The sequence below is a fragment of the Asticcacaulis endophyticus genome (assembly GCF_014652575.1).
In the GTDB taxonomy this organism is placed as follows: Bacteria; Pseudomonadota; Alphaproteobacteria; order Caulobacterales; family Caulobacteraceae; genus Asticcacaulis; species Asticcacaulis endophyticus.
In genome coordinates, this window is the sequence record NZ_BMZB01000002.1 from 284990 (window position 1) to 329463 (window position 44474).

The 44474-nt window shown below is 57.6% G+C and carries 47 protein-coding genes and 1 other RNA gene (1 of these 48 cut by a window edge); 28 read left to right on the top strand and 20 right to left on the bottom strand.

Going from position 1 to position 44474, the window contains the following annotated elements; genetic code table 11:
* A protein-coding gene (locus tag IE102_RS09695) for an alpha/beta hydrolase family protein (RefSeq protein ID WP_189486295.1) crosses the window boundary here: on the bottom strand, nt 1-952 show its 5' portion. It extends 302 nt beyond the left edge of the window; only the first 952 of its 1254 coding nucleotides appear in the window; the start codon lies at nt 950-952; its stop codon lies off the left edge, out of view.
* Between the two features lie 241 nt (nt 953-1193).
* Here IE102_RS09695 and IE102_RS09700 point away from each other — a divergent pair, with 241 nt between their 5' ends.
* The gene (locus IE102_RS09700; RefSeq protein WP_189486296.1) at nt 1194-2534 is read left to right on the top strand and encodes a globin-coupled sensor protein; all 1341 of its coding nucleotides are present in this window, start codon (nt 1194-1196) and stop codon (nt 2532-2534) included.
* A 58-nt stretch (nt 2535-2592) separates the two neighbouring features.
* Here the strand turns inward: IE102_RS09700 and ssrA are convergent.
* Nucleotides 2593-2950: a transfer-messenger RNA gene (ssrA, locus tag IE102_RS09705) on the bottom strand.
* 293 nt (nt 2951-3243) lie between these two features.
* Here ssrA and IE102_RS09710 point away from each other — a divergent pair.
* Both IE102_RS09710 and IE102_RS09715 read left to right on the top strand, forming a co-directional pair.
* Entirely contained in the window at nt 3244-3420 is a 177-nt protein-coding gene (locus IE102_RS09710) for a YezD family protein (RefSeq protein WP_189486297.1), read from the top strand.
* Between the two features lie 180 nt (nt 3421-3600).
* Complete coding sequence (locus IE102_RS09715; protein ID WP_189486298.1) at nt 3601-6006, top strand: TonB-dependent receptor; 2406 nt, start codon at nt 3601-3603, stop codon at nt 6004-6006.
* A gap of 162 nt (nt 6007-6168) precedes the next feature.
* Here the strand turns inward: IE102_RS09715 and flgH are convergent, their stop codons facing one another.
* Genes flgH through flgF form a run of 4 tightly spaced genes read right to left on the bottom strand, consistent with a single transcriptional unit; the run spans nt 6169 to nt 9241 of the window.
* Nucleotides 6169-6903 carry a flagellar basal body L-ring protein FlgH gene (flgH, locus tag IE102_RS09720; RefSeq protein WP_189486299.1) on the bottom strand — a complete coding sequence of 245 codons (735 nt, stop codon included), beginning with the start codon at nt 6901-6903 and terminating at the stop codon, nt 6169-6171.
* Nucleotides 6904-6912: 9 nt separating this feature from the next.
* Nucleotides 6913-7686, bottom strand: coding sequence for a flagellar basal body P-ring formation chaperone FlgA (gene flgA, locus IE102_RS09725; RefSeq protein ID WP_189486300.1), 774 nt, complete (start codon nt 7684-7686; stop codon nt 6913-6915).
* A 12-nt stretch (nt 7687-7698) separates the two neighbouring features.
* Nucleotides 7699-8487, bottom strand: coding sequence for a flagellar basal-body rod protein FlgG (gene flgG / locus IE102_RS09730; protein ID WP_189486301.1), 789 nt, complete (start codon nt 8485-8487; stop codon nt 7699-7701).
* 1 nt (nt 8488) lies between these two features.
* Entirely contained in the window at nt 8489-9241 is a 753-nt protein-coding gene (flgF, locus tag IE102_RS09735) for a flagellar basal-body rod protein FlgF (protein ID WP_189486302.1), read from the bottom strand.
* 356 nt (nt 9242-9597) lie between these two features.
* Here flgF and IE102_RS09740 point away from each other — a divergent pair, with 356 nt between their 5' ends.
* From IE102_RS09740 to IE102_RS09775, 8 genes are all read left to right on the top strand, one after another.
* Complete coding sequence (locus IE102_RS09740; protein WP_189486303.1) at nt 9598-10272, top strand: flagellar basal body-associated FliL family protein; 675 nt, start codon at nt 9598-9600, stop codon at nt 10270-10272.
* A 76-nt stretch (nt 10273-10348) separates the two neighbouring features.
* A complete protein-coding gene (gene fliM, locus IE102_RS09745; protein WP_189486304.1) occupies nt 10349-11521 on the top strand; it encodes a flagellar motor switch protein FliM in 1173 nt (390 codons plus the stop codon).
* A 13-nt stretch (nt 11522-11534) separates the two neighbouring features.
* The gene (locus IE102_RS09750; RefSeq protein ID WP_189486305.1) at nt 11535-12272 is read left to right on the top strand and encodes a DUF6468 domain-containing protein; all 738 of its coding nucleotides are present in this window, start codon (nt 11535-11537) and stop codon (nt 12270-12272) included.
* Between the two features lie 16 nt (nt 12273-12288).
* On the top strand, nt 12289-13119 hold the full coding sequence (locus tag IE102_RS09755) for a MotE family protein (RefSeq protein ID WP_189486306.1): 831 nt from the start codon (nt 12289-12291) through the stop codon (nt 13117-13119).
* Nucleotides 13120-13141: 22 nt separating this feature from the next.
* Entirely contained in the window at nt 13142-16192 is a 3051-nt protein-coding gene (locus IE102_RS09760) for a tetratricopeptide repeat protein (protein WP_189486307.1), read from the top strand.
* A 109-nt stretch (nt 16193-16301) separates the two neighbouring features.
* Complete coding sequence (locus IE102_RS09765; protein ID WP_229807681.1) at nt 16302-17201, top strand: SPFH domain-containing protein; 900 nt, start codon at nt 16302-16304, stop codon at nt 17199-17201.
* A 125-nt stretch (nt 17202-17326) separates the two neighbouring features.
* Nucleotides 17327-17842, top strand: coding sequence for an HPP family protein (locus IE102_RS09770; RefSeq protein ID WP_189486308.1), 516 nt, complete (start codon nt 17327-17329; stop codon nt 17840-17842).
* A gap of 87 nt (nt 17843-17929) precedes the next feature.
* Nucleotides 17930-18847: a hypothetical protein gene (locus tag IE102_RS09775; protein ID WP_189486309.1), complete on the top strand. Its 918-nt coding sequence runs from the start codon at nt 17930-17932 to the stop codon at nt 18845-18847.
* On the opposite strand, the gene fliP is transcribed toward IE102_RS09775, so the two are convergent.
* Together fliP and IE102_RS09785 are read right to left on the bottom strand one after the other, a co-directional pair.
* On the bottom strand, nt 18844-19611 hold the full coding sequence (gene fliP, locus IE102_RS09780) for a flagellar type III secretion system pore protein FliP (RefSeq protein WP_373295604.1): 768 nt from the start codon (nt 19609-19611) through the stop codon (nt 18844-18846). The two genes, IE102_RS09775 and fliP, sit on opposite strands and share 4 nt — an antisense overlap.
* A 47-nt stretch (nt 19612-19658) precedes the next feature.
* Nucleotides 19659-20009 carry a flagellar biosynthetic protein FliO gene (locus tag IE102_RS09785; RefSeq protein ID WP_189486310.1) on the bottom strand — a complete coding sequence of 117 codons (351 nt, stop codon included), beginning with the start codon at nt 20007-20009 and terminating at the stop codon, nt 19659-19661.
* 164 nt (nt 20010-20173) lie between these two features.
* Between IE102_RS09785 and flgB the strand changes: the two genes are divergently transcribed.
* The 3 genes from flgB to fliE are packed head-to-tail and all read left to right on the top strand — an operon-like array spanning nt 20174 to nt 21353.
* Nucleotides 20174-20581: a flagellar basal body rod protein FlgB gene (gene flgB, locus IE102_RS09790; protein WP_189486311.1), complete on the top strand. Its 408-nt coding sequence runs from the start codon at nt 20174-20176 to the stop codon at nt 20579-20581.
* A gap of 10 nt (nt 20582-20591) precedes the next feature.
* Entirely contained in the window at nt 20592-21029 is a 438-nt protein-coding gene (gene flgC / locus IE102_RS09795) for a flagellar basal body rod protein FlgC (protein WP_229807682.1), read from the top strand.
* Between the two features lie 9 nt (nt 21030-21038).
* Entirely contained in the window at nt 21039-21353 is a 315-nt protein-coding gene (fliE, locus tag IE102_RS09800) for a flagellar hook-basal body complex protein FliE (protein ID WP_189486312.1), read from the top strand.
* A gap of 211 nt (nt 21354-21564) precedes the next feature.
* On the opposite strand, the gene IE102_RS09805 is transcribed toward fliE, so the two are convergent.
* Nucleotides 21565-22053 (bottom strand): hypothetical protein, encoded by a 489-nt coding sequence (locus IE102_RS09805; protein ID WP_189486313.1) that lies wholly within the window; start codon nt 22051-22053, stop codon nt 21565-21567.
* Between the two features lie 340 nt (nt 22054-22393).
* Here IE102_RS09805 and fliQ point away from each other — a divergent pair, with 340 nt between their 5' ends.
* The 5 genes from fliQ to cckA all read left to right on the top strand — a co-directional run bounded on the left by fliQ (nt 22394) and on the right by cckA (nt 27468).
* The gene (fliQ, locus tag IE102_RS09810) at nt 22394-22657 is read left to right on the top strand and encodes a flagellar biosynthesis protein FliQ (protein ID WP_189486314.1); all 264 of its coding nucleotides are present in this window, start codon (nt 22394-22396) and stop codon (nt 22655-22657) included.
* The gene (fliR, locus tag IE102_RS09815) at nt 22657-23469 is read left to right on the top strand and encodes a flagellar biosynthetic protein FliR (protein ID WP_189486315.1); all 813 of its coding nucleotides are present in this window, start codon (nt 22657-22659) and stop codon (nt 23467-23469) included. Before fliQ ends, fliR begins: the two co-directional genes overlap by 1 nt.
* Nucleotides 23470-23472: 3 nt before the next feature.
* Nucleotides 23473-24546 carry a flagellar biosynthesis protein FlhB gene (flhB, locus tag IE102_RS09820; protein WP_189486316.1) on the top strand — a complete coding sequence of 358 codons (1074 nt, stop codon included), beginning with the start codon at nt 23473-23475 and terminating at the stop codon, nt 24544-24546.
* Between the two features lie 9 nt (nt 24547-24555).
* Nucleotides 24556-25053: a hypothetical protein gene (locus tag IE102_RS09825; protein WP_189486317.1), complete on the top strand. Its 498-nt coding sequence runs from the start codon at nt 24556-24558 to the stop codon at nt 25051-25053.
* A gap of 249 nt (nt 25054-25302) precedes the next feature.
* On the top strand, nt 25303-27468 hold the full coding sequence (gene cckA / locus IE102_RS09830; protein WP_229807683.1) for a cell cycle histidine kinase CckA: 2166 nt from the start codon (nt 25303-25305) through the stop codon (nt 27466-27468).
* 225 nt (nt 27469-27693) lie between these two features.
* On the opposite strand, the gene IE102_RS09835 is transcribed toward cckA, so the two are convergent.
* Together IE102_RS09835 and rpmE are read right to left on the bottom strand one after the other, a co-directional pair.
* Nucleotides 27694-28557, bottom strand: a complete 864-nt coding sequence (locus tag IE102_RS09835; protein ID WP_189486318.1) for a heme-dependent oxidative N-demethylase family protein — start codon at nt 28555-28557, stop codon at nt 27694-27696.
* Between the two features lie 265 nt (nt 28558-28822).
* Nucleotides 28823-29047 (bottom strand): 50S ribosomal protein L31, encoded by a 225-nt coding sequence (gene rpmE, locus IE102_RS09840; protein ID WP_189486319.1) that lies wholly within the window; start codon nt 29045-29047, stop codon nt 28823-28825.
* Nucleotides 29048-29199: 152 nt separating this feature from the next.
* Here rpmE and IE102_RS09845 point away from each other — a divergent pair, with 152 nt between their 5' ends.
* Nucleotides 29200-31050 (top strand): ABC transporter transmembrane domain-containing protein, encoded by a 1851-nt coding sequence (locus IE102_RS09845; RefSeq protein WP_189486320.1) that lies wholly within the window; start codon nt 29200-29202, stop codon nt 31048-31050.
* Between the two features lie 186 nt (nt 31051-31236).
* Here IE102_RS09845 and IE102_RS09850 read toward each other — a convergent pair whose 3' ends face one another.
* From IE102_RS09850 to efp, 3 genes are all read right to left on the bottom strand, one after another.
* Nucleotides 31237-32208, bottom strand: a complete 972-nt coding sequence (locus IE102_RS09850; protein ID WP_189486321.1) for an SMP-30/gluconolactonase/LRE family protein — start codon at nt 32206-32208, stop codon at nt 31237-31239.
* A 79-nt stretch (nt 32209-32287) separates the two neighbouring features.
* Nucleotides 32288-33082 (bottom strand): inositol monophosphatase family protein, encoded by a 795-nt coding sequence (locus IE102_RS09855; RefSeq protein WP_189486322.1) that lies wholly within the window; start codon nt 33080-33082, stop codon nt 32288-32290.
* A gap of 145 nt (nt 33083-33227) precedes the next feature.
* A complete protein-coding gene (gene efp / locus IE102_RS09860; protein WP_189486323.1) occupies nt 33228-33797 on the bottom strand; it encodes an elongation factor P in 570 nt (189 codons plus the stop codon).
* Between the two features lie 229 nt (nt 33798-34026).
* Between efp and IE102_RS09865 the strand changes: the two genes are divergently transcribed.
* Nucleotides 34027-34704, top strand: a complete 678-nt coding sequence (locus IE102_RS09865) for a hypothetical protein (RefSeq protein ID WP_189486324.1) — start codon at nt 34027-34029, stop codon at nt 34702-34704.
* A 47-nt stretch (nt 34705-34751) separates the two neighbouring features.
* On the opposite strand, the gene IE102_RS09870 is transcribed toward IE102_RS09865, so the two are convergent.
* Together IE102_RS09870 and thiE are read right to left on the bottom strand one after the other, a co-directional pair.
* Nucleotides 34752-35396 (bottom strand): hypothetical protein, encoded by a 645-nt coding sequence (locus IE102_RS09870; protein WP_189486325.1) that lies wholly within the window; start codon nt 35394-35396, stop codon nt 34752-34754.
* 142 nt (nt 35397-35538) lie between these two features.
* Complete coding sequence (gene thiE / locus IE102_RS09875) at nt 35539-36204, bottom strand: thiamine phosphate synthase (protein ID WP_189486326.1); 666 nt, start codon at nt 36202-36204, stop codon at nt 35539-35541.
* Between the two features lie 242 nt (nt 36205-36446).
* Here thiE and IE102_RS09880 point away from each other — a divergent pair, with 242 nt between their 5' ends.
* The 4 genes from IE102_RS09880 (at nt 36447) to IE102_RS09895 (ending at nt 39500) form a co-directional block, all read left to right on the top strand.
* Entirely contained in the window at nt 36447-36632 is a 186-nt protein-coding gene (locus IE102_RS09880; protein WP_189486327.1) for a (2Fe-2S)-binding protein, read from the top strand.
* 49 nt (nt 36633-36681) lie between these two features.
* The gene (gene bfr, locus IE102_RS09885; RefSeq protein WP_189486328.1) at nt 36682-37170 is read left to right on the top strand and encodes a bacterioferritin; all 489 of its coding nucleotides are present in this window, start codon (nt 36682-36684) and stop codon (nt 37168-37170) included.
* A gap of 257 nt (nt 37171-37427) precedes the next feature.
* A complete protein-coding gene (locus IE102_RS09890; RefSeq protein ID WP_189486329.1) occupies nt 37428-38393 on the top strand; it encodes a class I SAM-dependent methyltransferase in 966 nt (321 codons plus the stop codon).
* A gap of 69 nt (nt 38394-38462) precedes the next feature.
* Nucleotides 38463-39500, top strand: coding sequence for an alpha/beta hydrolase (locus IE102_RS09895; RefSeq protein ID WP_229807684.1), 1038 nt, complete (start codon nt 38463-38465; stop codon nt 39498-39500).
* A 264-nt stretch (nt 39501-39764) separates the two neighbouring features.
* Here IE102_RS09895 and IE102_RS09900 read toward each other — a convergent pair whose 3' ends face one another.
* Both IE102_RS09900 and IE102_RS09905 read right to left on the bottom strand, forming a co-directional pair.
* On the bottom strand, nt 39765-40352 hold the full coding sequence (locus tag IE102_RS09900; protein ID WP_189486331.1) for a hypothetical protein: 588 nt from the start codon (nt 40350-40352) through the stop codon (nt 39765-39767).
* 133 nt (nt 40353-40485) lie between these two features.
* Complete coding sequence (locus IE102_RS09905) at nt 40486-40848, bottom strand: endonuclease domain-containing protein (protein WP_189486332.1); 363 nt, start codon at nt 40846-40848, stop codon at nt 40486-40488.
* A gap of 161 nt (nt 40849-41009) precedes the next feature.
* On the opposite strand from IE102_RS09905, the gene IE102_RS17980 reads away from it, so the two are divergent.
* Entirely contained in the window at nt 41010-41132 is a 123-nt protein-coding gene (locus IE102_RS17980; protein ID WP_268247474.1) for a hypothetical protein, read from the top strand.
* Here the strand turns inward: IE102_RS17980 and IE102_RS09910 are convergent.
* Together IE102_RS09910 and IE102_RS09915 are read right to left on the bottom strand one after the other, a co-directional pair.
* Nucleotides 41116-41658 (bottom strand): hypothetical protein, encoded by a 543-nt coding sequence (locus IE102_RS09910; protein WP_189486333.1) that lies wholly within the window; start codon nt 41656-41658, stop codon nt 41116-41118. The genes IE102_RS17980 and IE102_RS09910 overlap by 17 nt on opposite strands.
* A 103-nt stretch (nt 41659-41761) precedes the next feature.
* Nucleotides 41762-42628, bottom strand: coding sequence for a GGDEF domain-containing protein (locus tag IE102_RS09915; protein ID WP_189486334.1), 867 nt, complete (start codon nt 42626-42628; stop codon nt 41762-41764).
* Between the two features lie 243 nt (nt 42629-42871).
* Here IE102_RS09915 and purE point away from each other — a divergent pair, with 243 nt between their 5' ends.
* Together purE and IE102_RS09925 are read left to right on the top strand one after the other, a co-directional pair.
* On the top strand, nt 42872-43363 hold the full coding sequence (gene purE, locus IE102_RS09920; RefSeq protein WP_189486335.1) for a 5-(carboxyamino)imidazole ribonucleotide mutase: 492 nt from the start codon (nt 42872-42874) through the stop codon (nt 43361-43363).
* Nucleotides 43363-44448, top strand: a complete 1086-nt coding sequence (locus IE102_RS09925; RefSeq protein WP_189486336.1) for a 5-(carboxyamino)imidazole ribonucleotide synthase — start codon at nt 43363-43365, stop codon at nt 44446-44448. Before purE ends, IE102_RS09925 begins: the two co-directional genes overlap by 1 nt.
* Nucleotides 44449-44474 lie beyond the last annotated feature (26 nt).

A 44474-nucleotide genomic window follows, 5' to 3' on the forward strand; every position in this document is an offset into this window, starting at 1 on the left:
GGTTCGGATCGTCGCCGTATCGGGCATAGTTAGGCGCAAACCAGTGCGGAAAACCGCCAGTGATGTTGGACACCTGCTCACCGACCGGACTGCGCGACAGGCTGGCACCACCACGGCCGGATTGGTGAGCAAAGATCAGATCAATGCGGTCATCAAAGGCAGCGGCCGTCATGGCGGCCTTACCGTTGCGCGAATGGCCATAAATAGCCTGACGTTTCGGATCAAAGCGCGGGTCGGTTTCAAGGAAATCAATCACCTTTGAATAGCCCCAACCCCAGGCGGCAATCGCGCCCAACCGCTCATCCGGCGGGGCTGAGGGGTTCATGAGGTGCAGGGGGATTATGGCCGTGTCCTTATCGTCGATGACAAGGTCAGCGGTGGCAAAACTGGCGACCGCATAGCCGCGTTTCAGCAGCGTCTCAATGGGTGGGGCAAACAGGTATGGATCGGGATCGTCAGCGGCGGGCGGTGGTGCGTCCTTAAAACGCGCGCAAAATTCCGGCAGGCCCCCGGCGGGCAGACTTAAACGGTCGTCTGAGAAGGTGGAGCCATTGCCGCAGAAGGCCGTGACGATCACGACGGGATGGGGGCCGGGGGTTTGGGGTAATATATAGGCGACATGTAGTCGCACCTTGAGCGCATCAGATGCCAGAACCGCCTCTTCCAGCCGCCCCAGACCTCCAAAAGCCGCCTCATCGACGGTGATTTTCGAGATCAGGTTGAGTGGGGTGGGGGCGGGCAGGCGGCCATAGACTTCGGCCTGAAATATGGATTTCAGCAAGGGCGCGCGCAGATCGCGCCAGTCATGAGGGCTGTTCACTTGCGGCAGCCGCACGCCTTTGTAAACCTTGGCCCCCAGAATGGGCGGTAGTGCGGACATATCCTGTGCGATTGCGCCTTTGGCCAGTGCCAGCGCCGCCAAAATGACCAGTGTCGTATAAATTTTTTTCATTGTGGCCCCCTGATGACCTTATTGTATTATATATTAAATAAAAACAGTATCTTAGTTGTGTCAGTTTTGGCTGGTGATGTAAATATAACCGAACATTGTTATTTTGAATTCTGCATTTGCGGTAACCGGTTGACTATCTGAGGTTGCGGAAAGGTTGAGACTATCTCGCAGCAAATCTTTATTAACCCTTTCAGGTTGAAAACGACCTTGGTAATCCATGTCGTTTATAGGGGCTTTTGCTTTGACCCACGCTGCCACCCAAACCACCCGCCAGCGTCTGGCATTTGCCCGTATCGAACACGCCAATATCGCCACGCTCAAGAAAGTATGGCTGTTTATTGAGCCGCAGCTTGATCGGATACTGGATGGGTTTTACCGCCATGTCCGCACCGATGAGGGACTGGGGCGGATGATCGGGGACCGTGAACCGGCGCTGAAGGCCGCGCAAAAGCGCCACTGGCAGGGCCTGTTCAACTCCGGCTTTTCCGACGCCTATTTTGAAAGCTCTTATCGCATCGGCAATACCCATTACCGCATCGGGCTTGAGCCGCGCTGGTATATCGCCGCCTATCAGTATGTCACCGATGCTCTGGCCGAACTGATTGTCGCTCACTACCGTTTCAATACCAAGCAGTCCGCTGCGGCCCTCGTGGCGGTCAATAAGGCCGTGTTTATTGATCTCGATATCGCCATTTCGACCTATCAGGACGCGGTGGTCGGTGAACTGAACCGCAAAAACGCCGTCATCGAGAAAGCGATTGGTGAGTTTGAGGTCCGGCTGGATGATATCCTGAAAAACGTCAACCGCAGCACCGATGATCTGGGCACGACCTCGCAGGTGCTGAACTCCGTCGTGACCATCGCCCAGACCAGCTCCGAAAGCGTGGCCAGCATCGCGCAACGCTCCAGCATGGATGTGTCGTCGGTGGCGTCAGCCTCTGAGGAGATGAGCAAGGCCATTCAGGAAATCGCCTCTCAGGTGCACGGCGCGTCCCATGGCATCCGCACAGTGGCTCAGATGGCCGGAACCTCATCCCAGGAAGTGGCGCAGCTCTCGACTTCGGTGCTCAAGATCGGGGAAATCCTGCAACTGATTCAGGGCATTGCCTCCCAGACCAACCTGCTGGCGCTCAATGCCACGATCGAGGCCGCCCGTGCCGGTGACGCCGGTAAGGGCTTTGCGGTCGTGGCTACCGAAGTCAAGCAATTGGCCGATCAGACCGCGCGTGCCACAACCGAAATCGCCAAGCAGATTCAGGATATTCAGCAATCTACGGGGAAGGCGGTGGACTCCATTAGCCGGATCGTTGAGTCGATCGGTGATGTCGAAGCGACCGCTACGGCCATTGCTGCGGCGATGGAAGAACAATCGACCGCCACCAATGAAATCACCGCCAGCATCCACAGCGTCTCAAACGGGGCGGCGGAACTATCCGGCAATGTCGAATCGCTCAACTCCGCCGTGGGCGATACCGGCGAAGCCACATCCAAAGTCGATCAGGCGACCCGCATGCTCAATGAGCAGTCCGAAGACCTCAGCCGCTATGTTGACGGCTTCTTCAAGACCCTGCGGGCAGGCTAACAATTTTTGGGAAAGCGACGGACTTCTGTTGCCAGGCGTCCGGAATTTTTAAGTGGGAAGTGGAGGGCTTCTGTTGCCAGGCGCCCTCCGGGCCCCGCCTGGGGGGCTACCCCCAGGAGTTTAGGTCGGAATTACCGGCACCGCATTACGCAGCGACAGCAACATCCTGTGCAAAGTTATCGTTTGCAGTTACAATAAGGCCGATCGCGGAGGCCCACACCGAGAGAAAGCCACGTCTTTACACGCTTGTCGATCCTGATCGGCCCCATGTTTCCAGATGATAACGTCTGAAGTTTTGGTGGAGCCGCCGGGAATTGCACCCGGGTCCAAATCGCTTATTACACGCACGTTTATCCCCATAGTCAGCCGAAACTGACCCTACCTATATAGAGGCTTTAGCCGGGGAGGGGAAGGGCGCAGTGAAATTATGCGCAGAATTTCTACACCAACAGTATAGTTTAATTCCTATTGTCGCGATTGGGTTTATATCCTATCAAATCAGTAATGATTAATGGTGCCGGTCTTTAGACGGTGCGACTTTGAAGGGACAACCCACATGTTCACGCGCCGATGTTGCCGGTAGCTACTTAAGCTTTTGTGCGCTCTGAACCGGTCTGACGGTTCAGTCGTTTCCCTTACATATTTTAAGACGGTCAGCGTCCGCTTGTTCTGCGGCGGTAGCAATCGTCTGCCCGAAAGGTGGTTATTCATGAGCCAGATACACGCCGTCGATGAGCGTTTAAGCGAAGTTGAGCGCCATATTTTGCAATACATACAGGAGATTAAATACGGATCGGTTGAAATCCTGATTCACGATTCCCGCATCGTTCAGATCGAGCGCAGCGAAAAGTTCCGCTTTGACGTTAAGCGGCCATCTACCACCTGAAACTATCCGCCGCGCCCTTGAGCGCGGCCACGCTTAATACCGCCCACCGGACAGCCGGAGGCATGTGTACCGCCTGAACCATCGCCGGGTCTAACCGGCCTGAGTGTCATGGCGTGAACTGACTAAATCGTACCTGACATCAGGTATTTATCAACACATGACCAAAATGGGGCTGTTTATATGAAAACCTTTTTTAATCCGGGTGCGTCCTCGCGCCGATCGTCCACTTACCTGACCGGCAGTCTGGTCAGCGCTTTGGCCTTGACGGCCGGGCTGTCACTGCTGGCCTTTACGCCGTCAATTGCCGCAGATGCCGCTGATGATAGCGCCGATGCCGCCGAAAGCCGTGGGGTTACCGAAGTCACCGTCACCGCCCGCAGACGGTCTGAAAACCTTCAGGACGTGCCGCTGGCCATTTCGTCCGTGAGCGGCGAACAACTGGAATCGACCGGCGTTTACAACATTGACCAGTTGTCGCGGGTGCAGCCGTCGATCCAATTGATCACCACTAATCCGCGTAATACGGCCACGACCATCCGTGGCCTGGGCTCGACCATCGGGCTTACCAATGACGGTCTGGAACCCGGCGTCGGTATCTATGTCGATGAAGTCTATTATGCCCGTCCGGGGTCGGCTGTGGTTGACCTGATCGACATTGAGCGGGTCGAAGTGCTGCGCGGCCCACAAGGGACGCTGTTTGGTAAAAACACGACCGCCGGTGCGCTCAACATCACCACCCGCGCCCCTAGCTTCACACCGGAAGGCCGCATTGAATTATCGGCGGGTGATTATGGCTTCCTGCAAGGAAAGGCCAGCCTGTCCGGGCCGCTGATAGACGGTAAGCTGGCGGGGCGGATTGCCTTTGGCGTTACCCAGCGCGATGGTCTGTTTAAGAATGTCACGACCAAATCGTTGCAGAACGACCTCGACAGTCAGGTCGTGCGCGCCCAGTTGCTCTATACGCCCAATGACGACATCAGCGTGCGCTTAAGCTATGATTACGCCTTCCAGAACCCGGAAGCCAATACGCAGGCCTTTGTGCGCTACGGTCCGACGTTGCGCGCAGCCAACCGTCAGTTCCCGTTCCTGGCAGCACAAGCTGGTTACGCCCCGCCGTCGACCAACCCCTATGATCGTCTGGTTGATGTCAATTCACCTATTCAGGCCAAGCAGATCATCAATGGCCTGTCCGGTACGGTGAACTGGGATCTGGGCAGCACCACCCTGACCTCGATCACGGCTTGGCGTCATTGGGACTGGACCCCGCAGAACGACCGCGATTACACGGCCCTTGCCATCCGCACGGTCTCGAACAACCCCTCAGTTCAGGAGCAGTTCAGCCAGGAAGTCCGGCTGGCGTCGAACGGTGATAACGCCATCGATTGGGTGGTCGGGCTCTATTACTTCGATCAGAACGTGGAAACCAATGGCCGCGAAGGCTGGGGGGCGAATGCCGCGCGCTGGCTGATCAATTCGACCGTGCCGGCCAATCTGCTGGATGGTTATCTGCAAACCAACAACGTGCAATCCAACACCAAATCCTATGCCGCCTTTGGTCAATTGACGTGGAAGGTGACCGATCGCCTGCGCATTACGCCGGGCCTGCGCTTTACCTCTGAGGAAAAGGACGCCACTTTTGACCAGAAGGTCAGCGGGGGGCTGGCCACGACCGATCCGGTGCTGGTCGCCGCCAAGCTCGGTATCGCCCGCGATCAGTTCTATCAGGCGCAAGTCTCTGACGACAGCCTGTCGGGGCAAATCAATGCCGCCTATGACGTGACGCCGGATTTTCTGGCCTATGTGAACGTCTCACGCGGCTATAAGTCCGGTGGTATCAATGCGGCGGGTATACCGACCGCAGCAGATGGCTCCCCATCGCTGGTCAGCGCGGTGATCAAACCCGAAGAGGTCACCAGCGTCGAGGCCGGTTTCAAGTCACAGTTCTTTGATAAGAGTTTGACCCTGAACGCCGTCGCCTTTGCCACCGACATCAATGACTATCAGGCCAATGTCGTCGATTCCGGGCCGGGCGCTCTGCGCGGTTATCTGGCCAATATCGAAAAGGTTGAGGTGCGCGGCGTCGAAGTTGACGGGCGTTGGTTTGCCACCGAAAACCTGTCGCTGTTCGGCAGCCTGAGCTACACCGATGCCATCTATGCCTCGTTCAAAAACGCACCCGCACCGCTGGAACTGCAATCCTCCAGCACGTCGATTACCGACTTATCAGGTAAAGAACTGCCGGGCGTATCCAAGTGGGCGGGATCGCTTAGTGCGGAATACACCTGGCCGCAGGCCATCGGTGCCCTGACCGGTGATGCCTATGTCAGCGGCGATGTGTCCTATCGATCAAAGTGGAACTCTGACTCGTCGGTCTCGAAATATGCTGAGATCGAAGACTCGACCGTCGCTAATCTGAGACTGGGCTATCGCTCTTCGGGTGGAACTGAGGCGTTCCTGTGGATCAAGAACGCCTTTGATGAGGAATATCTGCAATTCACCACCATTCAGGCCGGGAACTCCGGGGCCATCTATGGCCAGCCGGGTGATCCGCGCACAGTCGGCGTCACGGTGCGGAAGTCGTTCTAATATCTTTCCTCCTCCCTACGTAGTGGGGAGGTGGCATTGAGCGTTAGCGAAATGACGGAGGGGGATAGCGCCGTAGAATTCCCCCTCCGTCTTTTTGTCGGCAAGCCTCCAAAAATCCACCTCCCCATCATCGCAAAGCGCTCGATAGGGAGGAGGTAGATATTAAAACGGCGAGAAGCGTTCCATAATGGCCTGAGAGGCCGGAGCGCCCTGCATGCGGGTGATGTCGCCTCGACCGCCGTAAGAGATGCGCGCTTCAGCCAGTTGGGTATGCTTGATGGTGTTAGCCGAGGAAATATCTTCGGGACGGACAATGCCCGCGACGGTCAGTTCACGCACTTCACGGTTGGTGCGCACTTCCTGACGGCCCTGGATGATCAGGTTGCCGTTGGGCATAACGCCGGAAACCACCGCCGCGATGGTCAGTGACACTTTTTCAGAACGATTGATCGTACCGGAACCGTTTGAGGTGGTTGAGCCTTGCGAACTCAGGGCATTGGCCGGGTCATAGCCGCCCGGCAAAATCTTCCCCAGTGAGGACTCCAGGCCGAAGAAACTGCCGACCCCTGCCGAATATTCATTGTCGCGCGAGCGAGCGGTGGTGTTCTGAGTCTGGGCGGAATCGTTGATGTCGATGCTGACGGTCAGAATATCACCGACATGGCGGGCGCGCTGATCGTTAAAGAAGGTGCGCGCCCCGGCCCGCCACAGGCTGTTGGAAGACGCCGCCGGGCGCTCACCCTGCGGCACCATGATCACCTGCTGCTGAGGCACAAGCGCTGCCGGATAACCGATCGGGGCCAGTTCGGGGCCCTTGACCGCTTCGGTGACGGTTGAGCAGGCGGTAAGTGAGGCGCCTGCGAGGATGATAACGGCTAAGGCTTTGAGATTACGCATGATAATGACCTATCTGGCGGAATAATATTGTGGATTTTGGCTGCGCATTTGTAAGGCCGCAGGGCCAGCGGCGGCGGTGCCTGGGCCGGTAATGACCGCATCGACGGTCTTTTTCGAGGTCGGGTTGAGCACCGAAATGACATCGCCCGCCGCCCCGTCTTTTTGGGCGAGGCCTGTCATCGACAGGTTGATGCCGCCGACGGCCCAGACGACCTTGACGGACTGAGATTTCTTAACGACGACCGGGTTGGACAGGTCAGAGGCCCGCACCACAGACCCTTCGCGCAACGGATAGCGCGCGGACTTGCCGATAATATCCTGCGGTGAGACGTTCGCGCCTGCCAGATGAGCCTGAACCGGCTGATAACTAAGGTCGGACGGCTGCACCACATCGCCGGTATTGAGCGATCGGGTGAACACTAGGGCCTCTGAGGTCTTGCCAGCGGGTGTTTTTGCCGCTGTTTTGACGGTTTGAGGGGGCGGAACGGGGGCGGAGCCATCCGCGCCTTGGGCGACGATAATCCGGCGCAGTCCCTTGGGGTTGGTCCAGTAAAAACCGTTTTGGCGGGCAATGGCCTGAACCTGAGCGGCATCCAGAACTGCGGTGGCGCCTGAGCGCACCCCCAGAACCACATCGGAGTCCCCATCAGCATAGTCAAAGACATCACCGATGGTGATGCGACCGTCGCCGTCGCTGGGGGCGGCCTTGAGCACCAGCATATTGTCGGCCATCGCACAGGTCGGTGCGCTGATAATAGCCAGGTATAACAAAAGCTTACGCATAATCGGTTATCCCTATGACCTGAGCTGGCCGGCGACCGACAGCATTTCATCGGCGGTGGTGATGACCTTGGAATTCATCTCATAGGCGCGCTGGGCGACGATCAGAGAGGTGATTTCCGACACCGCATCGACGTTGGACGCTTCGATATAGCCTTGCAGCAGGGTGCCGTATCCAACATCGCCCGGTGTGGAAATGCTGGGGGCGCCCGACGCGCCGCTTTCCAGGAACAGGTTGTCGCCCATCGCCTCAAGGCCCGCTTCGTTGAAGAAGGTGGCGATTTCAAGCTGGCCGATAATGGTCGGTTCGGTCACGCCGTCCTGCACGACCTGCACCTGACCGGTCTTGGAGACGGCGACATCGCGGATGCCTTGGGGGACGGTGATGGCCGGTTGCACCAGATAACCGTCATCGGTGACCAGTTGTCCCTGATCATTGACGCTGAAATTCCCGGCGCGGGTATAGGCGGTCTCACCCGACGGCATCAGGATCTGGAAATAACCCTTGCCCTCGATGGCCAGATCATAGGTGCCTTCGGTGCGGGTGGGGGAACCCTGCGTCATGATGCGGTAGGTGGCCCCGGCCTTGACGCCGTTACCGATCTGGATGCCGGTGGGCACGACCGTGCCGGTTTCTGACGACTGGGCGCCCATGCGCTCGACGTTCTGGTAGAGCAGGTCCTGAAACTCGGCCCGCTGTTTCTTGAAGCCGACCGTGTTCATGTTGGCAATGTTGTTGGAGATGACTTCGACGTTCATCTGCTGGGCGGACATGCCGGTGGTGGCGGTGCGTAAAGCGCGCATATTATGCTACCTTTCCTAAGCGCTCGACGGCGCTGCGGTTAAGTTCCTGATTTTGATCGATAAGACGCGCCAGTGAGGCGTATGTGCGGTTGATTTCGACCAGTTTGGTGATTTCCATCACCGAATTGACGTTGGACGATTCCAGCATGCCCTGACGCACCACAGATTCAGTGATGGGGGTGGCGGCCTGCGGGTTACCCAGGCGGTAGCTGGTGTCACCGGCTTTTTCGAGATCGCTTAAGGTCGCGATGCGCACGACGCCAATCTTACCTACCCGCAGGGCCCCATCGGGCGTGCGCTGGGAGACAATGCCGTCAGCCGAAATCGACGGCTCACCATATTGCGGATCAAGGCGGATTTCCGCCCCGCCTTCGCCCTGCACCGACAGGCCGTTTTGCGTCACCAGAATCCCTTGCGGGTTCACGGTAAAGGCCCCGTTGCGGGTATAGAGCGGGCCGTCGGCACCGTTAATCGCAAAGAAGGTGTTCTCACCGTCCAGCGCCATGTCATAGGGTGACCCGGTCTGAGTAAAGGTGCCTTGGGAAAAGTCGCGGCCCACGCCCTTATCATAGGCGAAATTGGCGGGGCTGCGGATCGGGTCGTTAAAGGCCGGACGACCGGGCTCAGTTTCGACCAGTAATTGCTCGAACTTATAGCCATTGGTGTTCATGTTGGCGATGTTGTTGGCCGTGATGTCCAGTTCACGCCGCAGCGTCAGTTGACGGGACAGGGCGATGTAGCTCGCATTATCCATGTATGACGCTCCTCTGACCAACTAAGTAATAAACCGTTAACCATAAATCCACGGCGGTTTCTTATCCGTGTGCAATCGCTGTGCCAAAGATGGTTAACGGGCGTGGATTTTCGCGAAACCCTTAAAATACATGTGTTTGCGAAGGGTTGTGGATTCGTATCGCGAATCTGGTCATGGTCGCAAACGGGTGTATGTGCGGCAAAAAATGCCGTGCGTAGGGCCGTCATCCAAACGGATCGTTAACCATGTTTGGTCATGATCGGTTTACGAGGGTTAAGGTAAGGTTTGTTAATCAATCCGCAACCGCCCCTTGATGAGTGTTTTGTGTGCGGGTCGGATTGGGATTTAAGGCAAGTATGGCCAAGGGTAAGGATAAAAAACCAAAAGACGCAGACGCGCCGCCGGTTGATGGCGAAGCTGCGGCGGATGGCGAAGGTGTGCCCAAGAAAAAAGGCCCGCCGATACTGATTATTGCGATTGCGGCCGGTGTTTTGCTGCTCGGTGGTGGCGGGGCTGCGGCCTATTTCCTTCTACTGGCCCCCAAGCCTGCGGCTGAGGCCGGTGAGCATGGTAAGGCCGAAGAGGGTCACGGCAAGGAAGACAAGAAAGACGCCAAAAAAGACGACGGCCACGGCAAGAAAAAAGAAGAAAAAGGTGGTCACGGAGGCGGCGCTGAGGCTGAGGTCGATCCGTCAAAGCAGCCGGTGATCACCGAAGGGCCGAACGGTGTTACCTATTATACCCTGCCGCCGCTGATTTCGAATATTCAGTCGGCGGGTGGGCGGGCCTCCTACCTTAAGCTTAAGCTGACCTTTGAAGTGGCCGATCATGAAACGGTTGAGGCTCTGGGGCCCAACATGCCGCGGATTCAGGATGTCCTTCAATCCTTCCTGCGCGAGTTGCGCCCGGAAGACATGGCCGGGTCGCAGGGCAATTATCAGTTGCGCTTGGAAATCCTGCGCCGGGTCAATCTGGTTATGGCGCCCCACAAGGTCAATGCCGTACTGATCGAAGAAATGCTGATCACATGATGTATAAGCTTTGCGCGCATCGCAATTCATTGATTTTTGGCCCGAAAACCGCGTCACATTTTTTTGGATGCGCTAAATGACGGGCGAAGTCGATCAGGAAGCCATGATGGCCCAATGGGAGGCCGAACTGGCCGCCGAGGCGGAAGCCGCGACGGGTGGTGGCGGTGGTGGCGGCAATGGCAACGATCTGGCGGCCGAATGGGAAGCCATGGTCGGCGGTGGCAGCGGTGGCGGCGACCGGATGAATGTGCCCGCAGGGGCCGAACGCATCCTTAATCAGGACGAAATCGACAGCCTGCTGGGCTTTGATCTGTCCGACGAAGACTATAACGAACGCTCCGGCATCCGGGCCATTATCAACTCGGCCATGGTGTCCTATGAGCGCCTGCCGATGTTGGAGATCGTCTTTGACCGTCTGGTGCGGTTGATGACGACCTCTTTGCGTAACTTCACCTCTGATAACGTCGAAGTCTCGCTCGATAATATCTCCTCGATCCGGTTTGGGGATTATCTCAACTCGATCCCGTTGCCCGCGATTCTGGCGGTATTCCGGGCCGAAGAGCTTGATAATTACGGTCTGCTGACGGTTGATTCCAACCTGATCTATTCGATCGTCGATGTGTTGCTGGGCGGGCGGCGCGGTACGGCAGCGCTGCGTATCGAAGGCCGGCCCTATACCACCATTGAGCGCGTGCTGGTGCAGCGGATGGTTGAGGTCATTCTGGCCGATGCTAAGGCGGCGTTTGAGCCCCTGACTCCGGTCAGTTTCAACCTTGACCGCCTTGAGACCAATCCGCGCTTTGCGGCCATTGCGCGTCCGGCTAATGCGGCCATCCTTGTCAAGTTGCGCATCGATATGGAAGACCGCGGCGGGCGGGTTGAACTGCTGCTGCCCTATGCCACGCTGGAACCGATCCGTAAGATGCTGCTGCAGCAGTTCATGGGCGAAAAGTTCGGTCGCGACAACATCTGGGAAAGCCACCTGGCGACTGAGCTTTGGACCACCCAGATGGAGGTGCGCGCCGTTCTGGATGAACAGCAGGTGCCGCTCAGCAAGGTGCTGAACCTCAAGGTCGGCGAAACCCTTATGTTGAACGCGAACGCCGAATCGCCGGTGCAGTTACGCTGCGGCACCATTCCGCTGACCCATGGCTATATGGGGCGTAAGGGCCACAGCATCGCCGTGCGGGTCGAGGCACCGCTGACGGTGTCCACCAAGCGTCGCCTGACGCAAACCAAAAAGAAGTAGGGGGCCTTAACCCATGTCCTATGCGGGCATTGTCATGGATGTCGTACTGATGGCGCTGCTGATTGCGGCGCTGATGTTCGGCGTGCGTCTGGACAAGCGCCTCAAGGGGTTGCGGGCGGCCCATGACAGTTTTGCCCGCGCCGTGGCCGACCTCGATCAGGCGGCGATCAAGGCCCATTCGGCGCTGCGCGAACTGCACAGTGGCACGGATGAGTCGCAGGAACTGCTGCATGGTCGGATTCTGGTGGCGCGTGACCTGCTGGCGAAGCTTGAGAGCCAGATCGCCCGCGCCGAAAAGGCCGAACGCGATATTGGCCATCATGTCGAGAGCGCGAAAGCGCTTAAGTCTGACGCTCAGTCAGCGCGGCTGAGTAGCGTGCCCCTGGTGGCGATCAAGCCTGAGCCGGAACCGCCGCCCGCTCAGGTGCCGGATCAATCCGTCACCAAACCTGCCGATAATCGCCGCTTCGGGGCTTTGCGCGCCGAGCGGCCCTCTCCGTTTAAAGAGGGGCCGTTTAAAGAGGAACCGAAGACCTCTGCAAAGCCGAAGCTGACCCGGCCCTCGGATGACGAGGGGGTGCCGCACATATCCGAAAATGTACTGGCGTCGCTCAACGACATGCTGCGATCCTTTGAAGTCCCCAAACCCGACGCGAAAAACCGTGATGACGATCTGTTTGATACGCCGTCTGAGCCGCCCTTAGACCTTCCCGCCCGCCGCCGTCGCCGCTTTGACCAAAGATTTGAATAGTGAGATTTGAGTAGCCATGGCTAATCTGCCCCGTTTCCTGCCGCTCGTGTTCGTCGCCATTGGCGGCGTTCTGGCCATGAAGGCGGTATCGTCTGTCGATTCCCTGCCGGACATGCTGAAATCGGCGCGCGTGGCCTTTGCCGAAGAGGCGGCCCCGGCGGAGAAAAAACCAACCAAACCTGCGGCCAAAACGCCTGAGGCTAAAACCGCCGAGGCAAAAGGTGCGGACGCGGCAACGGCAACGGCTGAGGCCCCTAATGCCATGAGCGTGATGGATATGGCCACACCGGCGGCCACCGTCGCCCCGGCACCGGTCTGTGCCACCTCGATCAATGATCTGGCCAAGCAAGCCGGTATGTCGCCGTCTGAGCTTCAGGTGCTGCAATCGCTGGGCGCCCGCCGTACCCAACTGGATGCGCGCGAAAAGCAGGTCGCCTCACAGGAAGCCCTCATTCAGGCCGCGGATGCCAAGCTTGATGGCCGCATCAAGCAGATGGAAGCCCTCAAAGGCCAAATTCAGGCCCTGCTCGATCAGGCCAATAAGGGCGCGGACGACGACACTGCCCGCATGATCAAGGTCTATGAAGCCATGAAGCCCAAGGATGCGGCGCGTGTGCTGGAAACCATGCGCGATGATGTCCGCCTGCCGATCGCGGCCAAGATGAAGGAGCGCAGTCTGGCCGCCGTACTGGCCCAGATGACCCCGAATGGGGCCAAGGAACTGACCGAAAAACTGGCCATGCGCATGAAACAAAGCGAAGACATTCAATCTAAACTTAACCAGATGGCCGCTAAACCGGCCACCCCGCCGCAAACCCAACCAAGTCAAACTCAGGCCAGAAAGTAACCCTTAGCGCGTGTTGACTACCATGACCCGCTTCCTGTTGTCGGCGTCGCCTTTTGAGGCCAGCGCCAAAGACGATGACCGCGATGACACCGGCGTGAAAGCGCCGGTCGTATCCTTGCGCGCGGCGCTCAAAACGACGGCGGCGGTGGTGTTCCTGTCTGGGTTTGGGGTGACCTCGATTGCGCTGGCCACGCCCGCCGTCAAGGCCGGTATCGCCAGCGCTATGGCTTCAAAAGCCCAGATCGATATCCGTGTCGGCCGCAACGACAGCGCCGGGCGGATTGAAATCTATGGCTCGACCGGATCGCGTGCGTCGGTGCGGCGTGATAATGGTCAGGTGGTGGTGCGCTTACCCGGTAATTTGCGGCCCGACATTGGCGACCTCAGTGCCAACCCGCCCGAAGGGGTCAGGTCGGTTAGCCTGCGTCAGGACAGCCGCGCTACAGAACTGCTGATCACCCTGAAAGACGGTGTCGAAAGCCATTTCGGACGCGCAGACGGGGCGGTGTTCGTGCAGATCGATCTGCCGAAATCGCAAGTTCTGCCCACGCGGGGCGAGGCGTCCATTACGCTGCAGGAATTAGAACGCAAGGTCGGGGTTGCGCCCACCGCCGATGAGACGGTTCAGGTTCAGGCCGCAGCCATTGACGGCGGGGTAGATCTGAGTTTCCCGTTCACGGCCCCGGTCGGGGCGTCGGTATTCCGGCGCGGCGAGTCGGTATGGATCGTGTTCGATAAGGACGCTGAGCTGAAACTGCCCGCGACCTTACGCGACGGCAAACTTATCACCGCCGCCGCCTTTGCGCGCAATGACGGCTTTACGGCTTTGCGTCTGACGGCACCGGCGGGGGCGGTGACGGCCAGTGTTGAAAACGGCACCTGGCGGGTGCGCGTCGGCGGGCGGTCAATCAATACTGAACAGGTCAGTGAGGTCAGTGTGGCGCGTGACGATACCACGGGTGCGTCGGCTCTGGCGGTTAATATGGCCGGGGCCGGACGGGTGGCGTGGATACGCGATCCGGCCATCGGCGATCGCATGGCGGTGATCACGGCGCGCGGGCCGGTCAAGCGGCTGATGTCGGAGCGCACCACGCCACAGGCCGCACTTGGCACGACGGCGCAGGGCTTGGTGGTTGAGCGCATGTCGCCGGATGTCACGGTTGATGTGTCAGGCGATATCGTCACCATCAGCCGCCCCAAGGGGTTGTCTTTGTCAGCACCGGCCCAGTGGGCGCGGGCTGAGGATGAAACCATAAAGACGCTGGAATATAAGGCAGCGGCGTTCCCGTCCCTGATGGATGAGGAAAACTGGTCGAAGCTGCCGACGGGCGGGCCGATGTCAGGCTTTTTGTCGCGCTACAACCAGCTTCAGCAGCAGGCCGCCGATGAAGCCGATAAGGGCATCGGCGCCACGACCGGCGCGCGGCTTAGTCTGGCGCGCTTCCTGATCGGGCAGGGTCTTAATTTTGAAGCCATTGGCGTACTGGATTTGCTGGGTAAGCAGACGCCTGCCGTGCTGGGTGATCCGCAGTTCCGGGGCCTGCGCGTCATGGCCAAGATTATGGCCGGACGCTACCGCGATGCCCGTGTTGATCTCGATTCCACCGCCCTGACCAGCGATCCGGCGGCTGACCTGTGGCGCGGCTATGTGGCGGTGCAGGAAGGCCATTTCGCGGAGGCCCGCCAGAGCTTCAAAGACGGTGCCGGGGCTTTGGATGTCTTTCCGGCGACCTGGCGCACGCGCTTTGCCGCTGCCAATGCCTATGCCGCCTATCAGACCAACGACCTGACGGCGGCTAAGGATATCATCACCTATGCGGTGTCACAGAACGCACCGCCGCTGGAGACGCTTGAGGCGCAACTGGTACAGGCGCAGATTTTCGAAGGTCTGGGCGATAAAAACCGCGCCTTGAAAATGTATGACGCCATTGCGCGCGCGCCGGTCGGGCGGATTGCGATGCCGGCTCAGATGCGGGCGGCGCGGCTTAATCTGGCGCTGGGGCGCTCAAAGTCCGACGACACTTTGGATAAGCTCAATGGGCTGAGGTATCGCTGGCGCGGCGACGATGCCGAACTGGAACTGCTGTCGACCATTGGCGACATCTATCTGGGGCAGGGCCGCTACCGGCAGGCACTGGAGACGCTGAAATCGAGCGGTCAGCAGTTTGCGGGGAGGCCGGATGCTCTGCCGATTCAGGCCAAGCTCAATACGGCGTTTCGCGGGCTGTTTCTGGACGGTCAGGCCGATGGCCTGCAGCCGGTTGAGGCCTTGGGGCTGTTCTATGATTTCCGCGATTTGACGCCGATCGGGGCGGACGGCGATGAGATGGTGCGCAGACTGGCGCGGCGGTTGATGGATGTTGACCTGCTCGATCAGGCGGCGGATCTGCTGCAATATCAGATCGATAACCGCCTTCAAGGCGTGGCCAAGGCGTCGGTGGCGTCGGATGTCGCGGCCATTCAGTTGATGAACCGTCAGCCGGAAAAAGCGCTTCAGGCCCTGTGGAAGACGCGGACATCCTTGCTGCCGAAGCCCGTGATGGCTGAGCGGCGCATCCTGGAGGCGCGGGCGCTTACGGAACTTGGGCGCACCGAACACGCGCTGGAGGTGCTGGGGCCTGATAATTCCGGCGACGCTATGGATATTCGTGCCGATATCGCCTGGCGCGATAAGGACTGGGCCAAGGCCGGGGCTATACTGGAAAAGCGGCTTGGGGATCGCTGGAAGCGGGACGGCGCCTTAAGCCTTGATGACGAGTCGCGCCTGATCCGGGCCGGTGTCGCCTATAGCCTGATGTCGGATCAGCGATCCTTAAGCCGTCTGGCCGACCGTTTCGGTAAGTTTGCGGAGGGCGCGCAATCCCCCGAAGCCGTCCATGTGGCGCTGGCCGGCATGGACAATGGCCCCATAAACGCGCAGGATTTTGCCGTGGCGGCGTCCAAGGCCGACAGTTTTACCGGCTGGGTGGCGGGCATGAAAAAGCGTCTGCGCGATAAGGCGGCGACGCCTCTGCCGGGCGCAGGCAGCCAGAGAACGGCGGCAAATCAGGCCCCGGCTGCGCCCAAAGCGTAATCTTTGCACATATCGGACGGGCTCTGACGCGAGATAGAGACCGAAAACCGCTTACACTTTGCATCAGATCACTTTAGACTCACAGCCTGTTTTTCAGGGAGAGATCGGTATGAATGTGTTCAATATGTCTAAAGGGGGCTCCGGTTCCGGTGCGGGTGGACCGCGCAAGGTCAATATGAATATCGTCCTGATCGGGGCGGCGGCGGTGCTGGCTCTGATGGGGCTGGCCTCATGCGGGCAGACCATTCAACCGGGCAATGTCGGGGTGAAAATTCGCACCCTTGGGCCAAGTGCGGGGGTTGATCCGGTGCCGCTGAGATCGGGCTGGCACATCAACCTGCCGGGCGAGCGCATAGCCGAGTTTCCGGTCATTCAGCGCACCTACACCTACACGCGTGAGTCTGATGAACGCGGGCCGGAAAACGAAGAAGTCGCGTTCTCGGATAATAATGCCCTGCCGATGACAGCGGACGTACAACTTGTCATGCGTATCGACCCGGCTAAGGCGCCAGCGCTCTATACCCGCTATCGCCTGAGCTTCGATCAGATGTTCGAAGGCCCGATCCGTAACGATGTCCGTTCAGCCATCGCGGCTGAAACCGAACTGGTCAGCGTGGAGTTCCTGTACCGCGGCGGCCGTCAGCAGGTGATCCAAAAGGCCCTGGCCCGCGTCAACCGCAAATGGGAGCCGCAAGGCGTCAACGTCAGCCAACTCGACTGGATCGGCACCATCCGCTATCCGCAGGTGATCCTCGATTCCATTCAGGCCAAGACTAAGGCTGATGCCGATGCCTCTGCCGCGACCGCACAAGTGGCGGTGTCCAAGGCCCAGGCCGATGCCAAGATCGAAGAAGCCCGCGGTCAGGCCGAGGCTAACCGGCTGATCGCCCAGTCTATCGCCGCCAGCCCCGGTGTCGTGCAATTACGCGCCATTGAAAAGTGGGACGGCAAGCTGCCGCAGGTTACCGGATCGGCCACGCCGTTTATCAACCTGAAAAACGCCGAATAGACACGGGCAACCGTAGCAAGCCAAAGGGGGAAGGGCGCAAGCTCTTCTCCTTTTTTAGGGATGGCCGTTGCCAATAGCTTAGGTTTCGGGCTTAAACTAAATCCGGGTCTGGGAATAATACGATCATGGCAGCAGTTTTAGCCGGTGTGGGCAGTCTCATCGCGGTCAGCGGTCTGGAATTTGCCGCCCATATGTCGCACACGCCGTACTGGCAAATCCCTTTCATTACCTCCATTGCACTGGTCATGGGCTTGCCGAAGGTTGAGGCCGCTCAACCGCGTGCTCTGATCGGAGGCCATGTGGTGTGTGCGCTGGTCGGATATGGGTTGCTGTGGCTGTTCGGATCGTCGCCGTGGGTCGCTGCCGTGGGTGTCGGGCTGGCGGTGTTTGTAACGCTTCGGCTAAAGGTGTTTCATCCGCCCGCAGCGGTGAACCCGTTTTTGATTGTCAATGAAAGCCTTCCGATTGAGTTTCTGTTTTCGACCATTCTCGTGGGGGCGGTGCTGCTGGCGGGCTTTGCCTTTGTCTGGTCGCGTCTGAGCTGGTTTGTCGAACGGCGCATGCCTGCGACCGTCACCGAAGGGGCGGGCGTATGGCGCGCGCGGCTAAACGCATTGCTGAAACGCAAGGTGGCTGAGTGAACCTTTTGGCCTGAGCTTGACTTTACCTGTGCTTGTCTTGGAAGTCGCCATAGGATACCGTTTCAGTCCAATTGCGGGAGGGATGCCATGAAACTGTCGATCGATTTTGCCTTTGCGGGCTTTGAGATTATCAAGAAAAACCCGGTGGCAGTGCTGCTGTGGGGCGTCGTCTATACGGTGGTTAGTCTGGCCGCGACGGTGCTTATGGTTCTGACCGGCGGGACATCGCTGGCGGCTTTGCAAAGCTATGAACAGTCACCGCCCTCAGACCCCACCGCCGTCTTCGGGCAATTGGCGGCGGTGCTGCCGTCGGCCCTGCTGGCGGGGCTTATCGGTCTGGTGGTCTCAGCCGTCATTCAGTGCGCCGTCTACCGCACCGTGTTGCAGCCCTCCGCGAAGGGCTTTGGCTATATGCAGTTGGGTAGCCACGAACTGCGTCAGATTGTTGCGACCATCCTGTGGTATCTGGCGTTTTTCCTGTTCTACCTGTTGTTTTTGGTTGCCGCTATGATCCCGTTAGTGCTTGCCAGTTTGGTAACGCGGGCCAGTGGCGTTCTGGGCGGTATCCTGATCTTTATTGTCGCCATCGCGGCTGTGGTTGCGTTTATCTATATCCTCAGCCGCTGGTCGCTGGCGCTGGTGCAAAGTTTTGATGAGCGTAAAATCAATCTATTGGGCAGCTTCAAACTGACCAAAGGGAGCGGCTGGACGCTGTTGGGCGGCTATGTCCTGCTGACCATTGTGGTGATCATGATCGCCGCCGTGGTGTTCGGGGTTTTGTTTGGCGTGGCGCTGGCTATGGGCATTGGATTTTCCGAAGCTGCTCAGCAATTTATGCAGCCGGATATGTCGTCGCTTTCGGCGCTGTTCGGCGGTATCTACGGCGTTCAGATCGTCATCAGCGGCCTGTTGTCCGGTATTGGCTATGCGCTGTTCTACGGGGCCACGGCGGCGGCTTATCAGGTTTTAAGCACCAAAGGCACCAATGCGGCGGATGTGTTTTAACCCGTCCCCGTGCCCTTTTGAAAACTTTCGACCAGTGAGCCGGCGACTAGATTCCAGCCATCGACCAGCACAAAGAAAATCAGCTTGAACGGCAGAGACACCACGACCGGCGGCAGCATCATCATACCCATACTCATCAGCACCGACGCGACCACCAGATCGATCACCAGAAACGGCACAAACAGCAAAAAGCCGATTTCAAACGCCTTTTTCAGCTCTGAGATCATAAAGGCCGGGGTGATGACGGTGATCGGCAGATCGATGGCTTCCTGCGGACGCTCCACCTTGGACAGGCGCACAAACAGGGCCAGATCCTTTTCATCGACCTGAGACAGCATAAAGCGTTTGGCGGGTTCGGACGCGGCATCAAAGGCTTGGGGGAGTTCCATTTCCTGATCCATCAGCGGACGAATACCGGCCTGATAGGCTTCCTGATAGGTCGGGGCCATGACGATGGCCGACAGGAACAGTGACAGGGAAATGATCACCGCATTGGGCGGGCTTTGTTGCAGACCAAGGGCTGTCCGCAGCAGCGACAGCACTACTACAATACGAATAAACGACGTCGTCATGACCACGATCGATGGCGCCAAGGACAACACGGTCAGCAGACCGATCATCTGCACGATGCGCGAGCTTAAGCCCCCGCCGGTGCCGAGGTCGAGATTGATCGATTGCGCCAGTACCTGGGTCGGCATGATCATCATCGCAAAGCCTATGATGAATCCCGCCAGCAACAACCCGTAGGTGGCCCATGTCGGCAGCGGTTTTTTAGGTTTACACGCTATGGATGGCGTGACGGATTTGGCCATTACAGATCCTTATCCGACAGGGGGCGGGTGCGCAGAGCGGGCCTTGCGGCGGTTGTTGGCTCAGGCGGTAATTTCGGCTTGGGTTTTGGCAACTGGCGCGGTTCGATCAGTTCCTTGCCTTCGCCCAGCAGCAGCAGGCGTTCTTCGTCGTCCAGCCGCACCAGCACCAAACGTCGCGCCGGATCGAGCACAAGGGTTTCGACGACTTGCATCCGCTTTTGCCCGCGCGGGGCCGTCAGGCGCGCCATCAGTTGCGGCGCATAGCGGCGCAGTATGAAGGCCAGACCTAGAATAAGGCCCAACACTGTCATCAGCGCAAACACCGCCCTCAGCACGCCGACAAGATCCATAGACGCTCCCAAACCCACACACGATTAGCCATGCCCGGCTGGGGTTAACAAGCGGTTATCGTAAAGGCGTTGTTAACCAAAAACTGGGCATAATTTGCTTAGCTGTCTTGTCCTATAGGATGAGTCGGCGTCAGGTGGTTAATCTTTGTAAAGGTACAGCCTCAATGGATCTGAATAAGATCGGCATCTTTTCAGCCCTGAAAACCCAGATGGGCTGGCTGGGGCAGCGCCAGAAAGTGGTGGCCCAGAACGTCGCCAATGCCTCGACGCCCGGTTTCAAGCCGCGCGATCTGCGGCCGCAGGATTTTGCCGCCGCCATGAAGGGGCAGGCGTCGGGAGAGCTTAAGATGGCTGCCACGCGCGCGGGGCACATTGCGCCGGCGGGCGGACTGGCCAATGCGGCCAAGGCTGTGGTAGCGCCGGATTCAGAAACGACGCTGGATGGCAATTCGGTGGTGGTTGAGGAGCAGATGCTCAAAATGGCCGAAAGCCGGATGCAGTACGATGCGGCCATCGGCTTTTATCAGAAATCGCTGGCCATGCTGCGGCTTGCGTCAACCAGACCGAGATAAGGAATAGCCCATGCCTACGATCAAATCTCAGCGCGGTGAAAACCTGGTTCAGAACTCGGCTATGGTCGCGGCGGCTTCTGCCCTTAAGGCCCAGCAGGCGCGGATGCGCATCATCGCGGAAAACATTGCCAATGCCCAATCGACCGCCAAAACCCCCGGCGGCGATCCGTACCGCCGTCAGGTGCCGGTGTTTCAGGCCGCCCCCATCGACGGCACAACCGGCGTGAGACTGGCGCAGGTCAAGCCGGACATGAGCGATTTTAGCGTGGAATATGACCCGTCTCATCCGGCGGCTGATGCCAAAGGCTATGTCAAACGCCCCAACGTCAATTCGCTGATTGAAACCATGGACATGCGCGAAGCCCAGCGTGCCTATGAAGCCAACCTTAACGTCATCGATACCGCGCGCGCCATGCAGCAGCGCACGATCGATATCTTAAAGAGATAGGGTAGATAGATGAACCCGATCCTCGCGGCCAAGGCCTATGGTGCGGCCCAAAGTCAGTTCAATAAAATCTCCGGCGGTGAAGAAACGGGCGGCACGCCGGATATCGGCTCCAAGTTCTCAAGCCTGTTGCAAAACACCGTGCAGCAGACCTATGCCTCGACCGCCAATGCCGAAAACCAGATCGCTTTGCAGGCGCAGGGCAAGACCGAACTGATTGATGCGGTCACCGCCATTTCGAGCGCCGAGGCGTCATTAGAGACAGTCATAGCCGTCAGAGACCAAGTGATAGCGGCGTATCAAGAAATCATGCGGATGCCGATTTAAAAATCGTTATCCTTGGGCATCTAATACGCAGTCGTCGCTAGCGGGTATTCAGTATACCCGCGTCGCTAGCCGGCTATTATCTGCCTCAAGGCTGACGATTTTTGGGTCGATGGAATTAAGATGGCGCTTCACTTATACCTGCCCCGGCGTGCCGGGGACCGCACGAATGGCCACAGGCCATGAGATGTGGTGGTGGGGGCTAATGATGGTATTACCTGCATCCCGGTTTAGGCGTGGCGCCTGTTCCGTCAGGGAGACGTTCAACGGGCCATTGTTTTTCTAAGCGAGTGATCATCTTATCAGCAAATTGTTCAGTTTCAGTGTGGTTTTTACCCCCTGCGAAACCTATCGCTATCTGATAGCCCGGAAGGCTAATATTGCTGGCAGTAAGGCCTAACTCGTTTTTTCCGTGTACCTCAAAATGTACCGGAGGCGAGCCGTCGGCGCGCTTTGCATATTTAGAGTCTATAATTTTCAAATCGCGCCGCACGTCTTCGCTGTAATCTTGAAATTTCATGTTCTCGTCAGAAGCTATAAGCTTAAGTTCCTCCTTTAACTGGTATATCCCTTCTTTATTCTGTGCGCAAAGATGCGTGGTTATAGACGGGTCTTCAATCCCTTCGCTGCAGCCTTGCAAGGGTAGAAAAATGAGAGTTGCCGCAAAGAGGCTTTTGATAATCTTGCTTGATAAATAGCCCATTGTCCGCACCCCGCACTGCGCAAATTCTGTTCCATTACATTAACCTGAGATTTGTTTTGGCTGTCAATCACCTGCGCTGACGCTGTAATTTTAGAAGCTAATATCTTGAGGCTCATGGCGCAGAACCTGGCATAGATAAGGCTACTAATCACCAAGGCCAAACTCCCGAATAAGCTGATCTGAATCGCAAATACAAGCTTCAGGTTTTTCGTCGCGTAGGCTTTGAGAATCGCGCTAACCTTTAATGTGAAATTAACCCTCCGGGGTGCATTTTCTGCCCGGTGACCCGGCATCTTATGCCGGCCCACGGGTATATATTAAGATTTAGGATGAGCGTTTCATGACCGGTGGCGAAGTTTTGGATGTAGGCCGCGATGCGATCTGGCTGACGATTCAGCTCTGTGCGCCGGTGTTGCTGGTCGGCCTCGTCGTCGGTGTGGTCATCGGTCTGTTTCAGGCCTTGACCCAGATTCAGGAAGCCACCCTGATCTATGCCCCTAAGATTATCGCCATCTTCGCAACCCTGCTTTTGGTTCTACCGTTTATGGGCAGCCTGTTGTCGACCTTCATGCGTGAGATTGCGGCCCGTATTGCCGGTATGTGATGGCTTTACCTCTCACCCCCGCTGATGTGCAGACCGCGACCGAAGTCGTGTCGTTTTTCGGCCCGTCGCAGCAGGTGTGGGCGGCGGGGCTGATTTTCCTGCGCATCGGGGCGGTGGTCATGCTGCTGCCAGGACTGGGCGATCAGGCGGTGCCGCCGCGGATGCGGCTTGGGTTTTCGCTGATGTTTTCCCTGATGATGCTGCCGATTCTGGGGCCGCAGATACCGCCCTTGCCGGCCAGCGTCGGTGAAGCCGGCGGTCTGATTATCTTAGAAATGCTGATCGGACTGATGATGGGCTCGCTAATCCGGGTATTTATCGCCGCTCTGGCTATAGCCGGGGAAATCCTGTCGTTAAGCACGACCCTGTCGTTTTCCCAGACCGCCAACCCGATGCAGGCCCAGCCGGGCACAAGCCTTGCGACCTTTCTGGCGCTGCTGGGGCTGGTGCTGATCTATGCCACCGGCCTGCACCACCTGTTCATCGAAGGGATTGTTGATTCCTATCAGATTTTCACGCCGGGTAAGGCCCTGATGATCGGGGATGCGGTCACCCTGATGATCCGCACCGTCTCGCAGACCTTTATGGTGGCGATTCAAATTTCCGCCCCCGTCATTGCCTTTAGCCTGATCTTTAACATCGCCACCGGCTTTGTCGGGCGCATCATGCCGCAGTTTCCGATTTTCTTTGCCTCATCGCCGCTTAGCGTGCTGTTGGGGTTGAGCGTCTTTGCCATAGGTCTGGGGGTGTCAGGGACTGTGTTCCTTGAGCATTACCGCGACTTTTTGGCCACCTTCATCAGGCGTGGCTAAGCCATGGCCGAGGGTAATGACGAAGATAAAACAGAAGAAGCCTCGGCCAAGAAACTGGACGACGCGCGAAAACGGGGTGAGGTTGCCAAGACCCCGGACCTGCCGCAGGTGTTCGCTCTGATCGGCACCTGCGCGATCATTGCCATGTACGGCGAATCGATCTGCCGCAGCCTGATTGAGAGTCTGTTGCCGTTTGTGGCCATGCCACACGCCCTGGTCAGAAACCTCGATAATGGCGGTGGGGTTGAGATTGCCCGCCATATTATCCTGATGGTCCTGCCGGTCGTGGCGCTGGTGATGGCCGGGGCGTTCGTGCTGGGGGTCGCGGGCAACCTGCTGCAAACCGGCCTTCTGTTTTCGACCGAAAGCTTAAAGCCGAGCTTTGAAAAGCTGGACCCGATCAAGGGGCTTAACCGGCTGTTTGGCATTGATGCCCTGGTGCAGTTTCTGAAGACCTTCGTCAAGGTGTTGGTCACCGGCTGGATATGCTGGGTGGTGCTTAAGCCCCGTCTGATGGATATTCCGATGCTGGCCGGCGGGTCGCCGGTGCTGATTTTTCCCTATGTGCGCGATGCCCTGATCGTCATGACTATGGCGGTCTGTATCTTTTTGTTTGTCGGCGCGGGGCTTGATTTCCTGTGGCAAAAGTTCCGCTTTGCGCAAAAGATGAAGATGTCGCGCACCGAACAGAAAGATGAATATAAACAGGCCGAAGGCGACCCGCACGTTAAGGCCCGCCTGCGTCAGATCCGCATGGAAAAGGGCCGTCAGCGCATGATGGCCAATGTCATGACAGCCACTGTGGTCGTGACCAACCCGACCCACTACGCTGTGGCTTTACGCTATGATGCCGAAGACACGCCCGCCCCCATGTGCGTGGCTAAGGGCGTTGACGCGGTCGCCCTGCGCATCCGGGAAGAGGCGGCCAAGCATGATATCATGATCGTCGAAGACCCGCCGCTGGCGCGCGCGCTCTATGCGGCGGTCGATCTGGATGAGATCATCCCCGAAGAACACTTTGTGGCGGTGGCCAAGCTGATCGGCTTCGTTATGGCGCGTAAGAAGCGCGGTTTCTAAGGAGTATATGTGAAATACTTTACCTTTGAATTGGCAACCGGTGACAGCGATCTGGATTGGGACGAAGTGATTCAATCCTACAACCGTTCGCTTGAAAGCTTTGGTCAGGCGAGTTCAGTATGGCAGTTTGCAACGTCTATTAGTCTGAATGACGCCTATATCGACCGCGTTATTTACAATCCGGATAGTAAGGAATTGAAGCTTTTGCTTCTGACGGGTGACCTACAGGTGGGGTATTGGCGCACTGAGTTCGTGTATTCCGGCGCAAGGATTTTGAACCTGCCAGTTCTTCAACTGGCCTTGACGCAGCGGCCTACCGAGATTTGGTACGATGAATTTACGCAGGAAAATGACCGGTCAAGTCATAGTTTTCTACTCGCGCCGAAGGAAATGCGAGGCGCGGTAGCGCAGGAATTTCGCATTGAATTTGATCAGTTTGACTATAGCCAAAAGCCTCAGAAGCTACGCCGTCTGGCGACACCTCATGATGTTTCTGAATGGACTTAAGCTCTGTTTCCAAACCTTCAGGTTTGGCAAGGGTGCCGAGTTAAGTCGTTTAGCCGCCATAGCTTATGCGACGAGCCTCGCGGCACCTGAGCGCATTATTAAACTAAAATTATCCATAGTTCCCTGCCCATAAACACTTCGTTCAATCTTGACGGGCCAGATGAGTTGAAATTCGCTATCATGGCTTTGTGATTCGCAAGTATCGCCCCTGCGATGCCGCTCGCATCACGTCCCTTAAGGGAGACCTAAGTGTCCGCAACCTCAAACCCTGCCGTAACGCCCGCGCCCGCCTTTGATCTTAAGGTGCTAACGTCGCGGGTCACGGAACGGGGCAGCCTGTGGACAATGGCCTGGGTAGGCGTGGTGGTGCTGACGGCCTCCGCCGCGTTCTGGATGGTGTCAGGCACATTGCCCTTTGGCATAGTGCTGGCGGCGGTATTGGTGGCGATAGCAGGAGTGATCGGCATGGGTTTATTTGCATTTTTCGGCGATGACGAGGCGTCAGGCACCGGTTTGAGTGCGGCCCATCTGGTCGAGGCCCTGACGGAGGCCGCCGCCGTCGCTGCCCTTGATGGGCGCGTGCTGGCCGCCAATAAGGGCTGGCGGGCCATTGGCGGATCTGATCGGCGTCTGCCGCAAGGAGCCGCCGCCCCAGCCATGTTCGTGGCCATGAAAGACGCCCGCGCCAAGGGGCTGGGCCGCGCTACGGTGCGTATTGGTGACGATGATTTTGACGTAACTGCTGCGCGCCTGACGGACGATCAGGTGCTGGTGCGCGCCGTGCCGGTGGTGGTTCCCGACCTGGCCATCTATGCCGCACCTGCGCAGGGTGACCTGTCCAGCGAAACCTTTTTAAACGATGCGCCAGATGCTGTCGAAGCCGGTCATGACGCCGGTAACGGGGCGTTTGATTCGTTTGCACGCGGGGCACCCTTCGGCAAGGCCTTGCTCAGCGGCGACAACCTGATGATGGCTACGGTGGTCGGCGTCAATGCGGCCTTTGCCAGACTGTTGAAAGCCTCAGCCGATGATCTGACCGGGCGCGGTTTCGGTGACCTTTTGACGCCGTCGTCGCGCGCCGAGACTGAAAGCCGCCTCATTAGCGGCAAGAGCGGGCGCTTTGATATTCATTTGGCGGCCAATCCTGATCTTCCGGTGCAGATGCTGATCTCCGAAGATGCGACCGGTTTCATGGTCTATCTGTTTGATGTCTCTGAACAAAAGGAACTGGAGCAAAGCCTCGCTCAGGTGCAGAAGATGCAGGCGATCGGGCAATTCGCTGGCGGTGTGGCTCACGACCTGAATAACCTCCTGACCGGCCTGAAACTGCGCATTGATGAGTTGCTCTATAACCATCCGCTTGGCGATCCGTCCTATGATGGCCTGAAAGAGATCCGCCAGATCGGCACCCGCGCTGAGGATCTGGTCTCTAAACTGCTGGCCTTTGCCCGTAAAAAGACCGTCAAGCGGGTCACCCTCAATATCGGTGAACTGGTCTCTGAGTTCGAGGTCTTCCTGCGCCGCCTGATGCGCGAAGACGTCAAGCTTGAGACCGACTACGGTCGGGACCTGCCCAATATCCATGCCGACAAGAGCCAGATGGAAATGGCGGTCATGAACCTAGTGGTCAATGCCCGCGATGCCGTCCATGCCTCCGGCGGCGGCAAGGTGCGCATCAAAACCGCGGTTTTGACTCAAGGTGAGGCCGCCGCACTCGGCTGGGCGGAAGCCCCAGAACAGGGGGCCGCCCTGATCGAAGTGTCCGATAATGGCCCCGGCATCCCGCCTGACATCATGGCCAAGGTGTTCGAGCCGTTCTTTACCACCAAGCCGCAAGGCGAAGGCACAGGCCTTGGCCTTGCCACCGTTTACGGTATCGTCAATCAGGCCGACGGCCATATCACCATCACTTCGGTCGTTGCCCCTGAGCCCAACCACGGGGCAATCTTTCGCATCTTCCTGCCGGTTAAGATCGAGGTCGCCGTGCCCGAATCTGCGCCGGTCGCCCCGCCGGTGGTGGCCAAGGTCACGCCCAAGGACATGTCCGGCGCGGGCCGCATCCTGTTTGTCGAGGACGAAGACATCGTGCGCGGCATCGCGGCGCGTCTGCTGCGCCAACGCGGCTATGAGGTGCTGGAGGCCGCTGACGGCGAAGAGGCGCTGGAGATCATTGAGGCCGAAAATGGCCGGTTCGACCTGCTGATCTCGGACGTGATCATGCCGGGCCTTGACGGGCCGTCCATGCTTAAGCGCGCGCGGCCACTGCTTGGGAATGTGCCGGTGATGTTTATCTCCGGCTATGCTGAGGCGGAGTTCTCGGACCTGCTGGATAATGAGGCCAATATTTCGTTCTTGCCCAAGCCGCTCGACATAAAAACGCTGGCGGAGCGGGTCAAAGAACAACTCGCCGCCTAGGAAAATCGCGGGGAAAATCGCGGTCTTTGGTCGATTAGGGCGTCAGCGTCGCTTGCGGGTATCAAACATACCCGCGTCGCTAGCTTCCTGCTACTCGCCTCAAATCTCACGATTTTCCGGCCAGTGGAATTAAGTAAGCAAGTGCTGCGTTTCTTATACCTCCCTGGCGTGCCGGGGAGGGGGACCGCACGAAATCGCGCAGCGATGAGATGTGGTGGTGGGGGCCTACATAATCTCCGACAGCCGCTGCAACAACCTGTCCTTCTCCACCGTCAAGCCCTTATAGTCCAGTTCTTCCGGCGATAGGGCCATGATCTGCGTAGCTATGGCGCGGGCAAGGCTGGCACCATCATCGCGGCGGGTGAGCGCCTCCAGTGGGTCGATATAGATGCGGATGGTGAACAGGATATCGCCGCTCACCGGCAGCTTACGCAGGGTCTGGCGCTCCAGCCGCAGATACATGCCGTCATCGAACCGACGCGGCGGCGACAGGTGCGGATGGTGCAATTCGTCATTGCTGTAGATCGACCAGTTCCAGCGCACGACCGGCTGATCGGGCGTAAGGTTATCGAAAATCCGGCTCATGATCGTCGAGTTGCGGGTGCCGCCTGAAAACCCTGGTACCGGCGCGTGAATAGCATCGAGCGCCTGACCGAACTTTTCGGGCAGACTCCATGATGACGCAAAACAGACGCACCCCGCTGTCAGTCGCCAACCATCGGCACCTTTGCGCATCAGCACCAGATCTTCCTGAACCAGACCTGCCGCAAGCAGCAGCGGCGGCAAAAACGGTGCATCCATCCGCACGCGCCGAAAGGCAGGCACAATATCAATCTGCGGCCCCAGACGGTGATAAATCTGCGGAAACCTTTGCGGCAAATGATCGGCCAGCAGATGCAGAACCTCAGTTTGTGCATCTTCCGTGCCTGCCTCAGCCACAAAGACCTCATGCGGCACCCGGTTCATGACCTGATCCTTGGCATCGAGATAGGCCAGCAGATGCGCGTCGGCATCAATCCAGTCGTGCAGATTTAGCGGCTTCAGGCCGATCTGGAACAGCTTCGATGAACCGTCATAGGGTGTGTGCATATATCTCCCTCTCCCCGCGTGCGGGGAGAGGGCGGGGTGAGGGGCACCTTAGCGAATTTTCCAGACATGTGAATCCGGTTTTGAGGGGAATGCCGGGTTAAGGTTTATCACTGACTTTTTATGTTTGTTCTCCGACTTATAAAAGTGCCCCTCACCCTAACCCTCTCCCCGCGGACGGGGAGAGGGAATAGACACAAAAAATCCGGCTCAAGTTGCCCTGAGCCGGATTTAAAGAACCAAAGTTTACGCAGCGGGGCGTCCCCGCCTACTTCTTGAGGAAGCCGCCGAACTTGTTGTTGAAGCGCGACACGCGGCCGGCGCGGTCAAGCAGGGTGTTGGCGCCGCCGGTCCAGGCTGGGTGAGTGCGCGGATCGATGTCGAGGTTCAGAACTGCGCCTTCTTTGCCGTAGGTGGAGCGCGTCTGATAGGTCGAGCCATCCGTCAGGGTGACGGTGATCCAGTGATAATCGGGGTGACCATCTTTTTTCATTTTAGGTTCCTTGATACGTCCGGCCAGCATGTTCGCGGACGCGCAAAAAGGGTTAAGCAGCCCAAGGACCATCCTTGCGCCGAAATCCAGATCGGGGTCATTACATCATGAGCCGTTGCGGTGCAAGCCATTCCTCTGTAAACAGCGCCGTCATGCAAGCTAGCTCATCTCCGTCCCCCGACACCGCCATAACTGACCGCCCCGGATCGGGCAGCGAACTGGTCTCGCAATTGTCGCAAGCCGCCAATGGCCGGGCCAAAACCCGGGACCTTAGCCCCTTGAAACGGCTGGTGCCCTACCTGTTGCGGCAAAAAGTCGATGCCGGGTTTGCGGTGTTGTTTCTGCTGCTATCGTCAGCCGCCACTTTGGGGCTCACCGGTGCGTCACGGCTGCTGATCGACAACGGCTTTGGCTCGGACAATGCGGCGGAGCTGAACCGCTGGTTTCTGGTGCTGGCAGGAGTGGCGATCATGCTGGCCATATCCACAGCGCTGCGGTACTATTATATCACCAAGCTGGGAGAGCGGGTCGTCGCTAATCTGCGTCAGGATGTGTTCGGGCATATCCTTGGGCTCGATCCCGGCTTCTTCCTGAAAATCCGTACCGGTGAGGTGGTGTCGCGCCTCACGACCGATCTTCAGATCATTGACACATTGGTATCCTCGGCCATTTCGATCGCGCTCAGGAACGCTTTGAGTTTCATCGGCGGGTTGACGCTGTTGATGTTCGTCAGCCCCAAACTGACCGGCCTGGTGCTGCTGATTTTCCCGTTCGTGCTGGTGCCGCTTTTCACCTTTGGGCGCAGTGTCGGGCGATTGACGCGCAAATCTCAGGACAGTTTCGCGCAGGCCGTAGGCTTTGCCGCAGAAACCCTTGATGCACTGGAAACCGTGCAGGCCTTTGTGCGCGAAGCCTTTGCCAAGACCAAATTTTCCGGGGCGGTCGATGAAGCCTATGCGACCTCCCAACAACGGATGCGGGCGCGGGCGATCATGACGGCGCTGGTGATCTCGCTCGTCTTTGGCGGGGTGGCGTTTGTGTTGTGGCTGGGGGCCAATGCGGTCATGGACGGCGATATGACCGAAGGCGCGTTGATCCAGTTCGTGATCCTGTCGGTGCTGGTGGCGGGGTCGGTTGGGTCGTTGTCGGAAACCTGGGGGGACGTGCAAAAAGCCGCCGGGGCCATGAGCCGGATCGATGAGCTTTTGAGTGCCGAACCGGGCATCAAGGCCCCCGCTCATCCGCTCGCTTTGCCGGTGCCGCCAATGGGCCATGTCCGGTTTGATAATATCGTCTTTGGCTATCCGTCGCGGCCCGATCTGCCGGTGCTGGATGGCTTTTCCCTGGAGGTCAGGCCGGGGGAAACCGTGGCGCTGGTGGGGCCATCGGGGGCCGGTAAATCGACGGTCTTTAAGCTGTTGCTGCGCTATTATGAGCCGGTCAGCGGCCATATTTTCATGGACGGCGTCGATATCGCACAAGCCGACCCCAAGGCGGTGCGTGAGCGCCTGTCGCTGGTGGCGCAGGATGCGTCGCTGTTTTCCGGCTCGGCCGCCGACAATATCCGCTTTGGCAATGCAGCCGCGACCGACGACGATATCCGGGCCGCCGCGTCCAGGGCGCAGGCCCTGACCTTTATCGACGCCCTGCCCGAAGGGTTCAATCAGCCCCTGGGTGAGCGCGCCAAATCGTTGTCCGGCGGTCAAAAACAGCGCCTGTCGATTGCGCGGGCTCTGGTACGTGATGCGCCGATCCTGCTGCTGGATGAGGCGACCAGCGCGCTCGATGCCGAGAATGAGCGGCTGGTGCAGGCAGCCCTCAATGAGGCCATGACGACACGTACCACGCTGGTGATCGCGCACCGCTTAGCGACCGTGCTCAAAGCCGACCGGATCGTGGTTATGGATGGCGGCAAGGTGGTTGAAATCGGCAGCCATGATGAGCTTGTGGCCCGCGGCGGGCTCTATGCGCGTTTGGCCGAATTGCAGTTTAACGCGGGGTAATAATTATACCTCCCCGGCGTGCCGGGGAGGGGGGCCGCACGAAGTTTGCGTAGCAAACGAGATGTGGTGGTGGGGGCTCTTTGCGGTTATCTACCTGATATTTATGAATAGCTTTTAGACTGGCGCTGCCCCCTCCGTCAGCTTCGCGTTGCTCGCTGCCACCTCCCCACTTCGTAGGGAGGAGAGTTACCCCCCAAACTTGTTCGTTGGTAAACCTATGTGACCGCGCAAGAGGGACGGGGGCACCTCGAACAGCGCACCCGCCACGGCCTTATCCGGCGCACCGTCAGGCAGGAATTGCGCCGCGGAACTGACATACAGGTGATCCAGCTTATCGCCGCCAAAGGTCAGGCTGGTGATCTGACTGGCAGGCAGCATAACCTGAAAATCAAGCTTTCCGTCCGGGAAAAAGCGGCTGATGCGGCCGCCGCCGTATTGGGCGATCCACACCCCGCCTTTAACATCGGTGGCCATGCCGTCTGGCCCGCCCCAGCCATCGGCTTCATGGGTTTTAAAATCCACAAACACCTGCTTGTTGGAAAGGCTGCCGTCCTCGGCCACATCAAAGACATAGACCACTTTGTCAAAGGATTCGACGTGCCACAGCCGCTTCAAATCGGGGCTAAACGTCGGGCCATTGGTACATAGGTACGGCCCGTCAACCTTGGTGGCTTTCAGGTCGGTATCGACGCGGTAAAAGGCGCCAACTTTTTCTTTCCATGGCAGGTGCATGGTGCCGGTCCACAGGCGGCCTTTGGCATCGACCTTACCGTCATTGAGGCGGGTATCGGTGCGGTCTTCGGGTTTGACCAGCAGGGTGAAGGCTGAGGTTGTCTCATCAAACGCATAAACCCCGTCGCTTAAGCCCGCGATCATGCCGCCCGATTTACGTTCAGCCAGATAACAGACGGGTTTCGGCGCATCCCACGTTTGCAGGGCTTTGGTTTTCAGGTTCAGCGCATAGATTTTCTGGGCGGCGATATTGACCCAGAAGATACGGCCGGTATCGGCTGACCATAGCGGGCCTTCGCCGAGCAGGTCGCCCGCGCCGCCCAGTATGCGGATGCCGCTATCAGCCAGGGCGGTAATCGGGGCCGCACATACGGCAGCCCCCATTCCGAAAGCCATTTTCAGGCCCAATCGACGTGTTATCATCATAGCGCTTCCCGTAGACATTTCTTTTTATGTTAGCGCTACATTGGCAAGCGCAACACGGAAAATGTCAAGCGGGATGCGCTTATGCGCCGATCTTCAGCTTATCCAGCAGTTGCGGATAGAGCTCTAAGTTGGTGGCCAGCAATTCACCGGTTTTCATCGGCGAGTCGTCGTTTTCAATCGAGGTGACCTTGCCGCCAGCTTCCGCCACCAGCAACAGACCTGCGGCCATGTCCCACGGCTTCAAACCGCGTTCCCAATAGCCGTCATATTGACCGGCAGCGACCATGGCCAGATCAAGTGAGCACGCCCCCATGCGGCGGATGCCGGCGGTGCGTTGCATGATCTGGTGCAGTTCTTTCAGGGCTTGGGTGTGACCAGCCTTACCGATGAACGGCAGGCCCGTGGCAATCACAGTTTCGTCCAGTTGCTTACGCGATGAGACGCGCAGGCGGCGGTCGTTATGATACGCGCCCTTGCCCTTTTCGGCCCAGTACAGGTCGTTGGTGATCGGGTTATAGGTAACGCCGGCGACGATCTCGCCACTGCGTTCTAACGCGACTGTACAGGCAAAATGCGGAATGCCGTGCATGAAATTTGTGGTGCCGTCGATCGGGTCAACAATCCAGGTATGGGACTTGTCGGTGCCTTCGATCATGCCCTGTTCTTCGCCGAGGAAGCCATAGCCGGGGCGCACGCGGGTCAGTTCTTCAAACAGGGCGGCTTCGACGCGTTTATCGGCAGCGGTGACGAAATCACCGGGGCCTTTGCGGGAAACCTGAAGCTCGGTGACTTCGCCGAAGTCGCGCGAAATACCTTTCAGCGACTTACGAACCGAGGCGACCATGACCTGGATGAGGGAGGATTGCAGGATCATGTGAAATTCCAAAACAATGCGCAGATACTCTGCGCTAAAACTTTAAAAGTCACATCAAAGCGAAGGGCCGCCCCTAGCTTTGATGTGACACTGTAAATCCACGAAAAATGTATTCGGCGCGCAGCGTCGAAACTTTTTCGTGAGGCTAGTCGGCTCTTTTCATATATTCGCCGTTCTCGGTGGCGACGACGATGCGCTCACCCACGCCCATGAACGGCGGGATCATGACGCGCATACCGTTGGAGGCCTTGGCGGGCTTGTAGGAAGATGACGCGGTCTGGCCCTTGATGGTCGGCTCGGTTTCCACGACCTCAAGGATCACGGTGTCAGGCAGGGTAATCGAGATCGGGCGCTCATCATGGAACTCAAGGATCACGACCATGCCGTCATGCAGGTACTGGATCTGGTCTTCGCCGACCCAATCCTTATGCAGGCTGATTTGTTCGTAGTTTTCCTGATCCATGAACACCAGCATGTCGCCGTCTTCAAACAGGTAGAGGTGATCTTTTTGCTCTAAGGTAACGCGATCGACCGTATCTTCGGAGCGCAGGCGCTCATTCAGCTTGGTGCCGGTGATCAGGTTCTTCAGCTCGACCTGAGCAAAGGCCCCGCCCTTGCCGGGCTTTACGTGCGCAGTCTTCACGACGGTCCACAGACCGCCCTGATATTCGAGAACCATACCGGGTTTGATGGTGTTCGCGTTAATTTTGGGCATGAGATACGACTTGTCAAAGAAAGAGCCGCGCACCACGCGCAGCCGAAAAAAGCTTGCGCGCGTTACTACGCGCAAAGGGCTGCAAAGGCAAGGGGGCGATCCTGTAGGTTCGCCTAAGCTGGGAAAGGGGCTGTTTAGGGATGTGCAATAGTTTAGCTTTAATGACGAAGTGAGTTGTGCGGCCTTCCTCCTCCCCACTGCGTAGGGAGGAGAAGATAAAGGGGTAAGTATGGGGCTTAAGGCGGGCCGTTTGATTGTTGGGGTTTTGGCGTTGGCCGCCTGTTCGCGCCAGCCTGAGCATGAGGAACTGGGGCCCGGCGCTGTGGCTGAACGCGCCATAAGCGACGCTGCCATGTCCGCCGGTGTGTCCGAGAACAATATCCTCAACTGCACCGTGCCGGTGTCCAAAGGCTTAAGCGCCAAAGCGATAACCGATATCTATCGCGGGCAGGCGCGGATCAATGTCATTCGCGGCCTTGAGGGTGAGGTGTCGCGCACCGTGGTGTTGTACCCCAAAATGCCGCAGCGGCGGGGTGAGGTCTGGTTCTGGGACGCCGCCATGACGCAGGTGTCGGATCTGTCTTTGGCTTCCACCGCGACAGACTGGGTGGGGCCCGGTGGTGTGCGGCTGGGGGCAACACTGAAAGACGTGGAGGCTGCCAATGGCAGGCCCTTTGTGCTGATGGGCTTTGGCTGGGAAGCGGGCGGGACGGTGGTGGATTTCAGGGGCGGTAAGCTGGCGCACCTTGACGGCTGTGCGCTAAAACTGCGCTTTGGTGTACCGGATAAGGCCGCCTTGCCGGAAGCCTTGCGCGGCGATCATCCTCTGCGCAGTGACGATAAAGCGTTTGCCGGTGCCGCGCCGGTGGTGTCAGAACTGCGCTTAACCTGGCCGCAGGAGCAATAAGCCGTTACGAGTTTAAAATTTGTAATCTTTGAAAACCTTGCAGAATTTTACTGCCTTTTGCCAGGCGGTAAACTATCTATGGCCGGATTACCTGTGAGAGTGATAAAAATTGGGGCCATATTTTTTAAATTTTCAACCTCACCCTTAGATACAAATACTGAGAATCTATAAAATTTACAATTTATGAATTCTATGTTTGTAAGGGCTATCGCATTATTTATGTTTGATGGTTTTACAACTATTATATCGCAATTTATAAAATGTGGAGCTATACTATTTGTATTCTGAAAGAAAAATATATTTGCTGGTCCAATAAGCTCACATTCAGTAAATTTTTTTCCTACAATTTTATTGTCTACTGGGTGAGCTAATTCCTGAATGTATATTCTTTTTTTGTGAAATTCTTTGTCCAATGGGTTAAACGAATCTGTATTATTTTCCCATTTCTTTTGCTTTTCTGCTCTTAATCGCCAAACTGAAACCTGAACAACTAGTGCGTAAAGGAAAAGAGCGCAGGCGATTCCGAAAAAGGTTGCTACAAGTACTCCATATGGACCGATTTGAACAATCCATGGCGTTTTTGATGCCATGTAATTAGATACCCATCCAGAAAGTCCAACTAAGCTAGCGCCAGTAATTAAGTTGAACCATGTTGCGGCTCGTTCAATTTTATTTGTGAAATTTTTGAGCATCGCGCATAAGTGGCATATGTTTAAGCGGTTGTGGAGTCGAAATATAAGACCATTTTTTTTTGAACTAGGCTTTGAGGCTATATTATTATGCTGAGAACACAGATGTTGTTAAGGTTAGTGAATAGTAGTTGCCGTAAACTCGCTATACCTTAATAGCCAGCGCCGCCGTCAGGGCCTTGATGCCGGCGACCGGGCCGTCTGGGTGGTTCCACACGGCGCCGGAGACGGCAATAAAGTCAGCCCCGGCGGCGTAGATTTCGGCGGCGGTGTCAGCGGTGATCCCGCCAATCGCGACGCACGGGATTTCCATGCTCTCCTGCCAGATGCTTAAGGTGTCGAGCTCGGCCATATGAATGACCTCTTTGGTCGAGGTCGGATAAAACGCGCCGAACGCCACATAGTCCGCGCTGTTTTCAGCCGCTTCCATCGCCAGGTGGCGGCTATTGTGGCAGGTGATGCCGATCATAGCCTCCGGCCCCAAAATCTGGCGGGCCTCTTTCAGCGACATATCGCTTTGGCCCAGATGCACGCCGTCCAGTTTCAATGATTTCACCAATGGCACGCGGTCGTTCATGATGACGGCCACGCCGTGCTGATGGGCAATCGGCGTGATAGCTTTCGAGGCCGCCACAATCTCATAGTCGGTGGCATCTTTCAGGCGGATTTGCAGGGCCGCTATGGGGGCGGCGTCTAGCACGGCCTCCAGATCGCGGGCAAAGGCGCTGAGGTCAGCGATCTTCGGCGGCGTGATCAGATAGATCTGACAAGGGGTTCGGGGCGGCGCTGATTTCGGGGCTTTTTGAGTCATAAGGTGTCCGATGACATATTTTTTAACGGGCGGCAAATCCATAAATTGCGATCTGTTGCCGCCTGTCCGGTAGCCCGTCGCCGCTAGGGGCGCGGTTAAAGGCTTAAAACCATTACGTTTTGCTACGCATTTGCATGAATCTTTGACACGCATTCTCAAAAACCTTGCGAATGCGTCTGGCTTAAGCTATATGAGACTTGTTCGCATAGTCATCCGCTCAAATACGGCTGTAAGGTTTACTCGTGTACGTTTGTAATTGTAACGCAATTCGCGAAAGAGATGCCAAATCTGCGATTTTATCGGGGGCCATTACCCCTAAAGCCGTTTTTGACCATTGCCAGACCCGCGCCCAGTGCGCCAAATGTGTCTGCGACATTCGTCAGATGATTGCTGAGCAGCAGTCGGTCATGGCGATCGCCGCAGAATAGGCGCGCAACGGTTTGCAGTGCCTTTGACATTTATGCGAAAGGTGCCGCTATGAAGGGCAATCCCGACATCATCAAATTGCTGAATAAGGTTCTGACCAACGAACTGACAGCGATCAATCAATACTTCCTCCATGCGCGGATGCTGGAAAACTGGGGTCTGTATCACCTCGGCCGGATCGTCTATCAGGAATCGATCGAAGAGATGAAGCATGCCGACATGCTCATCAAGCGGGTCTTTTTCCTTGAGGGCCTGCCGAACCTGCAAGACCTGAATAAGCTGCGCATCGGTGAGACGATCACCGAATGTCTTGAGGCCGATCTGTCGGTTGAGGTGCGCGGGCATCTCGATCTGGTGGCGGGCGTAAAATATTGCGAAGACCATGCCGATTACGTCAGCCGTGAACTGCTGAAGAAGATCCTGTCCGATACCGAGCATCACATCGACTGGCTGGAAACCCAACTCAGCCTGATCAAGATGATGGGCGAAGCGAACTACCTGCAAAGCGCGATGAAGGAAATCGAATCCGGCGAGGGCTGATTTCTACTCCTCCCTACAACGTGGGGAGGTGTCGAGGTTACGAGACGGAGGGGTATCTTAAGAAAGGTACCCCTCCGTCTTTTCGCTTTGCTTAAAGACACCTCCCCATGGAATGGGGAGGAGGGGTGCGCGCATAAGTAGCGAGAATTTATCAAAAATTTCGCGTTTTCATCTTTGACTTTTCGGTTCTGCCCCCTAACCTGTTGCCGTCAGCAAAAAGCTGTTGAAATAGGCGGAAAAGGTTTAATCTCACAAAGATGGTATCCTTAACCAAAAGAGACTTCATAGGCATAGGCATCGCCGGCGCGGTGCTGACGGGCTCGACCTTCGGCGTCTATGCGTGTGTCAACCGCAAAAAGATCCCGCCGCCGCAAGACGGTGAGCCGGTAGCTGCCAATGATGAGGGCACGCTGGAATGGGCCGTGAATGGGGGATGGCGCAATCCGCTCAACAAAGCCCGCGATCCGTTTCGTCATCCCGTTGAAACCCTTAAATTTTTTGGCGTAAAGGCCAGCGATACGATCATCGACGTCTGGCCCGGTGCGGGCTATATGACTGAGATTCTGGCCCCCTATCTGGCGCGCGGTAACGGCAAATATATCGCCGCCCTGTTTGAAAACAGCACGCCGGTTGAGGCGGACGCGGACACCTCTGATGAGGCCGCCTCGCAAACCGGCACTGTTAGCTCCAGTCAGGCCGTGGTGTCACTGGGCGAACAATACACTCAACACTTCGGCGAAAATAAAAAGCTGTTCGGCGAAATCGGCATCACCGAATTTGGCCCAAACAGCACGGCCTTGGCACCCGCAGGCACTGCCGATGTCGTGCTGTTTTTCCTGAATATACATGACTGGATGGCGGCGGGGATAGCGGAGAAGGCCTTTGCCGATGCGTTCGCGGCCCTCAAATCTGGCGGGACACTGGCGGTCGAGCAGCACCGCGCCGACATCGGCAACGTGCAGGACCCGGCGGCGACTTCCGGCTATGTGCAGGAACCGTTCGTCAAGCAACTGGCTACCGAAGTCGGTTTCACCTTTGTCGAAGCCTCTGAAATCAACGCCAATCCCAAAGATTCCAAGGATCACCCCTTTGGCGTGTGGACCTTGCCGCCTCAACGCTTGACAGCGAAGCGCGGAGAGCCTTCTAATCCGGACTTCGACGGGGCGCTCTATGAATCAATCGGAGAAAGCGACCGTATGACCCTGAAATTCAGGAAGCCTTAGACTACGGCCTCCGCAGACGAGATAATTTACGTGAGCCGCATAGCTGCCCTTTCGACCCAAGCGCCTTTGATGTCCATACCGGAGGCGATGTGCCCGCCGGGCGGGGCCGGGGAATGGTATCGCGGCGCCGGGGGGTTACGTTTACGGCTGGGGTATTGGGTGCCGACGGGCGGGGCGGCCGCCCAAGGTGAGCCACGCGGTACGGTTTTCATTAGTCCCGGTCGCGGCGAACCCATTGAAAAATATTATGAAACCGTGCGCGATATCCTGTCGCGCAATTTCTGCGTTGTCATCCATGACTGGCGCGGGCAGGGGCTGTCGGCGCGGCTGTTGCCGGAGCGTCTGAAATGCCATGCCCGCACGTCGGATGAGTTTCTGGATGATTTTCAGCGGCTGCTTGACGGGTTTGAAGACCGCGCCCCTAAGCCGTGGCTCATGGTCGGTCATTCGATGGGGGCCGCCCTCAATCTGGCGACCCTAATCAAGGGCGATGAGCGCATATCCGGCGCGCTGTTGTCGAATCCGATGCTGCGGGTCAAGACGGGCAAGCACACGCTTTGGTCAGTGACGTTTCAGTGCGACTGGAAAGTCAATCACGGTCAGGCGACCGAATATGTACCTGATTTATTTGATGATCCGTTCGAGCACACTTTTGAGAACGATGCCCTGACCCACGACCGCCGGCGCTATGATATCTGGCAGGAGCAATTGTTTGCCTGCCCGCATCTGGCGGTCGGGACCCCGACCTGGGGGTGGCTGGCCTTCTGTCTCAAGATCGGGGAGACCCTGCTTAAGGACAAGCTGAAACTGCTGAAAAAAGTTACGACGCCGATCACGGTCGTCTGCTCCGGCGAAGATAGCATCATCATGAAGGCCCCATCCAAGGCCTTTGCCAAGAAGCTGCCCAAAGGCAAGTATGTCGAAGTGGCCGGATCGGATCATGAAATCCTGATTGAAATTGATGATTTCCGCGATCAGTTTTTCAGTGAATTTGACGCGCTGGCCGACATCGCCGCCCCGCGTGACGGGACGATCGCCGATGAGCTTGAGGCGGAGTTCGACGGCCCGATCATCGCAAGGGGCACAGCAAGGGGTACGGCCCCTTGACCCGGAACTTGGAGTAGGCGGGACGGGACGCGCAATCTTCTCCTCCCTATCGCAGATGGGGAGGTGGCAGTCCGGCAGGACTGACGGAGGGGTACTGTCACTTATAAGAAAAGAGCCCCCACCACCCCTTTGCTGCGCAAAGCGGTCCCCCTCCCCAGTAAACTGGGGAGGTATAAACATGGCGGGATGTAATTCCTGTATACTCCCCCAACTTGTTGGGGGAGGTGGCGCGCCGAAGGCGTGACGGTGGGGGGCTCTTTGACGCTAACCGCTGCCGAAATCGGGGCGCTCCATCGTGCGCCAGTGCTGAACCGGAGCGTTCAGCTGGGCTTCGGTATCAATAAACCGGGCCAGCGGCGGCTCAGGTTTAGGAGGCGGAACCCAATCGGGGTTCAACCCGTTTGCCAGTTCATCCTCAAGCTCATCAGCAAAATGTTTCAAATCCTCATGCTGACGCAGGGCCTTGAGCGAGGATTTCAGGGCCGGAGTATAGCTTAGTTCAGGCGTAGGCGGTGCAATAGGCGCGGCAGCCTTGGCCTCACGGGCCTCGCGCTCAAGACGCAGACCGTTGATCTTGGCCGCCCATTCGGCGCGGCTTTTGGCGACATCGGCGGCAATCTCTGCGTCCGTGCGTGGTTTGGGGTTGGCCCGCTCGGTGCGTTCAGCCGTATCGACGCGGGCATAGAGCCGCTCGATCAGCAGGCCCGTGCGCAGACCGCGTTCAACCTCTGCCACGTCCTGCGGCGGGGCCAGGTCCTCAAGGTGATCCAGCATCCGGTCTGCAAACGCACGCAACCTCGCCCGCCGTTCTTCGGGCGTATAGCGTTCAGCCGTGTGCGTGCCGGATTCCATCCCCTAAGCATGGGCCAAACTGCTGGGGCGGGGATAAGTTCCTTTTCCCCTCCCTGTGCTTGCGCTCAAGCAGCGAAGCGGTAGCGCGCTAAACGCATGGGGAGGTGGCCCGCAGGGCCGGAGGGGGGGCAGCTCAGAGCTTAGCTACACGCTCCATAGCCAGCCGGTAAATCCCGTCAGCCATTTCATCGGCGTCTGTCATGATGTGAACGGCGGGGATACGATAGGTGTGAATGCCCTGATCTGCCAGCCATTGATCGCGTTTAATATCGCGGATTTTGTGGTCATCCAGAGTGTGGTGGGCACCATCAACTTCGATGGCGAGTTTGGCGGCGGAGCCATAAAAATCAAGCACATACGGGCCGATAGGGTGTTGTCGGCGGAACACCAAATTGCCCTCAGCTCGCGTACGAAGGCGGGCCCACAGCCGCACTTCCGGGGGCGACATTTCGCGCCGGAGCCTTTTGGCGAACTGGTGTTTTCGTGGGGATTTCATGGCCGAGAGCGTAGCGTTTGATGAACACAAGCGCTATCCCCCTCCGTCATCCCGCCTTTGGCGGTCTGCCACCTCCCCATCTTCGCCAACGCTCGATAGGGAGGAGGGAGTTTGGGCCTCACTTATTCGCCTCTTAAACAACGCTAAGATAGGATCAGGTGGTGATCGACGCCATCGTCAATGCCGTGCAGGATTCCGAGACTATTCTGTCCGGAACGACTGCTGTGAAGGTGTTTGCCGCCTGCGTATTGAGGCAGGAGTTATTACTTACCGACATGTATTGATGATTGTTAGAAATTCATCGCTTAGGTCTCGACGCACAAGATCAATCGGTGCTCCAGATGACGGATCAGTTATTCTCCATCCTGCACTTCCCGAGTCATGATCGAATAAAGGAATAGGATGGTCAGTTACAGTCGATTTTCTAATTTGATTTTTAGCAATCGGCATTCTCAGAAGCTCAAGCTTATCGTAAAAAGGGTTTAGCGGAGTTAGTTTGCCTCCAAATGTTAAAGGCTTTTTAGTTGGGCTCAGAATTTCGCGTTGAGTGCGTAGCCGTTCATACAGGGCAAATATCCATTGCTCCGCCAAACCACGAACTAATACACCTAGTGACATCGCCCTGAGCGCTTCTGGCGTTTTGTTTGGAAATGTAAGCAAAATTTTTAATTCATTCTCGAGTTGGCGAATGTGAATGTCCGTATGCCCTAGTGATTCAACTTCAAAAAATAAATTATGTCTATCTGAGGGGTGAGCCACAATTAGAATTGCGGCTGCGGTAATCCAGCTTATCTGTGTGGGCTGTCTCATTAAAACCCCTGAACTATTTATTCTTCGATCAACTAACAGCCATATCCAATCTGCTGTAATGTCAACGCTTGCAAACATTCCGGGTGCAGGGGCCGTGCCCCTGCTAGCGCGACGACTTTTTCATCAGGAACATAGCCGCATCCGCTTCGGACACCCAGGCTTCGGCGGTTTTCTGGCCTGAGAAGGCGCGCACCCCGAACGATCCGCCGACCTTGAGGAACAGGTTCTTGTGCGGGAAGGTGGCGATATTCAGTTCGGCCTCAAGCTTCATGGCCTTGACTTTGGCGGAGGCCAGATCGGCGTGGCGCAGCAGGATGGCGAATTCATCCCCACCCAGCCGGCCGATGCTGTCGCCTTCGCGGGTATTGGCCAGCAGCAGGTCAGCCACATGGATCAGGGCCTGATCGCCTGCCGCGTGGCCATAGGTGTCATTGATGAATTTAAAGCCATCCAGATCGAGAAAGACCAGACAGGCCTGCTGATCATAGCGGCGGCAGTCGGCCATGGCGCGGTGGACTTCGCGCAGGAAGGCGCGGCGGTTGAGGGTCGGGGTCAGAACGTCTGAGTCGGCCAGGTTTTCGGTCTGGGCGAGGCGTTCCTGCAATATCTTAACACCGGCCTTAAGGTCGCGGTTCTGGCGCGTCAGGGTCTCGATCAGGCGTTTGGCCTCATCCGGCCAATGTTCGCGGGAAGGGTTCTCGCGGTCACTTTTAACGGGTGCGGCGGCGGGCTTAGGCGCGGGTGGGGTGATCTTGACGGTGCTTGCGGGTGCCGCAGGCTTGGGCGCGTTGGAATTGGCGGCGGGCTGCGGGGTGATCTGCATTTCCTCGAAATAGGATTGCAGCAGGCTTTGCATCGAGGCCGTCGAGGCGAACACGCTTTGGGGTTCTGTCGGTGTTACCTCCGCAGAGCCTTGACCGGCGCTTAGATTTTCGTGCGCGGTTTTATAATGCGTGGGGTCTAAACCCATAGGTCGAAACTCTTATAGCCTGAGATGGGGAGGATATGCGGGCCCTGTGCCGACGTTTAGCCGGTGATTGCGGCAACTATACCGCATCGCAATGGAATTGGGACAAGATTCTTTGGTTAAGAGAACAGGTTTTTAAGGCCGGGGATAAGTCGGAGAATAGTCCCAAAATCAGCACTTGCTACGGGGGCGTTTCTCCCTATACTCCGCGCCTTTCCAAAAATGCCGTTAAGGACACCGCCGCACATGGCTACATCGCCGCAAGTCGCAATTATCATGGGGTCTCGCTCGGACTGGCCGGTCATGAAGCACGCGGCTGATATGCTGGACAAGCTGGCGGTCGCCTATGAGGCGAAAGTGGTGTCTGCGCACCGCACACCGGAGCGGATGGTGGACTTCGCCAAGGGCGCTAAAGCGGCAGGTTTCAAGGTGATTATCGCCGGTGCCGGGGGTGCGGCGCACTTGCCCGGTATGACGGCGTCGCTCACGCCGCTGCCGGTGCTTGGGGTGCCGGTGCCGGTGCGTGATGGCCTGAAAGGGATAGATTCGCTGCTGTCGATCGTGCAAATGCCAGGCGGAGTGCCGGTAGGGACTTTGGCGGTTGGTGAGGCAGGGGCGAAGAATGCGGGCCTGCTGGCGGCGCAGATTCTGGCGCTGAATGATGCGGATTTGGCGGCGCGGGTGGATGCCTTGCGTCAGGCGCAAACCGACGCCGTGCCTGAGAGTGTGGAAGATTAATGCGCCACGATAAATCACTGCCGCTTGGGGCGAAGATCGGTATTTTGGGTGATGGCCAACTGGGGCGAATGCTGTCTCAGGCGGCGTCACGGTTGGGGTTCAAGGTCGTGGTGTTTGGGCCTGACGCCGAATCACCGGCGGCCAGCGTATCGGCCCTGTCGAAAGTGGCGCGCTATACTGACCTTGAGGCGCTCGATAAATTTGCCGCCCAATGCGATGTGGTGACCTTTGAGTTCGAGAACATTCCGGTGGCGTCGTTAGAGCACCTGATTGCCGGTGGGGCGCGGGTCGCGCCCAATGCGCGCGCATTGGGCATCACGCAGGACCGCGTCAGTGAGAAAAGCTTTGCCCGTTCGGTCGGTATTCGCACGGTCGATTTCCATGAGGTGAACTCGCTTGATGACCTCAAGGCCGGTGTCGCGCGCCTGGGCGTGCCGTCGCTGCTGAAGACGCGCCGCGAAGGCTATGACGGCAAGGGCCAGGTGTGGATCAGAGATGTGGCCGATATTGACGCGGCCTACGCAAGCCTTGGCGGTCGGTCGGCGATTTTGGAAGCCAAAGCCGATTTCGTGCGCGAAGTCTCGGTGATCGCGGCGCGCGGCTTTGGGGGGGAGGTCAAGACCTATCCCATCGGTGAAAACCACCATGTCGGCGGGATTTTATCAACGACCTTGGCCCCGGCCTATGTGTCGGAATCTCTGCGCGCCAATGCGGTGGAGATCGCGACCCGCGTGCTGGAAGGTCTTGATTATGTGGGCGTTCTGGGCGTCGAATTGTTTGTGTTGAGTGATGACAGTCTTTTGCTTAATGAAATCGCCCCGCGGGTTCACAATACGGGCCACTGGACGCAGGATGGGTGTCTGTGTGATCAGTTTGAGCAGCATATCCGTGCCGTCGCCGGATGGCCGCTGGGGGACACCGAGGCCCGCTTTCAGGTTGAAATGACCAACCTTTTGGGGCCGGATGTGCTAGCGTGGGAAAGCTTATCCGCTGAGGCCGGGGCGCGGCTTTATGTCTATGGCAAGGATGAGCCGCGCGAGGGCCGCAAGATGGGCCACATCAACCGGATCAAGGGAAGAGTCTAGAAGAGCCCCCACCACCCCGACCGTTT

Excerpts from the sequence above, each read along its gene's own strand:
- efp (WP_189486323.1), bottom strand. The coding sequence starts at position 33,797 with ATGCCCAAAATTAACGCGAACACCATCAAACCCGGTATGGTTCTCGAA.
- IE102_RS09715 (WP_189486298.1), top strand. The coding sequence starts at position 3,601 with ATGAAAACCTTTTTTAATCCGGGTGCGTCCTCGCGCCGATCGTCCACT.
- fliQ (WP_189486314.1), top strand. The coding sequence starts at position 22,394 with ATGACCGGTGGCGAAGTTTTGGATGTAGGCCGCGATGCGATCTGGCTG.
- bfr (WP_189486328.1), top strand. The coding sequence starts at position 36,682 with ATGAAGGGCAATCCCGACATCATCAAATTGCTGAATAAGGTTCTGACC.
- IE102_RS09895 (WP_229807684.1), top strand. The coding sequence starts at position 38,463 with ATGTCCATACCGGAGGCGATGTGCCCGCCGGGCGGGGCCGGGGAATGG.
- fliE (WP_189486312.1), top strand. The coding sequence starts at position 21,039 with ATGAACCCGATCCTCGCGGCCAAGGCCTATGGTGCGGCCCAAAGTCAG.
- IE102_RS09850 (WP_189486321.1), bottom strand. The coding sequence starts at position 32,208 with ATGATGATAACACGTCGATTGGGCCTGAAAATGGCTTTCGGAATGGGG.
- IE102_RS09925 (WP_189486336.1), top strand. The coding sequence starts at position 43,363 with ATGCGCCACGATAAATCACTGCCGCTTGGGGCGAAGATCGGTATTTTG.
- flgH (WP_189486299.1), bottom strand. The coding sequence starts at position 6,903 with ATGCGTAATCTCAAAGCCTTAGCCGTTATCATCCTCGCAGGCGCCTCA.
- IE102_RS09900 (WP_189486331.1), bottom strand. The coding sequence starts at position 40,352 with ATGGAATCCGGCACGCACACGGCTGAACGCTATACGCCCGAAGAACGG.
- flgC (WP_229807682.1), top strand. The coding sequence starts at position 20,592 with ATGCCTACGATCAAATCTCAGCGCGGTGAAAACCTGGTTCAGAACTCG.
- IE102_RS09910 (WP_189486333.1), bottom strand. The coding sequence starts at position 41,658 with ATGAGACAGCCCACACAGATAAGCTGGATTACCGCAGCCGCAATTCTA.
- flgB (WP_189486311.1), top strand. The coding sequence starts at position 20,174 with ATGGATCTGAATAAGATCGGCATCTTTTCAGCCCTGAAAACCCAGATG.
- IE102_RS09765 (WP_229807681.1), top strand. The coding sequence starts at position 16,302 with ATGAATGTGTTCAATATGTCTAAAGGGGGCTCCGGTTCCGGTGCGGGT.
- IE102_RS09770 (WP_189486308.1), top strand. The coding sequence starts at position 17,327 with ATGGCAGCAGTTTTAGCCGGTGTGGGCAGTCTCATCGCGGTCAGCGGT.
- flgA (WP_189486300.1), bottom strand. The coding sequence starts at position 7,686 with ATGCGTAAGCTTTTGTTATACCTGGCTATTATCAGCGCACCGACCTGT.
- IE102_RS09835 (WP_189486318.1), bottom strand. The coding sequence starts at position 28,557 with ATGCACACACCCTATGACGGTTCATCGAAGCTGTTCCAGATCGGCCTG.
- IE102_RS09805 (WP_189486313.1), bottom strand. The coding sequence starts at position 22,053 with ATGGGCTATTTATCAAGCAAGATTATCAAAAGCCTCTTTGCGGCAACT.
- IE102_RS09740 (WP_189486303.1), top strand. The coding sequence starts at position 9,598 with ATGGCCAAGGGTAAGGATAAAAAACCAAAAGACGCAGACGCGCCGCCG.
- IE102_RS09710 (WP_189486297.1), top strand. The coding sequence starts at position 3,244 with ATGAGCCAGATACACGCCGTCGATGAGCGTTTAAGCGAAGTTGAGCGC.
- thiE (WP_189486326.1), bottom strand. The coding sequence starts at position 36,204 with ATGACTCAAAAAGCCCCGAAATCAGCGCCGCCCCGAACCCCTTGTCAG.
- IE102_RS09855 (WP_189486322.1), bottom strand. The coding sequence starts at position 33,082 with ATGATCCTGCAATCCTCCCTCATCCAGGTCATGGTCGCCTCGGTTCGT.
- IE102_RS09750 (WP_189486305.1), top strand. The coding sequence starts at position 11,535 with ATGTCCTATGCGGGCATTGTCATGGATGTCGTACTGATGGCGCTGCTG.
- rpmE (WP_189486319.1), bottom strand. The coding sequence starts at position 29,047 with ATGAAAAAAGATGGTCACCCCGATTATCACTGGATCACCGTCACCCTG.
- IE102_RS09870 (WP_189486325.1), bottom strand. The coding sequence starts at position 35,396 with ATGCTCAAAAATTTCACAAATAAAATTGAACGAGCCGCAACATGGTTC.
- flgF (WP_189486302.1), bottom strand. The coding sequence starts at position 9,241 with ATGGATAATGCGAGCTACATCGCCCTGTCCCGTCAACTGACGCTGCGG.
- flhB (WP_189486316.1), top strand. The coding sequence starts at position 23,473 with ATGGCCGAGGGTAATGACGAAGATAAAACAGAAGAAGCCTCGGCCAAG.
- IE102_RS09890 (WP_189486329.1), top strand. The coding sequence starts at position 37,428 with ATGGTATCCTTAACCAAAAGAGACTTCATAGGCATAGGCATCGCCGGC.
- IE102_RS09905 (WP_189486332.1), bottom strand. The coding sequence starts at position 40,848 with ATGAAATCCCCACGAAAACACCAGTTCGCCAAAAGGCTCCGGCGCGAA.
- IE102_RS09785 (WP_189486310.1), bottom strand. The coding sequence starts at position 20,009 with ATGGATCTTGTCGGCGTGCTGAGGGCGGTGTTTGCGCTGATGACAGTG.
- IE102_RS09755 (WP_189486306.1), top strand. The coding sequence starts at position 12,289 with ATGGCTAATCTGCCCCGTTTCCTGCCGCTCGTGTTCGTCGCCATTGGC.
- fliM (WP_189486304.1), top strand. The coding sequence starts at position 10,349 with ATGACGGGCGAAGTCGATCAGGAAGCCATGATGGCCCAATGGGAGGCC.
- IE102_RS09845 (WP_189486320.1), top strand. The coding sequence starts at position 29,200 with ATGCAAGCTAGCTCATCTCCGTCCCCCGACACCGCCATAACTGACCGC.
- fliR (WP_189486315.1), top strand. The coding sequence starts at position 22,657 with ATGGCTTTACCTCTCACCCCCGCTGATGTGCAGACCGCGACCGAAGTC.
- IE102_RS09915 (WP_189486334.1), bottom strand. The coding sequence starts at position 42,628 with ATGGGTTTAGACCCCACGCATTATAAAACCGCGCACGAAAATCTAAGC.
- IE102_RS09865 (WP_189486324.1), top strand. The coding sequence starts at position 34,027 with ATGGGGCTTAAGGCGGGCCGTTTGATTGTTGGGGTTTTGGCGTTGGCC.
- IE102_RS09760 (WP_189486307.1), top strand. The coding sequence starts at position 13,142 with ATGACCCGCTTCCTGTTGTCGGCGTCGCCTTTTGAGGCCAGCGCCAAA.
- IE102_RS09775 (WP_189486309.1), top strand. The coding sequence starts at position 17,930 with ATGAAACTGTCGATCGATTTTGCCTTTGCGGGCTTTGAGATTATCAAG.
- flgG (WP_189486301.1), bottom strand. The coding sequence starts at position 8,487 with ATGCGCGCTTTACGCACCGCCACCACCGGCATGTCCGCCCAGCAGATG.
- purE (WP_189486335.1), top strand. The coding sequence starts at position 42,872 with ATGGCTACATCGCCGCAAGTCGCAATTATCATGGGGTCTCGCTCGGAC.